Source organism: Acidovorax sp. M2(2025) (assembly GCF_049330835.1).
In the GTDB taxonomy this organism is placed as follows: domain Bacteria; phylum Pseudomonadota; class Gammaproteobacteria; order Burkholderiales; family Burkholderiaceae_C; genus Acidovorax.
Genome location: NZ_CP186262.1, coordinates 2,296,569 through 2,351,083, shown reverse-complemented (window position 1 = coordinate 2,351,083; position 54,515 = coordinate 2,296,569). Strand labels below are relative to the sequence as shown.

The 54,515-nt window shown below is 67.1% G+C and carries 54 protein-coding genes and 1 tRNA gene (1 of these 55 only partly in view); 21 read left to right on the top strand and 34 right to left on the bottom strand.

What is annotated here, in order from left to right:
- Positions 1 to 11: 11 nt before the first annotated feature.
- The 5 genes from ACOYR3_RS10895 to nirB all read right to left on the bottom strand — a co-directional run bounded on the left by ACOYR3_RS10895 (position 12) and on the right by nirB (position 7,314).
- Entirely contained in the window at positions 12 to 1,751 is a 1,740-nt protein-coding gene (locus tag ACOYR3_RS10895; RefSeq protein WP_422846436.1) for a protein kinase domain-containing protein, read from the bottom strand.
- Between the two features lie 22 nt (positions 1,752 to 1,773).
- Positions 1,774 to 2,586: a formate/nitrite transporter family protein gene (locus ACOYR3_RS10890; RefSeq protein ID WP_422846435.1), complete on the bottom strand. Its 813-nt coding sequence runs from the start codon at positions 2,584 to 2,586 to the stop codon at positions 1,774 to 1,776.
- Positions 2,587 to 2,992: 406 nt separating this feature from the next.
- Positions 2,993 to 4,288, bottom strand: a complete 1,296-nt coding sequence (locus tag ACOYR3_RS10885; protein WP_422846434.1) for a nitrate- and nitrite sensing domain-containing protein — start codon at positions 4,286 to 4,288, stop codon at positions 2,993 to 2,995.
- A gap of 90 nt (positions 4,289 to 4,378) precedes the next feature.
- Complete coding sequence (nirD, locus tag ACOYR3_RS10880) at positions 4,379 to 4,753, bottom strand: nitrite reductase small subunit NirD (protein WP_422846433.1); 375 nt, start codon at positions 4,751 to 4,753, stop codon at positions 4,379 to 4,381.
- 14 nt (positions 4,754 to 4,767) lie between these two features.
- Positions 4,768 to 7,314: a nitrite reductase large subunit NirB gene (gene nirB / locus ACOYR3_RS10875; RefSeq protein ID WP_422846432.1), complete on the bottom strand. Its 2,547-nt coding sequence runs from the start codon at positions 7,312 to 7,314 to the stop codon at positions 4,768 to 4,770.
- Between the two features lie 517 nt (positions 7,315 to 7,831).
- Between nirB and ACOYR3_RS10870 the strand changes: the two genes are divergently transcribed.
- Complete coding sequence (locus ACOYR3_RS10870) at positions 7,832 to 8,035, top strand: hypothetical protein (RefSeq protein WP_422846431.1); 204 nt, start codon at positions 7,832 to 7,834, stop codon at positions 8,033 to 8,035.
- A 109-nt stretch (positions 8,036 to 8,144) separates the two neighbouring features.
- Here ACOYR3_RS10870 and ACOYR3_RS10865 read toward each other — a convergent pair.
- The 9 genes from ACOYR3_RS10865 to thrS all read right to left on the bottom strand — a co-directional run bounded on the left by ACOYR3_RS10865 (position 8,145) and on the right by thrS (position 16,378).
- Positions 8,145 to 8,221, bottom strand: a tRNA-Pro gene (locus ACOYR3_RS10865).
- Positions 8,222 to 8,250: 29 nt separating this feature from the next.
- Positions 8,251 to 8,682, bottom strand: a complete 432-nt coding sequence (locus ACOYR3_RS10860; protein WP_422846430.1) for a MerR family transcriptional regulator — start codon at positions 8,680 to 8,682, stop codon at positions 8,251 to 8,253.
- A gap of 102 nt (positions 8,683 to 8,784) precedes the next feature.
- The gene (locus tag ACOYR3_RS10855) at positions 8,785 to 9,135 is read right to left on the bottom strand and encodes an integration host factor subunit alpha (protein ID WP_422846572.1); all 351 of its coding nucleotides are present in this window, start codon (positions 9,133 to 9,135) and stop codon (positions 8,785 to 8,787) included.
- Positions 9,136 to 9,137: 2 nt separating this feature from the next.
- Positions 9,138 to 11,585, bottom strand: a complete 2,448-nt coding sequence (pheT, locus tag ACOYR3_RS10850) for a phenylalanine--tRNA ligase subunit beta (RefSeq protein ID WP_422846429.1) — start codon at positions 11,583 to 11,585, stop codon at positions 9,138 to 9,140.
- A 160-nt stretch (positions 11,586 to 11,745) separates the two neighbouring features.
- Complete coding sequence (gene pheS, locus ACOYR3_RS10845; RefSeq protein WP_422846428.1) at positions 11,746 to 12,798, bottom strand: phenylalanine--tRNA ligase subunit alpha; 1,053 nt, start codon at positions 12,796 to 12,798, stop codon at positions 11,746 to 11,748.
- Between the two features lie 196 nt (positions 12,799 to 12,994).
- The gene (gene rplT, locus ACOYR3_RS10840) at positions 12,995 to 13,354 is read right to left on the bottom strand and encodes a 50S ribosomal protein L20 (RefSeq protein ID WP_005795139.1); all 360 of its coding nucleotides are present in this window, start codon (positions 13,352 to 13,354) and stop codon (positions 12,995 to 12,997) included.
- Between the two features lie 25 nt (positions 13,355 to 13,379).
- On the bottom strand, positions 13,380 to 13,583 hold the full coding sequence (rpmI, locus tag ACOYR3_RS10835; RefSeq protein ID WP_005795135.1) for a 50S ribosomal protein L35: 204 nt from the start codon (positions 13,581 to 13,583) through the stop codon (positions 13,380 to 13,382).
- A gap of 177 nt (positions 13,584 to 13,760) precedes the next feature.
- Positions 13,761 to 14,306 (bottom strand): translation initiation factor IF-3, encoded by a 546-nt coding sequence (gene infC / locus ACOYR3_RS10830; RefSeq protein ID WP_422846427.1) that lies wholly within the window; start codon positions 14,304 to 14,306, stop codon positions 13,761 to 13,763.
- Positions 14,307 to 14,458: 152 nt separating this feature from the next.
- A complete protein-coding gene (thrS, locus tag ACOYR3_RS10825) occupies positions 14,459 to 16,378 on the bottom strand; it encodes a threonine--tRNA ligase (RefSeq protein WP_422846426.1) in 1,920 nt (639 codons plus the stop codon).
- A 451-nt stretch (positions 16,379 to 16,829) separates the two neighbouring features.
- On the opposite strand from thrS, the gene ACOYR3_RS10820 reads away from it, so the two are divergent.
- Both ACOYR3_RS10820 and ACOYR3_RS10815 read left to right on the top strand, forming a co-directional pair.
- Positions 16,830 to 17,765, top strand: a complete 936-nt coding sequence (locus ACOYR3_RS10820; RefSeq protein ID WP_422846425.1) for a glycosyltransferase family 2 protein — start codon at positions 16,830 to 16,832, stop codon at positions 17,763 to 17,765.
- A complete protein-coding gene (locus ACOYR3_RS10815) occupies positions 17,762 to 18,214 on the top strand; it encodes a GtrA family protein (RefSeq protein WP_422846424.1) in 453 nt (150 codons plus the stop codon). The genes ACOYR3_RS10820 and ACOYR3_RS10815 overlap by 4 nt, the downstream gene beginning before the upstream one ends.
- A gap of 101 nt (positions 18,215 to 18,315) precedes the next feature.
- Here ACOYR3_RS10815 and aceA read toward each other — a convergent pair whose 3' ends face one another.
- From aceA to rraA, 3 genes are all read right to left on the bottom strand, one after another.
- Entirely contained in the window at positions 18,316 to 19,647 is a 1,332-nt protein-coding gene (gene aceA / locus ACOYR3_RS10810) for an isocitrate lyase (RefSeq protein ID WP_422846423.1), read from the bottom strand.
- Positions 19,648 to 19,907: 260 nt separating this feature from the next.
- Positions 19,908 to 20,333, bottom strand: coding sequence for a gamma-glutamylcyclotransferase family protein (locus tag ACOYR3_RS10805; RefSeq protein WP_422846422.1), 426 nt, complete (start codon positions 20,331 to 20,333; stop codon positions 19,908 to 19,910).
- Positions 20,334 to 20,400: 67 nt separating this feature from the next.
- On the bottom strand, positions 20,401 to 20,916 hold the full coding sequence (gene rraA / locus ACOYR3_RS10800; protein ID WP_422846421.1) for a ribonuclease E activity regulator RraA: 516 nt from the start codon (positions 20,914 to 20,916) through the stop codon (positions 20,401 to 20,403).
- 311 nt (positions 20,917 to 21,227) lie between these two features.
- On the opposite strand from rraA, the gene ACOYR3_RS10795 reads away from it, so the two are divergent.
- The 9 genes from ACOYR3_RS10795 to hemP all read left to right on the top strand — a co-directional run bounded on the left by ACOYR3_RS10795 (position 21,228) and on the right by hemP (position 29,037).
- Complete coding sequence (locus ACOYR3_RS10795; RefSeq protein ID WP_291485413.1) at positions 21,228 to 21,548, top strand: SWIB/MDM2 domain-containing protein; 321 nt, start codon at positions 21,228 to 21,230, stop codon at positions 21,546 to 21,548.
- 476 nt (positions 21,549 to 22,024) lie between these two features.
- Positions 22,025 to 24,151 (top strand): TonB-dependent receptor, encoded by a 2,127-nt coding sequence (locus ACOYR3_RS10790; protein ID WP_422846571.1) that lies wholly within the window; start codon positions 22,025 to 22,027, stop codon positions 24,149 to 24,151.
- Between the two features lie 75 nt (positions 24,152 to 24,226).
- The gene (locus tag ACOYR3_RS10785) at positions 24,227 to 24,916 is read left to right on the top strand and encodes a Fe2+-dependent dioxygenase (RefSeq protein ID WP_422846420.1); all 690 of its coding nucleotides are present in this window, start codon (positions 24,227 to 24,229) and stop codon (positions 24,914 to 24,916) included.
- Positions 24,917 to 25,099: 183 nt separating this feature from the next.
- Positions 25,100 to 26,248: an alpha-hydroxy acid oxidase gene (locus ACOYR3_RS10780; protein WP_422846419.1), complete on the top strand. Its 1,149-nt coding sequence runs from the start codon at positions 25,100 to 25,102 to the stop codon at positions 26,246 to 26,248.
- A 132-nt stretch (positions 26,249 to 26,380) separates the two neighbouring features.
- Positions 26,381 to 26,653, top strand: a complete 273-nt coding sequence (locus tag ACOYR3_RS10775; protein ID WP_422846418.1) for a (2Fe-2S)-binding protein — start codon at positions 26,381 to 26,383, stop codon at positions 26,651 to 26,653.
- A gap of 102 nt (positions 26,654 to 26,755) precedes the next feature.
- On the top strand, positions 26,756 to 27,445 hold the full coding sequence (locus ACOYR3_RS10770; protein WP_422846417.1) for an energy transducer TonB: 690 nt from the start codon (positions 26,756 to 26,758) through the stop codon (positions 27,443 to 27,445).
- Between the two features lie 29 nt (positions 27,446 to 27,474).
- Positions 27,475 to 28,197, top strand: coding sequence for a MotA/TolQ/ExbB proton channel family protein (locus tag ACOYR3_RS10765; RefSeq protein WP_422846416.1), 723 nt, complete (start codon positions 27,475 to 27,477; stop codon positions 28,195 to 28,197).
- A gap of 3 nt (positions 28,198 to 28,200) precedes the next feature.
- Entirely contained in the window at positions 28,201 to 28,611 is a 411-nt protein-coding gene (locus ACOYR3_RS10760) for an ExbD/TolR family protein (protein WP_422846415.1), read from the top strand.
- Positions 28,612 to 28,806: 195 nt separating this feature from the next.
- A complete protein-coding gene (gene hemP / locus ACOYR3_RS10755; RefSeq protein WP_422846414.1) occupies positions 28,807 to 29,037 on the top strand; it encodes a hemin uptake protein HemP in 231 nt (76 codons plus the stop codon).
- Between the two features lie 284 nt (positions 29,038 to 29,321).
- Here the strand turns inward: hemP and ACOYR3_RS10750 are convergent, their stop codons facing one another.
- Positions 29,322 to 29,729 (bottom strand): GlcG/HbpS family heme-binding protein, encoded by a 408-nt coding sequence (locus ACOYR3_RS10750; RefSeq protein ID WP_291485394.1) that lies wholly within the window; start codon positions 29,727 to 29,729, stop codon positions 29,322 to 29,324.
- Between the two features lie 253 nt (positions 29,730 to 29,982).
- Here ACOYR3_RS10750 and ACOYR3_RS10745 point away from each other — a divergent pair, with 253 nt between their 5' ends.
- Positions 29,983 to 30,678, top strand: a complete 696-nt coding sequence (locus tag ACOYR3_RS10745) for a Bax inhibitor-1/YccA family protein (RefSeq protein ID WP_422846570.1) — start codon at positions 29,983 to 29,985, stop codon at positions 30,676 to 30,678.
- 232 nt (positions 30,679 to 30,910) lie between these two features.
- On the top strand, positions 30,911 to 31,288 hold the full coding sequence (locus ACOYR3_RS10740) for a hypothetical protein (RefSeq protein ID WP_422846413.1): 378 nt from the start codon (positions 30,911 to 30,913) through the stop codon (positions 31,286 to 31,288).
- 45 nt (positions 31,289 to 31,333) lie between these two features.
- Here ACOYR3_RS10740 and rlmD read toward each other — a convergent pair whose 3' ends face one another.
- The 3 genes from rlmD to ACOYR3_RS10725 all read right to left on the bottom strand — a co-directional run bounded on the left by rlmD (position 31,334) and on the right by ACOYR3_RS10725 (position 33,792).
- A complete protein-coding gene (rlmD, locus tag ACOYR3_RS10735; protein ID WP_422846412.1) occupies positions 31,334 to 32,845 on the bottom strand; it encodes a 23S rRNA (uracil(1939)-C(5))-methyltransferase RlmD in 1,512 nt (503 codons plus the stop codon).
- 57 nt (positions 32,846 to 32,902) lie between these two features.
- Positions 32,903 to 33,226 (bottom strand): hypothetical protein, encoded by a 324-nt coding sequence (locus ACOYR3_RS10730; RefSeq protein ID WP_422846411.1) that lies wholly within the window; start codon positions 33,224 to 33,226, stop codon positions 32,903 to 32,905.
- Positions 33,227 to 33,324: 98 nt separating this feature from the next.
- The gene (locus ACOYR3_RS10725) at positions 33,325 to 33,792 is read right to left on the bottom strand and encodes an Lrp/AsnC ligand binding domain-containing protein (RefSeq protein WP_422846410.1); all 468 of its coding nucleotides are present in this window, start codon (positions 33,790 to 33,792) and stop codon (positions 33,325 to 33,327) included.
- Positions 33,793 to 33,915: 123 nt separating this feature from the next.
- Between ACOYR3_RS10725 and putA the strand changes: the two genes are divergently transcribed.
- The gene (putA, locus tag ACOYR3_RS10720; protein ID WP_422846409.1) at positions 33,916 to 37,680 is read left to right on the top strand and encodes a trifunctional transcriptional regulator/proline dehydrogenase/L-glutamate gamma-semialdehyde dehydrogenase; all 3,765 of its coding nucleotides are present in this window, start codon (positions 33,916 to 33,918) and stop codon (positions 37,678 to 37,680) included.
- A 237-nt stretch (positions 37,681 to 37,917) separates the two neighbouring features.
- The gene (locus ACOYR3_RS10715; RefSeq protein WP_422846408.1) at positions 37,918 to 38,832 is read left to right on the top strand and encodes a hypothetical protein; all 915 of its coding nucleotides are present in this window, start codon (positions 37,918 to 37,920) and stop codon (positions 38,830 to 38,832) included.
- Positions 38,833 to 38,913: 81 nt separating this feature from the next.
- Here ACOYR3_RS10715 and ACOYR3_RS10710 read toward each other — a convergent pair whose 3' ends face one another.
- The 5 genes from ACOYR3_RS10710 to guaB all read right to left on the bottom strand — a co-directional run bounded on the left by ACOYR3_RS10710 (position 38,914) and on the right by guaB (position 43,877).
- On the bottom strand, positions 38,914 to 39,915 hold the full coding sequence (locus ACOYR3_RS10710; protein WP_422846407.1) for an acyltransferase: 1,002 nt from the start codon (positions 39,913 to 39,915) through the stop codon (positions 38,914 to 38,916).
- A 39-nt stretch (positions 39,916 to 39,954) separates the two neighbouring features.
- Complete coding sequence (guaA, locus tag ACOYR3_RS10705) at positions 39,955 to 41,574, bottom strand: glutamine-hydrolyzing GMP synthase (protein WP_422846406.1); 1,620 nt, start codon at positions 41,572 to 41,574, stop codon at positions 39,955 to 39,957.
- Between the two features lie 26 nt (positions 41,575 to 41,600).
- Entirely contained in the window at positions 41,601 to 42,035 is a 435-nt protein-coding gene (locus tag ACOYR3_RS10700) for a type II toxin-antitoxin system VapC family toxin (protein ID WP_422846405.1), read from the bottom strand.
- Positions 42,032 to 42,292: a type II toxin-antitoxin system Phd/YefM family antitoxin gene (locus tag ACOYR3_RS10695; protein ID WP_422846404.1), complete on the bottom strand. Its 261-nt coding sequence runs from the start codon at positions 42,290 to 42,292 to the stop codon at positions 42,032 to 42,034. Before ACOYR3_RS10695 ends, ACOYR3_RS10700 begins: the two co-directional genes overlap by 4 nt.
- A gap of 109 nt (positions 42,293 to 42,401) precedes the next feature.
- On the bottom strand, positions 42,402 to 43,877 hold the full coding sequence (gene guaB, locus ACOYR3_RS10690; protein WP_422846403.1) for an IMP dehydrogenase: 1,476 nt from the start codon (positions 43,875 to 43,877) through the stop codon (positions 42,402 to 42,404).
- Between the two features lie 247 nt (positions 43,878 to 44,124).
- Between guaB and ACOYR3_RS10685 the strand changes: the two genes are divergently transcribed.
- Positions 44,125 to 44,643 (top strand): DUF4124 domain-containing protein, encoded by a 519-nt coding sequence (locus ACOYR3_RS10685; protein ID WP_422846402.1) that lies wholly within the window; start codon positions 44,125 to 44,127, stop codon positions 44,641 to 44,643.
- A 37-nt stretch (positions 44,644 to 44,680) separates the two neighbouring features.
- Here ACOYR3_RS10685 and ACOYR3_RS10680 read toward each other — a convergent pair whose 3' ends face one another.
- Both ACOYR3_RS10680 and ACOYR3_RS10675 read right to left on the bottom strand, forming a co-directional pair.
- Positions 44,681 to 45,037, bottom strand: a complete 357-nt coding sequence (locus tag ACOYR3_RS10680) for an RnfH family protein (RefSeq protein ID WP_422846401.1) — start codon at positions 45,035 to 45,037, stop codon at positions 44,681 to 44,683.
- Positions 45,030 to 45,470: a type II toxin-antitoxin system RatA family toxin gene (locus tag ACOYR3_RS10675; RefSeq protein WP_422846400.1), complete on the bottom strand. Its 441-nt coding sequence runs from the start codon at positions 45,468 to 45,470 to the stop codon at positions 45,030 to 45,032. Before ACOYR3_RS10675 ends, ACOYR3_RS10680 begins: the two co-directional genes overlap by 8 nt.
- Positions 45,471 to 45,598: 128 nt before the next feature.
- On the opposite strand from ACOYR3_RS10675, the gene smpB reads away from it, so the two are divergent.
- From smpB to ACOYR3_RS10655, 4 genes are all read left to right on the top strand, one after another.
- Positions 45,599 to 46,072, top strand: coding sequence for an SsrA-binding protein SmpB (smpB, locus tag ACOYR3_RS10670; RefSeq protein ID WP_291485364.1), 474 nt, complete (start codon positions 45,599 to 45,601; stop codon positions 46,070 to 46,072).
- A 127-nt stretch (positions 46,073 to 46,199) separates the two neighbouring features.
- Positions 46,200 to 46,589, top strand: coding sequence for a hypothetical protein (locus tag ACOYR3_RS10665; protein WP_422846399.1), 390 nt, complete (start codon positions 46,200 to 46,202; stop codon positions 46,587 to 46,589).
- A 35-nt stretch (positions 46,590 to 46,624) separates the two neighbouring features.
- A complete protein-coding gene (locus ACOYR3_RS10660) occupies positions 46,625 to 47,149 on the top strand; it encodes an RNA polymerase sigma factor (protein ID WP_422846398.1) in 525 nt (174 codons plus the stop codon).
- Between the two features lie 26 nt (positions 47,150 to 47,175).
- Complete coding sequence (locus ACOYR3_RS10655) at positions 47,176 to 48,075, top strand: anti-sigma factor family protein (protein ID WP_422846397.1); 900 nt, start codon at positions 47,176 to 47,178, stop codon at positions 48,073 to 48,075.
- Positions 48,076 to 48,088: 13 nt separating this feature from the next.
- Here ACOYR3_RS10655 and ACOYR3_RS10650 read toward each other — a convergent pair whose 3' ends face one another.
- From ACOYR3_RS10650 to infB, 6 genes are all read right to left on the bottom strand, one after another.
- Entirely contained in the window at positions 48,089 to 49,183 is a 1,095-nt protein-coding gene (locus tag ACOYR3_RS10650; RefSeq protein WP_422846396.1) for an enoyl-CoA hydratase/isomerase family protein, read from the bottom strand.
- A complete protein-coding gene (locus tag ACOYR3_RS10645; protein WP_422846395.1) occupies positions 49,180 to 50,055 on the bottom strand; it encodes a DMT family transporter in 876 nt (291 codons plus the stop codon). Before ACOYR3_RS10645 ends, ACOYR3_RS10650 begins: the two co-directional genes overlap by 4 nt.
- Before the next feature lie 70 nt (positions 50,056 to 50,125).
- A complete protein-coding gene (typA, locus tag ACOYR3_RS10640; RefSeq protein WP_422846394.1) occupies positions 50,126 to 51,952 on the bottom strand; it encodes a translational GTPase TypA in 1,827 nt (608 codons plus the stop codon).
- An 18-nt stretch (positions 51,953 to 51,970) separates the two neighbouring features.
- Positions 51,971 to 52,951: a tRNA pseudouridine(55) synthase TruB gene (truB, locus tag ACOYR3_RS10635; protein ID WP_422846393.1), complete on the bottom strand. Its 981-nt coding sequence runs from the start codon at positions 52,949 to 52,951 to the stop codon at positions 51,971 to 51,973.
- Positions 52,948 to 53,328: a 30S ribosome-binding factor RbfA gene (gene rbfA, locus ACOYR3_RS10630; protein ID WP_422846392.1), complete on the bottom strand. Its 381-nt coding sequence runs from the start codon at positions 53,326 to 53,328 to the stop codon at positions 52,948 to 52,950. The genes truB and rbfA overlap by 4 nt, the downstream gene beginning before the upstream one ends.
- Before the next feature lie 165 nt (positions 53,329 to 53,493).
- On the bottom strand, positions 53,494 to 54,515 hold the end of the coding sequence (gene infB, locus ACOYR3_RS10625) for a translation initiation factor IF-2 (RefSeq protein WP_422846391.1). The gene runs 1,849 nt beyond the window's last position; the window shows 1,022 of its 2,871 coding nt (coding positions 1,850–2,871); its start codon lies beyond the right edge, outside the window — the gene reads right to left on this strand; the stop codon is at positions 53,494 to 53,496.

The window sequence follows — 54,515 nt, the reverse complement described above, 5'->3', positions numbered from 1 at the left end:
CCCAATGCCGGTCAGTGTCCATAGGCACGCAGACCCAAGAGCACCAGCACCGCAAGGCCCAGCAACACGGCAATCGCCTGCCAGAACACCACCGGATCGCGTTCAGCCAGCGGGACGGTGCGCGTGCGCAGCAAATGCGCTCCCGGCGCGTGCAGGTCGTGCATGAACTCCGAGACCGCTTCCTGCCGCCGCCACGGGTTGGGGTGCAGCGCCTTTTCCAGCACCGCGTCCAGCCAGTCCGGCAGGTCGGGCCTTACATGGCGCACGGGCACGTACCGCAGGCGCTTGAGGTCCGTGGCGCTGCGCAGTTGCGTGACCTGGAGGCCGTACGGCAGCCGGGCCGTCAGCATCTGGTATGCCAGCACGGCCAGGGCAAACAGATCCGCCTGCGGCGTGGCGGCCTGGCCCAGGAACCGCTCGGGCGCGGTGTACTGCAAGGTGCCGGTGATGGGATCGGTGCGCTCGCTGCCCTGCACTGCCGGGGCCAGCCCGGCCACCATGGTGGAACCGAAGTCGATGATGCGCACCGTGCCCGCGCGGTCCACCATCACGTTGTCGGGACGCAGGTCCTGGTGGAACATCTCCTTGTGGTGAAACGCCTGCAGCCCCTTGGCCACCTGCCCCACGATACCGCGCACCACGTCCAGGCTCGGCCGTGGATGGTCCACCATCCACTGCGCGAGCGTCTGCCCCTCCACATACTCCATCGCCCCGAACACGTGCTGGCGCGGCCGCTCGCTGGCGTGGGCGCGCAGCACGTGCGGGCTGTTCACGCGCCGGGCCACCCACTCCTCCAGCAGGAACCTGTCCAGGTGGTCGGCATCGCCCGCCATGGCGGCCGCGGGCGTCTTCAGCGCCACTGGCAGCCCTGTCGCGTCATCGATCGCCAGGTGCACGTGGCTGCGCGCGCTGGCATGCAGTTCGCGGACCACGGTGTAGCCCTCGAACTGCATGCGGGGGGCCAGCGGCGGCGGCAGCGCCAGCCCCTTGCGCAGTTGGGGGAGTGGGTCCGCCCCGGCTGGCGGCAAGGTGTCGATGCGCACCAGTTGCACCGTCATGTCGTCCTCTGCACCCCGCGCTTCGGCGGCATCGACCAGGGCGCATGCGGCGGCCTCCAGATCGCCAGGGAAGCGGGCCAAGGCGCCGTTCACCGCGTCCACATCCAGGTGAGCGTACGCGCCGTCGGTCGCCAGCAGGTAGAGGGCGCCCGGCTCTGCCTCCAGGCAGGCATAGTCGATCTCGACATGGGCGCTGGCGCCCAGCGCACGGCCCAGGAACGACGTTTCGGCAGACAGGTGGACGCGGTGGTCCTTGGTCAACTGCTCCAGGGCACGGGCGTGCACACGGTAGATGCGGGCGTCGCCCACATGCAGCACGTGCACCTCGCGGCCCCGCAGGACCAGCGCGCTGAAGGTGCAGACATACCCGCGGTCCTTGTCAAAGCGCGCATGGCTGCGCAGCGTCTGCGCATGCAGCCAGGCATTGGTGGCGCTCAGCACGCGCTGCGCGCTGCGGCGCACCGACCAGGCGTCGGAGGTGGCGTAGTAGTCGTCCAGAAAGCTGCGCACCGAGGCAGCGCTCGCCTCCTGGCTTACCGGGCTGGAGCCGATGCCGTCCGCCAGCGCCACCACGATGCCCTTGGTGCCCAGCAGCGGCTCACGCGGGAGCAGCGCGCCATGAAAGTCCTGGTTGATGCCCTTGCGGCCGGCGCGCGAGCACTGGCCCAGCGAGACGCTCAGCCGTTGGGGCATGGAAGCCATCCCGGGGCGCGGCTCAGGCAACGGTGCGCTTGGGCGCCGTCTTGTAGTGCGTGGAGTACAGCGTGGCCCCCACGAACGTCAGGCCGCCCACCAGGTTGCCCAGCACCGTGGGGATTTCGTTCCAGATCAGGTAGTCCATCAGCGTGAACTTGCCGCCCAGCATGAGCCCCGTGGGGAACAGGAACATGTTCACGATGGAGTGCTCGAAGCCCATGTAGAAGAACACCATCACCGGCATCCACATGCCGATGGCCTTGCCCGACACCGACGTGGACATCATGGCCGCCACCACGCCCGTGGACACCATCCAGTTGCACATCACGCCGCGGATAAACAGGGTGAGCATGCCGGCGGCGCCGTGGGCCGCATAGCCGACCGTGCGCCCTTCGCCGATGTGCCCGAGCTTCTCGCCGATGGCGTTGGGCGCCTCGCTGAAGCCGAAGGTGAAGATGATGGCCATGAACACGGCCACCGTCAGCGCCCCTGCAAAGTTGCCGACAAACACCAGCCCCCAGTTGCGCGCCACGCCACCCCAGGTGGCTCCCGGGCGCCTGTCGAACACGGCCAGCGGCGCCAAGGTAAAGACGCCCGTCAACAGGTCGAACCCCAGCAGGTACAGCATGATGAATCCGACCGGGAACAGCATGGCGCCCACCAGCGGATTGCCGGTGTTGACGGTCACCGTCACGGCAAAGGCCGCCGCCAGGGCCAGGATGGCTCCGGCCATGAAGGCGCGGATCAGCGTGTCGCGCGTGGACATGAGCAGTTTGGATTCGCCGGAGTCGACCATCTTGGTCACGAACTCCGCAGGAGCGAGATAGGCCATGGGATTTTTCCTCGGGGTACGGGTGGGAAGCTGTGGCCCTTCCTGCCCGCGGGCAGAAAGAAGCGCGGCGAAAATGAAAACGGCGTCCACATGCAGCCCGCCAAAGCGGGGCTGCACAAGGGACGCCGTTATCCGTGGATGCGCGCTTCCGACACCGGGTGCGCTCAAACAGCGCGACCGGCAGGAGGCACCGAGCCGCCTTTAGCCCGGAGTAGCAGCCATCCAGCAAATTCCGTACCGCCGGATTTGGCTACCGCAGGCAGCCCCTGGCACCGTTGCGGTGCGTCGGCCCAGGCCTCTCGCCTGAAACGTAGCGAAAGCCCAGCCCCGGGGCACCAAGTTGGGCCGGTGCGTTGGAATGCCTCAGGGCGCCAGGATGGCGACGCCCTTTCCGCCGGCCGCCGGGTCAGGAAGCCGGCGGCGTGTTGCCCTGCGGGCTTCGCGCGGCAAAGGCCAGGTCGGGCAGCGAGAGCGTGGCTTCCGCCACCTCCAGAAGGCGGCGGTTCTGGTCCATGGACGTTTTCTGCAGCACCCGGAAGGCCGCTTCTTCGTTCAGCCCCAGCCGCGCCATCAGCACGCCTTTGGCGCGCTCGATGACCTTGCGCTCGTTGAGCGCCCGTCGCGCAGCCTCCAGCTCGGCCTCCATGCCGGCCATGCGGGCCGCCTGCCCTTGCAGCAGCTCGACCAGCGAGGATGGTTCCCCCGCGTGCGGGCTGCCGGCCGGGGTGGACAGCTCGGCGGGCGCACGCGCCATGTCAAAGAAGCGGTCCACGGCATGGGCCCGCTGGGGCGGGTTGTCGCGCAGCCCGCGCAGCAGGCCGCGCGAATCCTGCAGATCCTGCTGGGCCTCCCGGATGCGGGCTTCGCAATCCTCGCGCAGGCGCTGCACCAGCCCGACCTGCAGATGCCACAGCGCGTTGATGCGTTCAGTGCAGACATCGAACCAGGTGTCGCTCAGGTCGCTGTCCAGCGCGGCGCCGGGCCGGGCCGTGCACAGGGTGCGCCGCAAGCGCTCCAGCTGCGCCACCCCAGGCACCAGCTGCAGGCGTTCCCACTGGTCGCGCAGCGCGGGCTCTGCAAACTCGGCAAACACCTTGAGGCTCCGCTCCTGCGCATCCATCAGATGGAGAACGCGCTGCTGGTGGGCCTCATTGCTGCGCCCTGACGCGTACAGGATGGCCCCCAGCGCCCGCTCCTGGCCGGCTTCCTCCTGCGCCTGTACCAGGTGCAGCAGAGCCACCAGCAGCCGCGACACGCTGGGCAGCCCTGCCGCATCGGCCACGTGAAAGACCAGTTCCACCAGTCCGGCAATCAGGTGGCTGTAGGCGGCCACCGTGTCATGCGCCGTCATGGCCTGGCGCTCGATCTGGGACCGCAGTGCGGCCAGCGACTCCACCCCCAGCAGCGCCCAGGCCATCAGCGACAAGGTCTTGGCCGTAGCGCCCTGGGCCGCCTCTGCGTGCTGCGCAAAGACGTCGCGCAAGCGCGCCTCCAACGGACGCACTTCCTCGACAGTGCGCAGACGCATGTCGGCAAAGCGCTGGGCCCGCGAAGCCAGGTAGGCGCCCGACGCCCCCCGCTCCCGCTGCAGGCCCTGGATGAGCTGCCCGATCACATCCACCAGCGCCGCCCGCTGGGCAAGGTGGCGCACTGCGTCAATCTCCAGTTGCTTGGAGCGCAGGACCAGGCTGGATACGGTCAACGGGTGGGCGGAATCTGGCATGCAGGGTGGGAACAAGAAGTCACGGGAAATGCGGCGATGCGACGGGCGCGAGAGCGATTTTGTCAGGGCTCATCCGGCGGCCACGCACACGCGTCCGTCTGCGGTGCGCACCGGGTACGTGCGCACCGACAGCTCCGGCAGCTCCAGGCAGGCCCCGGTGCGCAGGTCGAAGTGGTTCTTGTAGAGCGGCGAAGCCACCACCAGGCGGTCGCCCAGGCTGCCCAGCAGCCCGCGCGAGAGCACGCTGGCGCCGGACTTGGGGTCCACATTGCCAATGGCGAAGAACTCGCCGGCCCCCACGCGAAACACGGCGACATGCTCGCCAGCCACCCGCGCGCAGACGCCGGTGTTGGGCACCACGTCCTCCACGGCGCAGATGTCGATCCAGGGGTCCGCCGCCGCAGCGGGAGCTGAGGAAGAAGCGGGAATGGGAAGTGCACTCATGGCAAAAGATCCTTTCAAGCAGCTTGGCGAATGGGAACAACGGTCTGGGGCTGCGGGGTGGCCCGCTCATCGGCCCGGGCCGGCCGGATCTGGCCGCGCTCCGGCACAAACACCACGGTCTCGTCCGCCTGGTCACTGTTCACAAACGAGCGGAAGCGCTTGCGCGTTTCCGCGTCGGTCACCGCGGTCTTCCACTCGCACTGGTAGGTGTCCACCACCTGCTGCATCTGCGCCTCCAGCTCCGCGCACAGGCCCAGGCTGTCCTTCAGGATCACGTCCTTCAGGTAGTCCAGCCCGCCTTCCAGGCTCTCGCGCCAACTGCTGGTGCGCTGCAGCCGGTCCGCCGTGCGCACATAGAACATCAGCACCCGGTCGATCAGGCGCACCAGTGCTTCCTGGGTCAGGTCGGACGCGAACAGCTCGGCGTGGCGAGGCTTCATGCCGCCGTTGCCGCAGATGTAGAGATTCCAGCCTTTCTCGGTGGCAATCACGCCAATGTCCTTGCCCTGGGCCTCGGCACACTCGCGCGTGCAGCCCGACACGCCAAACTTGATCTTGTGTGGCGCGCGCAAGCCCTTGTAGCGGTTCTCCAGCATCACCGCCAGGCCCACGCTGTCGCCCACCCCGTAGCGGCACCAGGTGGAGCCCACGCAGCTCTTGACGGTGCGCAGCGCCTTGCCATAGGCGTGGCCCGACTCGAAGCCGGCGGCAATCAGCTCCTCCCAGATCAGCGGCAGCTGCTCCACCCGCGCGCCGAACAGGTCCACGCGCGCGCCGCCCGTGACCTTGGTGTACAGCCCGTACTTCTTGGCGACCTGGCCCACCGCAATCAGCCCATCGGGCGTCACTTCGCCGCCCGGCATGCGGGGCACCACCGAGTAGGTGCCGTCCTTCTGGATGTTGCCCAGGTAGTAGTCATTGCTGTCCTGCAGGCTGGCCAGCTCTTTCTTGAGCACGAATTCGTTCCAGCAAGACGCAAACACGCTGGCCGCCACCGGCTTGCAGACGTCGCAGCCCAGGCCCTTGCCGTGCCGCGCCAGCAGCTCCTCAAAGCTGCGGATGTTGCCCACACGCACCAGGTGGTAGATCTCCTGGCGCGAATAGGCGAAGTGCTCGCAGACGTGGTTGTTCACGGCCATGCCGCGGCGCGCCATCTCGGCCTTCATCACCTGGGTGACCAGCGGCACGCAGCCCCCGCAGGTGGCCCCCGCCTTGGTGCAGGCCTTGATGTCGGCGATGGAGCACGCTCCCTCGCCCACGGCTGCGCAGATGCCCGCCTTGCTGACGTTGTTGCACGAGCAGATCTGCGCGGTGTCCGGCAGCGCGTCCGCCCCCAGGCCCGGCCGGGCCTTGCCATCGCTGGACGGGAAGATCAGGAACTCCGGGTCTTCCGGCAAGGCGATGCCATTGAGCGCCATCTGCAGCAGCGTGCCGTACTCGGCGGCGTCGCCAATCAACACGGCGCCCAGCAGGTGCTTGCCGTCCTCGCTGATGACAATCTTCTTGTAGATCTGGCGGCGCTCGTCCACATACTGGCAGGCACGGCTGTGCGGAGTCTTGCCATGGGCGTCGCCGATGCTGGCCACATCCACGCCCATGAGCTTGAGCTTGGTGCTCAGGTCCGCGCCGACGAAAGCGGCGTCGGCATCGCCCGCAATGTGGCGCGCTGCGACGCGGGCCATGTCGTAGCCCGGCGCCACGAGGCCGAAGGTCTGCTCGTTCCACGACGCGCACTCGCCGATGGCATACACGTGGTGGTCGCTGGTGCGGCAGGCACTGTCGATCGCCACGCCGCCGCGCGGGCCGATGGCCAGCACGCACTGGCGGGCCAGCTCGTCGCGCGGACGGATGCCGGCGGAGAAGACGATCATGTCGGTCTCCAGGTAGGTTCCGTCGGCGAACACCATGCGGTGGCGCGCGCGGGCGCCATCGGTGATCTCCTGCGTGTTGCGGCTGGTGTGCACCTGCACGCCCAGCGCCTCGATCCGGGAGCGCAGCACGCGCCCGCCGCCTTCGTCCACCTGCACCGCCATCAACCGGGGCGCAAACTCCACCACATGGGTTTCCAGCCCCATGTCGCGCAGCGCCTTGGCGCACTCCAGGCCCAGCAGGCCGCCACCGACCACCACGCCGGTCTTGGACCGGGCGCCGCAGGCCTGCATGGCTTCGAGGTCTTCGATGGTGCGGTAGACAAAGCAGTGCGGGCGGTCACGCCCCGGCACCTGCGGCACGAAGGGGCTGGAGCCCGTGGCCAGCACCAGCCTGTCGTAGCTGAGCACCTCGCCATCGGCCGTGGTGACCGTGCGGATGCGCCGGTCCACCGCCACCGCCCGGGCGCCCAGGCGCAGCGTGAAGCCGGTGCGCTCGAAGAATCCCGGCTCCACCAGTGACAACGCATCCGCCGTCTTGCCGCTGAAGAATTCGGACAGGTGCACGCGGTCATACGCCGCGCGCGGCTCTTCGCACAGCACGGTGACCTCGGCGCCCGTGATGCCGGTTTCGGCCAGACTTTCGAGGAACTTGTGGCCTACCATGCCGTGGCCGATCAGAACGATTTTCATGCTTGTGATCCTGCAGGGGACCCGGCCGCCGTGGAGCGCAATTGCAGGACGCGCCACATGCCCGCCCTGGCAAGGCGCTGCATGCACCACCCCCACCGCGATGGCCCGGAGTCGATTGGAACAACCCGGCCGCGCGCTCGCGCCGCACCGGGGTCCCGCCGTCATTAGCGGAGGTATCGTTCGGCCGCCGGCAACTTCACCGGCGGACCTGCACAGGCATCGCAATATCCGTGCCGCATGCGTTGCGGCCCAGAACACCGGTCTGCGCGGGCAGCGGTGGCTGCAGCGGCCACGCGCGCATCAAGGGGGTGCGGAGGCTCCCCAAAACAGGGCGGCGCAACGCCGGCGCAAGAAGGCCGCCCCCCAGCACCGCCGCGCGACATGGTTTTTGTTTGCAAACCTGTACGGCTGCGGCAGACTTTCGCCTCCGCCACGCCGCCCTTGCCGCCTATACCGACCTTCCCGGCTTGGCGTACCCCACGGGCCCCACCAGCCCCCCCTCGCGCAGGAGATGCAGATGACCTTGGAACGCAGAGCCACCAACGACCGCCGCAGTGGCAAGGACCGCCGGCAGACCGAGGCCGGGCCGCCAGGCAACTACGAACGCCGGCGTGCCGTGGAGCCCCGCCAGCCCGAACTGACCGAGCTGCACCTGAGCGACGAGGAATTGCGGGCGCTGGGCTTTCCGGACGGCACGCCGGCGCCCCAGGCCAAGGGCTGATCCGCCAAGGCAGCCACCTCGCCATCCCCGGCCCTGCACGGCAGGCGGTCGAAAGGCCGCCCAAAGCAAAAGAGCCCAGAATCTTTCGATTCTGGGCTCTTGCTATCAATGGTCGGCGTGGCGGGATTCGAACTCGCGACCCCTTGCACCCCATGCAAGTGCGCTACCAGGCTGCGCTACACGCCGACAAGACTTAGATTATATACACAAAAATCTCAGCTGGGAGAAAGTAGCGCACGAATTTCAAACAATTCTTTGCGCACCGCGTTGGAATCCAGCGCAACGCCCCCGCGCGCATCAATGGAAAGGTCGCGCGCTGCGTCCACCAGCATGCTGGGCAGTTCAGGCGCATCCCCCAGTTCCTCGGCCGCCGCATCGTTGCGGGCCGCATGGGCCAGCTCCTGAAGGCGGTTGCGGGCCCCGTTGATGGTGAAGCCCTGGTCGTACAGCAGATCGCGGATGCGGCGGATCATGAGCACTTCGTGGTGCTGGTAGTAGCGGCGGTTGCCGCGGCGCTTCATGGGACGCAGTTGCGTGAACTCCTGCTCCCAATAGCGCAGCACATGGGGCTTGACGCCACACAGCTCGGCCACTTCACCGATCGTGAAATAGCGCTTGGCAGGGATGGATGGAAGTGCGTTTCCCATGAAGGATGCGTTCAGACCAGAGGGAGAAAGCCGATGAGGGTACTGCAGACGGGCCGGCGCCGCCAGCCCGCATCAAAATTTCGGCAACACATTGGCAAAAATTCACAATGTGCCGGACGTCTGGATCTGCTCCTTGAGCTTGGTGCTGGCGTGGAACGTCACGACGCGGCGGGCCTTGATGGGAATCGCCTCGCCGGTGCGGGGATTGCGCCCCGGGCGCGGCGCCTTCGTACGAATCTGGAAGTTGCCGAAGCCCGACAGTTTGACGTCCTTGCCCTCGACCAGGCTCTGCGCAATCAGATCGAAGAATGCGTCGATCATGTCCTTGGACTCGCGCTTGTTCAGGCCGATCTGGTCGAACAGCAGATCGGCCAGCTGGGCCTTGGTCAGCGCCGGGGTTTCCAGGCTCTCGACAGCAAATTCAATCACTGCATCACTCCCCTTCAACATCATCGTCACACCCGCAGCCGTGCGCCGGTGTCCTGCGCCAGGCGGGCCACCACCGCTTGCACGGCGGCCTCGATCTCGGCCTCGGTCAACGTGGCTTCGCCGCGGCCGAGCGTCAGGCGCACGGCTAGGCTCTTCTCGCCCGCTGCCAGACCGCCGGCGGGTGCCGCCTCTCCCGGGCGCAGCGCCTTGGGGCGGTACACGTCGAACAGCACGGCCGAGCGCAGCATGCCCTGCGGGGCTGCGGCATGCACGGCTGCCATGATCTCGGCATGCGTGACGCGCTCGGCCACCACCACGGCCACATCGCGCTCCACCGCCTGGTGCTTGGCCACGGGCTGGAATTGCGGCACGGCGCGCTGCAGCACGGCGTCGAGCTCCAGCTCGAACAGCACCGGCGCCTGGGGCAGGTCCCACGACTGGCGCCACTGCGGGTGCAGCTCGCCCACGAAGCCGATGGCTTGGCCGCCCACGAGCACGCGTGCGCAGCGGCCCGGGTGCATGGCGGGATGCGCAGCGGCTTCAAAGGTGGCGCGCAGCGGCGCCAGCAGCGCTTCCACGTCGCCCTTCACATCGAAGAAGTCGACGGCCTGCTCCTTGCGGCCCCACTGCAGCGTATCGGCCGCACCGTAGGCGAGGCCCGCCACGCGCATGGGCTGGTGGAAGCCTTCCACGGTGGTGTCGGTATTGCGCACGCTGGCGTCGCGCAGGAACACGCGGCCCAGTTCGAACACGCGCACGCGCTCGGCCTTGCGGTCGAGGTTGAACTTGAGCACTTGCAGCAGCGAGCCCAGCAGCGTGGAGCGCATCACGCCCATCTGGCTGGCGATGGGGTTGAGCAGCTTGATGGGCGTGGGGTTGGCCGCCAGCTCATGCTCCCAGCGCTCTTCCACGAAGCTGAAGTTGATGGTTTCCTGGTAGCCCAGGCCGGCCAGCTGGCGGCGCACGGCGAACGGGCTGCGCGTGGCCTCGGGCGGCAGCTTGGGCGTGATGGGCGCCAGCGGGGGCGTGGTGGGCAGGTTGTTGTAGCCCACCATGCGCGCCACTTCCTCGATCAGGTCTTCTTCGAGGGTGATGTCGAAACGGTACGAGGGCGGCGCGACGGTGAGCGTGCCCTCGCCTTCCGTCACGGGCAGGCCCAGGCCGCGCAGTGCATTGGCGCACTGCGCCTGCGTGAGCGGCATGCCGATGACCTTGGCGGCGCGCGCCACGCGCAGCGTGACGGGCTGGGGCTTGGGCAGGTTCACCTGCTGGTCGTCCATGGGGCCGCAGGCGGTCTCGGGCGTGCCGCAGATGTCGATGACGAGCTGCGTGATGCGGTCGATGTGCTCCACCGTGAGGCTCGGGTCCACGCCGCGCTCAAAGCGGTGGCCGGCGTCGGTGGAGAAGTTGAAGCGGCGCGAGCGCCCCGCCACCGCCTTGGGCCACCAGAAGGCGGCTTCGATGTAGATGTGCTTCGTGTCGTCCGACACGGCCGTGGCGTCGCCGCCCATGATGCCGGCGAGCGATTCGACCTGGCTGTCGTCGGCAATAACGCCCACCTTCTCGTCCACCGTGATGGTGTTGCCGTTGAGCAGCTTGAGCTGCTCGCCCGGCTGGCCCCAGCGCACGTCCAGGCCCCCGTGGATCTTGTCCAGATCGAAGATGTGCGAAGGCCGGCCCAGTTCGAACATCACGTAGTTGGAGATGTCCACCAGCGGCGACACGCCGCGCTGGCCGCAACGGGCCAGGCGGTCCAGCATCCACTGCGGCGTGGCGGCGCGCGTGTTCACGTTGCGCACGATGCGGCCCGAGAAGCGGCCGCACAAATCGGGCGCGCTGATCTTGACGGGCAGCTTGTCGTTCAGCGTGGGCTGCACGGCCGGGAACGACGGCTGCTTCAGCGGTGCGCCGGTCAGCGCAGCCAGCTCGCGCGCGATGCCGTAGACGCTCAGGCAGTGCGCCAGGTTGGGCGTGAGCTTGAGCGTGAACAGCGTGTCGTCGAGGTTGAGGTAGCTGCGGATGTCCTGCCCCACGGGCGCCGCGGCATCCAGCTCCAGCAGGCCGCCGTGGTCTTCGGACAGCTTGAGCTCGCGCGCCGAGCACAGCATGCCCTGGCTTTCCACGCCACGCAGCTTGCCCACCTTGATGAGGAAGGGCTTGCCGTCATCGCCCGGCGGCAGCTCCGCGCCCACCAGGGCGCACGGCACCTTGATGCCCACGCGGGCATTGGGCGCGCCGCACACGATGTTGAGCAGGGCGCCCTGCCCCACATCCACCTGGCACACGCGCAGGCGGTCGGCGTCGGGGTGTTGCACGGCCTCTTTGATTTCGCCCACGACGATCTTCGTGAAGGGCGGCGCCACGGGGCGCAGCTCTTCGACCTCCAGACCGGCCATGGTGAGGGTGTCGGCCAGCGCTTGGGTGCTCAGCGGGGGGTTGCAGAACTCGCGCAACCAGGACTCGGGGAATTGCATGGTGTAGAAACTCTTGGCTTTAGGCTCTTGGCACTTGCTCTTGAAAAGATAGCTGCTTGCGCTTGTCAGTGTTCAACTTGAATGCGAAATCACATTGAAAACCAATGAAATCAAGCGCTGGCAGCTCACTTTTTTGAAGGGCTCGGGTGGGTTCGCTGGCTTACTGGAACTGCGACAGGAAGCGGATGTCGCCGTCAAAGAACAGGCGCAGGTCGTTCACGCCATAGCGCAGCATGGTCAGCCGGTCGGGGCCCATGCCAAAGGCAAAGCCGATGTACTTCTCGGGGTCCAGCCCCATGTTGCGCACCACGTTGGGGTGCACCTGGCCCGAGCCGGCCACCTCCAGCCAGCGTCCGGCCAGCGGGCCGGTCTGGAACTGGATGTCGATCTCGGCGCTGGGCTCCGTGAAGGGGAAGAAGCTCGGGCGGAAGCGCAGCACCAGGTCATCGCTTTCGAAGAAGGTGCGGCAGAAGTCGGTGAACACGACCTTCAGGTCCTTGAAGCTCACGTTCTCGCCGATCCACAGGCCTTCGCACTGGTGGAACATGGGCGAGTGCGTGGCATCGCTGTCCACGCGGTACGTGCGGCCCGGGGCGATCACGCGGATCTCGGGCATGGGTTGGCCCGCATCAAGCAGCGCGCGGTGCTTCTTGACGTGCTGCACCGCGTGGCGGACCTGCATGGGGCTGGTGTGCGTGCGCAGCAGGTTGGGGGCGGTGGCGGTGCCGCCCTCCACGTAGAAGGTGTCGTGCATGGAACGCGCGGGATGGTCCTCCGGCGTGTTCAGTGCGGTGAAGTTGAACCAGTCGGTCTCGATCTCGGGGCCCTGGGCCACGTCGAACCCCATGGAGCCGAAGATGCCCTCGATGCGCTCGAGCGTGAGCGACACGGGGTGCAACCCGCCCTGCCCGCGCTGGCGGCCCGGCAGGCTCACGTCCAGCGCCTCGGCCTTGAGCTGGGCCTGCAGCTCGGCGTCGGCCAGGGCCTGGCGGCGCGCCGTCAAAGCCGCCTCGATCGCCTGCTTGGCCAGATTGATGGCCGCGCCGCGGGACTTCTTTTCCTCGACGGACAGCTGCGCCATGCCCTTCATGAGCTCGGTCACGCGGCCCGACTTGCCCAGAAACTGCGCCTTAGCGTTTTCCAGATCTGCGGGGGTGGCGCTTTGCGCGAACAACTGCGTCGCGCTCTCGACCAGGGATTCCAACTCGTTCATACCGACTCTTTCATGACTTACGCAAACAGGATTCACAAACGGCGTTTCCATACGGCCGGCATATCAACCAAGCCCGTTTGCGTAAGTCGCTCTTTATCGACCCGTGAAAATGAACAAGGGCTAGCGCCTTTTCAAGCCCTAGCCCTTGCTGTTATTGCGCAAGCAGCTATCAGAACGATAGCTACTCATCGTGAACTCAAGCAGCCAGCTTGGCCTTGACTTGCTCCACGATGCTGCCAAAGGCAGCCTTGTCGTGCACGGCGAGATCGGCCAGCATCTTGCGGTCGATTTCGATGGATGCCTTCTTCAGGCCGTTGGCGAACTGGCTGTAGGTCAGGCCCAGTTCACGGGCAGCGGCGTTGATACGGGCGATCCACAGCTGGCGGAACACGCGCTTCTTGGTGCGGCGGTCACGGTAGGCATATTGCCCAGCCTTCATCACCGCCTGTTTGGCGATGCGGAAGACATTACCGCGGCGACCACGGAAGCCCTTGGCAAGGGCGAGAACTTTCTTGTGACGGGCACGGGCCGTTACACCACGTTTGACGCGAGGCATGTATGTACTCCTTGTTCGTCAGTTATTACAGGCCAGCGCTGGGCAGCATTTGTGCGATCGAGCCCATGTTGGTCTCATGCACATTCACTGCACCACGCAGGTGGCGCTTGTTCTTGGTGGTCTTCTTGGTCAAGATGTGACGCTTGAAGGCTTGACCGCGCTTGACGGTGCCACCGGGACGAACGCGGAAACGTTTTTTCGCGCTGCTCTTGGTCTTCATTTTGGGCATTTGAATGCTCCTTTGTTTGTGCTCGCGAGGCGTTTGCAGACCGATCCGCAAACTTGTTGGCCCCGAGCCACTTCTTTTGGAAGGCTTGCACCTTCCAGCGGCAATGCGGATGCACTGCCTTTTCAAGGCCCCGCCCCCTTGCGGAAGCAGAACCCGAAATCCTAACCCATCCGCCTGTCAGGCCGCTGCACCGCCTGCGGAAGGTGCGGCGCCGTCGCCTGCGGGCTTCGCAGCCGCGCCCGGCTTCTTGCGCCCCGGAGCGATCATCATGATCATCTGGCGGCCTTCCAGCTTCGGAAACTGCTCGACGAGGATGGTGTCGCCCAGGTCGTCCCGGATGCGGTTCAGCAAGGCCAGCCCCAGCTCCTGGTGCGTGATTTCACGGCCACGGAAGCGCAAGGTGATCTTGCACTTGTCGCCATCCGCCAGAAACCGGCGAATGTTGCGCATCTTGATGTTGTAGTCGCCATCGTCCGTACCCGGGCGGAATTTGACTTCCTTGATCTCGATGACCGTCTGCTTGGCCTTGGCTTCCGCAGCGCGCTTTTGCTCCTGGTACTTGAACTTGCCGTAGTCCATGAGCCGGCACACCGGCGGATTGGCCGTGGCGGCAATCTCGACCAAGTCCACATCCAGCTCGCCTGCCATGCGCAAGGCTTCCATCAAGCTCACCACGCCCAGAGGCTCATTGTCCGGTCCGGACAAACGAACTTCCGGGGCCATGATTTCCCGGTTCAGGCGGTGCTTGCGCTCCTCGCGCTGGCGACGATCACGAAATTCCGTAGCGATGGCTGTATTCCTTCAAACAAAACACTACAATTTTTGTAGCAAAAACCGACCACAAGGCAAGCGCCGAAGCTTGTTTTCAATAAAAATCAGGCTTTGGTGGCGATGTCCTGGGCGATCAACTGAGCAAACGCTTCAATGGACATCACGCCGAGATCACGATTGCCCCGGCCACGCACTGCGACGGCTCCGGCGGCCTTCTCCTTGTCGCCCGCGACGAGGATGTACGGCAGCTTTTGCAACGAATGCTCCCGTATTTTATACGTAATCTTCTCGTTGCGCAGATCGGTCACCACCCTAAGGTCTTGATTCGGCAGTGCTTTTTGCAGCTGTGCGGCAATTTCGCGACAGTAATCGGCCTGGGCATCGGTGATATTGAGCACCGCCACCTGCACGGGAGCCAGCCACACCGGCAAAGCGCCGGCATAGTGCTCGATCAGCATGCCGATGAAACGCTCCATGCTGCCCACCGTGGCGCGGTGCAGCATCAATGGGCGCTTGCGGCTGCCATCCTCGGCCACGTACTCGGCATCCAGCCGCTCGGGCAGGTTGGGGTCGATCTGCATCGTGCCGCACTGCCATTGGCGGCCCAGAGCATCCTTGAGCGTGTACTCGATCTTCGGGCCGTAGAACGCGCCCTCGCCTTCGGCGATCTCGAACTCGCAGCCCGAGCGGCGCAGGCCGTCCATCAGCGCCTTCTCGGCGCGGTCCCAGGCCTCTTCCGAGCCGATGCGCGCCTCGGGGCGCGTGGCCACCTTGTAGATGATGTCGGTGAAGCCAAAGTCCTTGTAGACCTTCTGCACCAGGGCCGTGTAGTTGGCGCACTCTTCCTGCACCTGCTCTTCGGTACAGAAGATGTGGCCATCATCCTGCGTGAAGCCGCGCACGCGCATGATGCCGTGCAGGCCGCCGGTCGGCTCGTTGCGGTGGCAGGCGCCAAACTCGCCATACCGCAGCGGCAGGTCGCGGTAGCTCTTGATGCCCTGCTTGTAGATCAGGATGTGGCCCGGGCAGTTCATCGGCTTGAGCGCGTACTCGCGCTTTTCCGACTCCGTCGTGAACATGTTGTCGCGGTACTTGTCCCAGTGGCCCGTCTTCTCCCACAGGCTCTTGTCCAGGATCTGCGGGCCCTTCACCTCCTGGTAGCCGTTGTCGCGGTACACGCGGCGCATGTACTGCTCCACTTCCTGCCACAGGGCCCAGCCCTTGGGGTGCCAGAACACCGTGCCAGGCGAGTGCTCGTCCAGGTGGAACAGGTCGAGCTCGCGGCCCAGCTTGCGGTGGTCGCGCTTTTCCGCCTCTTCCAGCATGGTGAGGTATTGCTGCAGCTCTTCCTTGCTGGCCCAGGCCGTTCCATACACCCGCTGCAGCATTTCGTTGCGATGGTCGCCACGCCAGTAGGCGCCCGCCACCTTCATGAGCTTGAAGTGCTTGAGCTTGCCCGTGCTGGGCACGTGCGGGCCGCGGCACAGGTCTTCAAAACTGCCTTCGCGGTACAGGCTCACGTCCTCGTTGCTGGGGATGCTGGCGATGATCTCCGCCTTGTAGTTCTCGCCCAGGCCCTTGAAATAGGCCACGGCCTCGTCGCGCGGCAGCACGCGGCGCACCACGGGCTCGTCCTTGGCGGCCAGCTCGGCCATGCGCTTCTCGATCGCGGCCAGATCCTCGGGCGTGAAGGGGCGCTTGTAGGCGAAGTCGTAGTAAAAGCCGTTTTCGATCACCGGCCCGATGGTGACCTGCGCTTCGGGGAACAGCTCCTTCACGGCATAGGCCAGCAAGTGGGCCGTCGAGTGGCGGATCACTTCCAGGCCATCAGCGTCCTTGGCGGTCACGATGGACAGCGGGCTGTCGGCCGTGATCTGGTAGCTGGTGTCCACCACCTTGTCGCCGATCTTGCCGGCCAGGGCGGCCTTGGCCAGGCCCGCACCGATGGAGGCGGCCACCTCGGCCACCGTGACCGGACCAGGGAACTCGCGTTGCGAACCATCCGGAAGCGTGATGTGAATCATGGGAGCTGTCTTTCTCTTCGTGAATCAAAAATCGGGCACGCGCCGGGCCCGGAAACAAAAAAGCGCGGAACGGGTCCGCGCTTTTGGAGGGGGAGTGCAATCTCGTGCAGGCGCGAACAGCCAGCCTTAGCGGCCGGCAGGAGTGATCTCCGAGGTAGTTCGCGGTGTCATAACCAGATTGCCTTTCTCGCTCTTGTGCATTGAAGTTTCAAACATTTTACTCCTGCCAAGGTCCCGCCACCCCAACCTATCGCGGCAAAGCGTGGCGACGGCCAGACAGCCGCACCTCGCGCGGCGGTTTTCCATCGAGAATCCCGCCAACCCGTGCCAGCCGCGAAATGTGCGACAGTCCCGCTCAGAGGCTGCGCCGCGATCCCGTTGGAAACCAAAGCCCACCGCCGCTGCAGCGCCTGCGGCCTGGCCTCGGGCAGCTGACTTCTGAAAACACTTTATGCAACCTGAGATTTCCGTCGTCATCCCGGTGTACTGCGAAGCAGCGGGCATTCGCGTCACGCTGCGCGAAGTCGAGAAGTACCTTTCCCAGTGCGCGTCCACCTGGGAAATCGTGGTCGTGGATGATGGCTCCAAGGACAGCACCTGGGACGAAATTGCTGCGCTGTCCGCCGGCATGCCCGGGCTGCGTGGCTTGCGGCTGAGCCGCAACTTCGGCAAGGAGGCCGCCGTGTCCGCAGGGCTGGCCGCCGCCCGCGGGCGGGCCGTCGTCCTGATGGATGGCGACATGCAGCACCCGCCCTCCCTGCTGCCCACCCTCGTGCAGACCTGGCGAACGGGCGAGGCAGACATCGTGGAGGCGGTCAAGTCCAGCCGGGGTAACGAATCCGCGATGTCCGCCGCCCGCGCCAAGCTCTTCTACCTGATCCTGCGCGCCTTCTCGGGCCACGACCTGAACGGCGCCTCCGACTACAAGCTGCTGGACCAGCGGGTGGTGGAGGCCTACCGGACGATGAAGGAGCGCAACGTTTTCTTTCGCGGCATGGTCAGCTGGATGGGGTTTCGCACCACGCAGATCCCCTTCGAGGTGGAGCCCCGCATTGCGGGCGATTCGGGGTGGTCCGTTTTCGGCCTCATCCGGCTCGCGGCCGTGGCCGTGACAAGCTTCAGCACTTTTCCACTGCACCTGATCACCATCTTCGGTCTGATCTTTTTCGCCTTCTCGGTGCTGCTGGGCATCCACACGGTCTACATGAAGCTCTCGGGCGCAGCCATCAACGGTTTCACCACGGTGATCCTGCTGCTGCTGATCATTGGCAGCTCGCTCATGATCGGGCTGGGCATCATCGGCGAATACCTGGCACGCATCTACGAGGAAGTGAAACAACGTCCGCGGTACATTGTTTCGCAGGAACTGCCGGGCCCCGGACGATGACGCACGGCCCGCACAACGCACCGCCCTCGGCCACAGCGGCCACGCCGCGCGCCCTGCCCCCCTTTTCCCGGTTGCTGCGCTACGGGGCGGTGGGCGCGCTTGGCGCCGTGGTGCACATGTCCACCTTGTTCCTGCTGGTGGAGATGCAGCTGGCCGAGCCGGTGGCGGCCACCACCGCGGGCTTCATCCTGGCCCTGCTCATCTCCTACCTCGCCAACCGGTTCTGGACCTTCGGGTTCTCGGGCAGCTACTGGGCCTCGATGATCAAGTACTGCGTCGTGTCGCTGATCGGCCTGGGTCTCAACATCCTCATCATCAAGCTGTTCACCGATGTCCTGGGGTTGTGGTACGGCTGGGGAGCGATGGCGGCCGTGGTGGCCGTGGCGCTGAACAACTTCGTGTTGAACAACGCCTGGACCTTTCACAAGAAATACAGCGCCTCACCTTAGCCCCCGCCGCCGGGATGCACAAAACAAGAAAGCCACCCGGCGGGTGGCTTTCTTGTTTTTGGCGGAGCCAGACTCCGCCCCTCGCGGGAGGGGCTGCGAGATCAGTGGAACTGCTCTTCTTCGGTGGAACCCGTCAGGGCCTTCACGCTGGACGAGCCGCCCTGGATCACCGTGGTCACGTCGTCGAAGTAGCCTGCGCCCACTTCCTGCTGGTGCGACACGAAGGTGTAGCCCTTGTCGCGTGCTGCGAATTCCGGCTCTTGCACCATGTTCACGTAGTGCTTCATGCCTTCGCCCTGGGCGTAGGCGTGGGCGAACTGGAACGTGTTGTACCAGTTGATGTGGATGCCGGCCAGCGTGATGAACTGGTACTTGTAGCCCAGCGCGGACAGTTCTTCCTGGAACGCGGCGATCTGCTTGTCGTTGAGGTTCTTCTTCCAGTTGAAGGAAGGCGAGCAGTTGTACGACAGCAGCTTGCCGGGGTTGGCGGCCAGCACAGCCTGGGCGAATTCGCGGGCAAAGCCGATGTCGGGCACGCCGGTTTCGCACCACACGAGGTCGGCGTAGGGAGCGTAGGCCACGCCGCGGCTGATGGCTTGCTCCAGGCCGTTCTTCACGCGGTAGAAGCCTTCTTGGGTGCGCTCGCCGGTCAGGAAAGGCTTGTCGTTGGCGTCGTGGTCGGACGTGATCAGGTTGGCGGCTTCAGCGTCGGTGCGGGCCAGCACGATGGTGGACACGCCCATCACGTCCGCGGCAAAGCGGGCTGCGATCAGCTTCTCGATGGCTTCCTGCGTGGGCACCAGCACCTTGCCACCCATGTGGCCGCACTTCTTCACAGCGGCCAGCTGGTCTTCGAAGTGCACGCCGGCAGCGCCTGCGGAGATCATGTTCTTCATCAGTTCGAAGGCGTTGAGCACGCCGCCGAAACCGGCTTCCGCATCGGCCACGATGGGCAGGAAGTAGTCGATGAACTCCTTGTCGCCAGGATTGACACCACGGCTCCACTGGATTTCGTCCGCACGCTTGAAGGTGTTGTTGATGCGGCGAACCATGGTGGGCACCGAGTCGTAGGCATACAGCGACTGGTCGGGGTACATGGTTTCGCTGGTGTTGCCGTCGGCGGCCACTTGCCAGCCCGACAGGTACACGGCTTCGAGGCCGGCCTTGGCCTGCTGCATGGCCTGGCCTGCGGAGATGGCGCCAAACGCGTTCACGTAGCCCTTCTTGGCGCCGCCATTGATCTTGTCCCACAGCTTCTCAGCGCCGCGCTTGGCCAGCGTGTACTCGGGCTGCAGGCTGCCGCGCAGGCGAACCACGTCGGCGGCGGAGTAACCGCGCTTCACACCCTTCCAGCGGGGGTTTTGCGCCCAGTCTTTTTCCAGGGCTGCAATTTGCTGTTCACGGCTCAGTTGTTCGTTGAGGGATTGGGGCATGAGATCACTCCAGAGGTTGGTTGAAAACACCGGGCTGCAGGTGCCGCCCTTGGAGATAACTGTAAGTCTTCTATAAGACCTGCGCAAGCTCTTATGTCTTATACAAGAGATAAATTTTTTGCTTGAAAATCAATAAGTTGCCACTCAACTCCCTCAATGTGAAAAAGAATTTCTCATATTGAGAAAAAATTTCGCATCGCAACAATCGTTGCAATTCACATCATGAAAAGCGACTCTCATCACACAAAAACGGCAGTGCGTCATCGCGGCGGCAGCTGTTGCGCCAGGGCCTGCATCCAGTCCCCCCCGGGCACGCGCAGGGCGGGCTGGGCGTAGCGGGGGTTGATTTCATACACCAGGCACCGCAGCACCCGCGCGTCCACCGCGACGTCGATCTCGCGCTTGGTGTATTCGTCCGTGGGGTGGGAGCCGAGGTCCTCGATCTCGTCCAGGACAGGCTCCAGGGCCGGGTCGATGGCGTAGACCTCTCCTTGCACCCATTCGCTGCCGCCCAGCGTCATGCCAGGATAGGTCCCCAGGTGGTAGAGCACGCCGGCCACGCGCGCCGCCCCCACGAAGCGGGGTGCGGGGCGCAGCCGCGTGATGTCGTTGATGCCGCCACGGCGCAGCGTACCGTAGACAAAAACATGGCGAGGGGCCGGGACTGCCGGCGTCGGTTCGGGCATGGCAGAGGACTCCGGGGCCAGGAAAAACCAGGGCGGGCGACGGTGACGGGGCCAAGCCCCGGGCCGTCTATTTGGACAACGGCTGCGCGCCCACCACGATGCCGTCGGCATCCGCATACAGCCAGTCGCCCGGCCGCACCCAGACCCCTTGCACCTGCACGGGCACGTCCCGCTGCCCTTCACCGCGGCGCTCCGTGGGCAATGGCATCAGCGCCAGCGCCCGGATGCCGACCGCCGCGGCGTTCAGTTCGGCCACGTCGCGCACGCAGCCGTCGACCACCAGCCCGGCCCAGCCATTGCGGGCCGCGGCCGCCGCGAGGTTGCCGCCCACCAGCGCCCGGCGCAACGACGCTCCGCCGTCAACCACCAGCACGCGACCCTCGCCCGGCGATTCGACGGCCGCCTTGACCTGGGTGTTGTCTTCGTGGCACTTGACGGTGCTGACCGGCCCGGCGAACGCAGCCACCGCGCCATAGCTGTGGAACACGGGCGGGAGCACGCGGAAGGCGCCGCTCATGTCGCCCTTGTGCGCGTCACAGAAATCGCAGGTGCTGAACGTCGGAGCTGGGAGAACGGCAGACATGCTGAAGCCTTTCAAAAAATCGAAACGTGGGCAGTCGGTCCGCCGGTGCCACAACGGCACGGCGGGGGTTCGCCTTGCATTGTCGTACAGCGAAAACACCCTGCCGCAAGCGCCTGGAAAACTCTGAATTGTCAACAACGGCGCGCTTTGCGGGCCGCTTTGGGCCGGAACGCGGCGCCACGGCTACAAATCGAGGCAAAAAAAGCCGCGCTTCCCTTGGAAACGTGTTTTTTTCCCAGTAGCATCGGCCTGCCAGTGGGAAAGCGTCGTCGTCTTCGCTGGTGAAAATTTACTTCCAAGGAAAACCCAACATGGCAACTGCAAAAAAAGCTCCGGCAAAAACAGCCCCCGCAGCCAAGAAGGCTGCTGCCCCCGCCAAGAAGCGCACCCCCAATGCCGCCTTCATGAAGGCGCTCACGCCCAGCCCCGCGCTGGCTGCCGTGGTGGGCTCGGCGCCTCTGCCGCGCACGGAGATCATCAGCAAGCTGTGGACCTACATCAAGGCCAACAACCTGCAGGACGCCACCAACAAGCGCAACATCAACGCCGACGCCAAGCTGAAGGAACTGTTCGGCAAGCCCCAGGTGTCGATGTTTGAACTGGCCGGCCTGATCGGCAAGCACGTCAAGTAAGCGCTGCTGCGCAACCGCTCCCAAAGCCGGCTTTGCCGGCTTTTTTCATGGCCGGAGCGCGGCGTGTGGCAAATTGGCATCAATGCAAATGAGAATGACCCGCATTTGATGTAACATAAAGCTGCAAGTCGAAGCACAGCCATGTTGAACTAGCCACTGCCTCTCGTCTGCGCCCAGGGATCCTCTTCACGAATCGCCGCGCCGTGTGCAGCTGCGGTCTCGGGTGGTCTGCTGCGTTTTGCGCCTCGCAGCCCTCCCGATCCGCAGCGCCCACCTTCCGCTCGATGCGTGCAGGGCATCCCTGGCGCTTTCATGCGCCCACAGCACATTCCCCTTCGACGGAGGCCATCTTGGCGAAAACACGCGCTCAGCGCCGCAGCACCTTGCTGCGCACACCACAAAACACCCCTTCCCTTGCGTCCGCAGCCCGTGGCGGCCTGGCGTCGGACAAGGCCCTGCTTCCCCTGGGCGCGCTGATGCTGGCGGCCTCGGTAGGCAGCCTGGCGCAGACCGCACCGGCAGAGAAGACCCTGTCGACCGTGACGGTGAAGGAGCAGGCAGAAGTCCAGGGCAAGGACACGCTGCTCATCAAGCAGACCACCGTCGGCAAGGGCAAGCAGGACATCAAGGACATTCCGCAATCGGTGACCGTGTTCACCGAGAAGCTCATGAGCGACCGCAACCAGGACGACTTCCGCGAGGTGCTGCGCACCACGGCAGGGGTCACCTTCCTGTCGGGCGAGACCGGCGAGGAGGACGTGCGCCTGCGCGGCTTCTCGCTGGGCCAGGCGGGCGACATCTACGTGGACGGCATGAAGGACGCCCCGCTGATCGAGCGCGACACCTTCAACAACGACCGCATCGAAGTGCTCAAAGGCTCGGCCTCCATGCTGTTTGGCAAGGGCTCGACCGGCGGCGTGGTGAACCAGGTCAACAAGGCGCCCCTGCTCATCGACCAGCACGAAGTCTCGTACACGCTGGGCACGGGCCAGTACCACCGCCTGGCGGGCGACTTCAACTTCAAGACCGGCGAGAACGCGGCGTTCCGCCTCAACGCGATGGTGCAGGAGTTTGACAACTACGGCGCCAAGCAGGACAAGCGCGGCATTACGCCCACGTTCGCCTGGGGCATCGGCACGCGCGACGAGTTCTCGATCGGGCTGTACTACCTGGAATCCAAGGGCCGCCCGCTCTACAACCACCCGTGGCGCCTGGTGGACGGCAAGATCAACACGCCGCTGGATGCGCGCAACTACTACGGCCTGGCCAGCGACCACAACAACACCTCGTCGCAGTACGTCACGCTGGGCCACATCCACCGCTTCAACGACAGCGGCGAGCTGAACACGCGCCTGCGCTACGGCCGGTACGAACGCGATCTGCTGGCCAGCACCATCGGCTTTCAGAACAGCAACATCACGCTGGGCCAGATCAACGACAGCACGGTGCTGACCCGCGGGTCCAAGGGCCGCAAGGGCGAGAGCGATGTGCTGCAGGTGCAAAGCGACTACAGCAACACCTTCAACTGGGGTGGCCGCAAGAATGCGGTGCTGGCCGGCGTGGACTATTACGACGACGACGCCAAGCGCAACCAGAACTACGCCAACCCCACGCCCCGCCCCACCACCACGGTGGGCACGCCCAACGACGGCGCCTGGGTGGCGGACGGCCGCGCGCCGGTGCAGTGGAACACCTTCACCTCGCGCAACCTGGGCCTGTACTTCCAGGACACGGTCTCGCTGAACGACACGCTGAAGTTCGTGGGCGGCCTGCGCTATGACAACTTCAGGGCTTCGTACCGCAACCCCGATGGCAGCGTTGCTGGCAACCGCTCCGACAGCCTGTTCAGCCCACGCCTGGGCCTGCTGTTCCAGCCGGACGAGCTGTCGTCGTACTACGTGTCGTACGGCACCTCGTACAACACCTCGGGCGACACCTACCAGTACGGCATCAACCTGAACAACGGCACGACGCGCGCGGCCAACACGCCCGCCGAGAAGAGCCGCAACATCGAGATCGGCAGCAAGTTCGAGCTGTTCGAGCGCCGCGTGCTGCTGGGCGTGGCCGCGTTCTACAGCGAGAAATACAACGAGCGCAATACCGACCCCGATACGGCAGCGGCGCAGGAGCTTCTCTCCGGCAAGCGCCACGCCACGGGCATGGAGTTCAACCTGGCGGGCCGCCTGACGCCGAAGTGGGAGCTGTTCTTCAACCACACCTGGATTCCGTCGGCCAAGATCGACCGCAGCAATGTGGCGCTGGCAGCCAACGGCGGCGGCGCGCAGGTGCAGGGCGACCGCCCGGGCCTCACGCCCAAGCACAGCGGCAGCGTGTGGAGCACGTATGCCGTCACCTCCAAGCTGCGCGTGGGCGCCGGCATCACCTACCGCGCCAAGCAAAACCCCGAGGGCTCCCGCGCGGTGTATGCCAGCGGCTTTGCGGTGATGGATGCCATGGCGGAATACGCGTTTGACGACAAGACCTCGCTCAAGCTGAACGTCAGCAACCTGTTCGACCGCACCTATGCGGACGGCCTGTACCGCGGCTTCTACACCCCGGGCGCGCCGCGCGCCGTGCAGGTGACGCTGAAGACGCGCTTCTGACCTCCTGCTGCCGAAGCGCAGCCCGCGCGCGCCGGGGTAGACGCCCCGGTGCGCGCGGGTTCATCATCAAGCACCATGTTTCTGCACATCCAAGACGTTCTCAGCGCCGACGAAGTGGCGTTCTTTCGCCAGCACCTGGGGCCCGAGGCCCCGTGGGTGGAAGGCGCGCGCAGCGCGGGCGAGCAAGCGGTACACCAGAAGAACAATCTGCAGCTGGCGCAGGGCAGCGATGTCTCCGCGCAGCTGCAGAGCCTGGTCAAGGCCGCCCTGCACCGCAACGCGCTGTTCTTTTCGGCGGCCCTGCCGCGGCGCATCTTCAACCCGCTGTTCAACAACTATGGCGGCGAGGCCAACTACTACGGCAACCATGTGGACAGCGCCGTGATGCACTCCCGCGCCGACAGCTGCTGGGTGCGCAGCGACCTGTCGTGCACGCTGTTTCTCACGCCGCCGGACGAATACGAGGGCGGCGAACTCGTGGCCAGCGAGGCCTGGGGCGAAAAGCGCATCAAGCTGCCCGCCGGCGACCTGATCCTCTACCCCAGCAGCACCGTGCACCAGGTGTCCCCCGTCACGCGGGGCCGGCGCGTGTGCAGCTTCTTCTGGGTGGAGAGCATGGTGCGCGGGCTGGAGCAGCGGCAGCTGCTGTTCGACATGGACATGGCGCTGCTGCGGCTGCGCCAGAGCGTGGGCGAAAAGGACCCCTCGGTGATCGCGCTCTCCGGCACGTACCACAACCTGCTGCGCATGTGGGCCGACGTATGAGGCGCCGCCGCCCGCAGGCACGAACGCCGGGAACCGCCGTCCCCACCTGCAGGCCGACGGCGCTGCCGGCCTACCCCGGCCTCCGCGCCGGCGTATCGGTGCCAGCGGTACCGCACTACATTTGCTCCTATATTAATAGCTGCTGGCGCTTATCCCACAAGCGCTAGCGGCTATTTTCATAACATGACCTCCCTCCCCGCCCAGCAGCCGCTTTCGCCCGACATCGTGAGCCTGCCCGACCATGAGCAGCATGCCCGCCAGCGCCTGGACGGCAACGCGTGGGCGTACTTCAGCGGCGGCGCGGCCGATGAGATCACCCTGCGCAACAACCGCAGCGCGTGGGATGCCCTGCCGCTGTGGCCGCGGGTGCTGCGCCCGCTGGCGGGCGGGCACACGCGCGTCCCTCTGCTGGGCCGCACGCTGGCGCATCCCATCCTGCTGGCGCCCATTGCCTTTCAGCGCCTGGCCCACCCGGACGGCGAGCTGGCCCTGGCCTACGCGGCCGCAGCGCTGGGCGCGGGCGTGGTGCTCAGCACGCAGGCCAGCGTGTCGCTGGAGGCAGTGGCCGGCGCCGTGCACCCCGACCCAGGCCGCGGGCCCCTGTGGTTCCAGCTGTACCTGCAGCCGGACCGCGGCTTCACCCAAGCGCTGGTGCAGCGCGCCGAGGCCGCCGGGTACGAGGCCCTGGTGCTGACGGTGGACGCCCCCACCAGCGGCGCGCGGGACCGCGAACGGCGCGCGGGCTTCCGGCTGCCGCCCGGCATCGGCCCCATCAACTTGGCCGGCATGCAGGTGCCCCCACCGCCGCGCCTGGCCTCCGGGCAGAGCGCTTTGTTCGATGGGCTGCTGCACCACGCGCCTACGTGGGACGACATCGCCTGGCTCCGGTCGGTGACGCGCCTGCCCGTGCTGCTCAAGGGCGTGCTGCACCCGGCCGATGCGCGCCAGGCGGTGGATGCGGGCGCGGCGGGGCTGATCGTGTCCAACCACGGCGGGCGCACGCTCGACACGGCCCCCGCCACCGCCACGGCCTTGCCCCGCGTCGTGCAGGCCGTGGGCGGGGCGGTGCCCGTGCTGGTGGACGGCGGCATCCGCCGCGGCACCGATGTGCTCAAGGCCATGGCCCTGGGGGCCTCGGCCGTGCTGGTGGGGCGCCCGGCCCTCTGGGGCCTGGCCAACGCGGGGGCGGCCGGGGTGGCCCACGTGCTGCGGCTGCTGCGCGACGAGCTGGAGATCGCCATGGCCCTCACCGGCTGCGCCACGCTGGCCGACGCAACCCCGGCGCTGCTGCACGGCGATCAGGACGCCCCGGCGAGCCGCCAGCCCTCCTGAACCTCTCGCCCAGGGCCGCCGGCTGGCCCATGTCCTCGGCGCCCAAAGGTCATTGATTGCAAATGCGATAGATTCGCATTTATAATCTCAACACTCCCAACCAACGCCAGCCACACTGTCTGCCCTGCCGCCATGATCGTTTGTGTTTGCCGCCGGATTTCCGACCGAGAGATTGCCCGCCACGCCCGTGCCGGGATGAGCTTTGACGAAATCCAGTTCGAGCTGGGCGTGGCCACGCAGTGCGGGTGCTGCGAAAGCTGCGCCCGGGACGTGGTGGCCCAGTGCAGCCCTTCGGCCCCCGTGGCCGCCCTGCGCAACGATGCAGCGCCCCAGGCCATCCAGCTTGCCAGCTCCATTCTGGAAAGCAAGTCATGGAACTCCTCTCTACACTCGCAGGCAGCCTGATCCTGGTCGCAGGCTCGGCCTGGTGGATCTTTCGCAAATAAATAGTGAGGATCTTTTAGGGCGCTAGCGCTTGCTGGACAAGCGCTAGCCGCTATCATTTTTATGTCTCACGCAGATCGTTTTGCCGCCCCGGGCGGTCTCAGCCGCAACACCGTGATCGTGGGTTCGGTCGTGGCGTTGCATGTGGTGGGCCTGTGGGCCCTGCAGTCGGGGCTGGTGCGCAAGGCCGCCGAGGTCATCGTGCCCGCCGAGCTGCTGTCCGAATTCATCGCGCCCCCCGCCCCGCCCAAGGTCACGCCGCCGCCGCCCGCGCCGCCGCCACCGCCGCGCCCGGCCCCCAAGGCCGCGCCGCGCCCCGCGCCCATGCCCGTGGCCATTGCGGACCCGACGCCTGCGCCCAACGCCCCCACCGGCATCACCACGCCGCAGCCGCCCGCGCCCCCCATCGAGGCGCCGGTGGCGCCGCCCGCGCCAGCACCGGCTCCCCCAGCACCGCCCGCGCCGCCCAAGATCGAGCTGCCGTCCAGCGACGCGGCCTACCTCAACAACCCCAAGCCCAGCTACCCCGCCATCAGCAAACGCATGGGCGAGCAAGGCAAGGTGGTGCTGCGCGTGCTCATCGGCACCGACGGCCAGCCCCAGAAGGTGGAGATCAGCAAGTCCAGCGGCTTCGACCGGCTGGACCGGCAGGCGCAGGAGGCCGTCACGCGCTGGCGCTTCGTGCCCGGCAAACGCAATGGCGTGCCAGAGACCATGTGGAACCTGGTGCCCATCAACTTCGTTCTCGAATAATCACATTTACCGCTTAGGGAGTCGTTCTCATGGAATCGCAATTCGGCATCGCCAACGTCTGGACCCAGGGGGACTTCGTCACCCGTGCCGTGGCCATCATCCTGCTGGGCATGTCGCTGGCCTCGTGGATCGTCATCCTCATCAAGGCGCTGGACATCATCAAGTTCAAGAAATACGCCCGCAACGCCCGGGATTTCTGGCACAGCGAGGACTTCGCCGCCGGCCTGACCAAGCTGGGCGGCGACCCGGCCAACCCATTCCGCCACCTGGCCCTGGAAGGCCGCGAGGCAACGGCCCACCACCGCAACACCAAGGCCCACCTGCACGACAGCCTGGACGTGAGCGACTGGGTGACCCGCTGCCTGCGCAACTGCATCGACGAGTTCACCGCCCGCCTCCAATCCGGCCTGGCCATCCTGGCCTCGGTGGGCTCCACCGCGCCCTTCATCGGCCTGTTCGGCACCGTGTGGGGCATCTACCACGCGCTGGTGGCCATTGGCACCTCGGGCCAGTCCACCATCGACAAGGTGGCCGGCCCCATCGGCGAGGCACTGATCATGACCGCGCTGGGCCTGGCCGTGGCCATTCCCGCCGTGCTGGGCTACAACGCGCTGGTGCGCGGCAACAAGTCCATCCTGGGCAGCCTCAACAGCTTTGCGCACGACCTGCACGCCTACTTCGTGACCGGCGCCCGCGTGAGCGCTGGCGGCGACCTTGGCAGCAAGGTGCTGCCCATGAAGAAAGGCAACTGAGCCATGGCCTTCGGAACCCAAGACGACGCCGATGACGTGATGAACGAGATCAACATGACGCCCCTGGTGGACGTCATGCTGGTGCTGCTCATCATCTTCATCATCACCGTGCCCGTGATGAAGCATGCGGTGAACGTGGACCTGCCCCGCGCCACCAACCAGCCCGAGAACGTCAAGCCCGAAACCGTGCGCCTGTCCGTGTCGGCCGACGGCAAGTACTACTGGAACGAGACCCAGGTGCCCGAGGAAGAACTCTTCCCCCGCCTGCAGGCCGAGGCCGCCAAGGAGCCCCAGCCCGACCTGCACATCCGTGGCGACAAGAACGTGCGCTACGAGTTTGTCGCGCAGGCCATGGCCGCGGCCCAGCGCGCCGGCGTGCGCAAGATCGGCTTCGTGACCGACCCGCAGTCCTGAGAACCGTTCTGAGGCTCGGGGGCATGCCCCCCCTTGCCCAGAACCGGTTTGAGATCTTTTCGGGGTCGCACGAGGCCGCTGTGCGGCCCGGCCACCACCCACCCTCGCCACAAAAAGATACCGCTTTCTCGCTTGACTTGTAATTGCGAATCGTTATCATTAGCAAAACGCACTGCAATGCCACAGGACCTCTCCATGCAAGCCACCACGACCGCCGCCTCGCTCCTGCGCACCCGCACCGCCGACACCGCACGCGCCCCCGACGCCGATAGTGAGGGAGCCGCCACCGCAGACGTTGTGCCCAACGTCGCCGCAGTCGACAGCAGTGCGCTGCTGCAGGGCCAGAAGGCCGTCGCCATCAGCCACAACGGGTCGGTGTACCGCCTGCAGGCCACCAAGCTGGGCAAGCTGATCCTGACCAAATGAGTTTCATCGTGGGGCGACTCCCGGGCTTGCAACAAGTCCGCCAGGGTCGTTTTTGCCAGCCAACGGGTTCACCCGCGTAGCCAGGCCTTTTTTCCTGACCTGCCCCGCCCCGCCCCGCCGCACGATCCTGTCATTCAGGCGCCCATGAAAAAACCGGCTGTCCGCCGGTTTTTTTTATGGCAGCATGTTCAGACCAGTATCGGGCCCTATCGACCGTCCAGCCTGCGCAAGCAGCTATTTAAATGATAGCATTCAAGGCGCCAGCAGGCACCGTGCCATGCGCATCACAGACCCAGCGCGGCAATGCCGGCCCGCGCGATCTGCGCGTCTTCGGTGGACTTGACGCCGCTCACCCCCACCGCGCCCAGGCACTGGCCGTCCTTGAGGACCGGCACGCCACCCTCCAGCAGCCCGTCGATGCCGGGCGCGCTCAGGAACGAGGTGCGGCCGCCATTGACCACGTCCTCGTACACCTTGCTTTCGCGCCGGCCCAGGGCGGCCGTGCGGGCCTTCGCGGGGGCGATGTGCGACGACACTGCGGCCGCGCCATCGAGCCGCTGCAGCCACAGCAGGTGGCCGCCATCGTCCACGATGGCAATGGTCACGGCCCAGCCGTTCTTGAGCGCCTCGGCCTCGGCCGCGGCTGCGATGGTCTTGACGTCGGCCAGTTCAAGTTCGTGTTTGGTTTTCATGGAAGAGTTTTGCTTTGCAAGAATTGAAAGAGAAGAACAGCGGGAACGAGGGTTCGTACAGAGGCCCCCACGGCATTCCACGCGGCAGGGGGCAAGCATAGCGGCGCCGCGCGCGGTACTGCCGCCATCCAGGGTGAAAGTACCCACACCAAAAAGTAGGTGACCGGCGCGGCCACAGCGGCCCGCAAAAACGCGACGTCCTAAAATCTGCTGCGTCTGCGCTGTGCAGGCCAACAAGGAGAGACACAAGATGATGAACGACCAAGTCACCACCCTGGGCCACTCTGCGGGCTACGGCATCTCGCAGGAAGAGCGCCACAAGGTGCTTCGCAATACGTACTGGCTGCTCGCCCTGAGCATGATCCCCACCGTGCTCGGCGCGTGGGTGGGCGTGGCCACCGGCATCACGCAATCGCTGCGCGGCGGCGTGGGGCTGATGGTGTTTCTGGGCGGCGCGTTCGCCTTCATGTTCGCCATTGAAAAGACCAAGCGCTCGGCCGCCGGCATTCCGGTGCTGCTGGCCTTCACGTTCTTCATGGGGCTGATGCTGTCGCGCCTGATCGGCATGGTGCTGGGCTTCAAGAACGGCACCGACCTCATCATGACGGCCTTTGCGGGCACGGCCGGCGTGTTCGTCGTGATGGCCAGCCTGGCCAGCGTGATCAAGCGCGACCTGTCGGGCATGGGCAAATGGCTCATGGTGGGCGCGCTGGTGCTGATGGTGGGCGCCATCATCAACGTGTTCGTGGGCTCGTCCGCCGGCATGATGGCCATCTCGGTCGCCGCCATCGGCATCTTCAGCGCCTACATGCTGTACGACCTCAAGCAGATCCTGGACGGCGGCGAGACCAACTACATCAGCGCCACGCTGGCGTTGTACCTGGACCTGTTCAACGTGTTCCAGAGCCTGCTGGCACTGCTGGGCATCATGGGCGGGGAGCGCGACTAGGCTCTCCCGGGGCGGCTACGCCGCTTACCCCCTCTCTCGCGCGGTGCGAGGGAGAGGGATGCACCCGGTGGACCGGCACAGCCGGATCGGCGGGTGCCCTGGTGTGATGCAGCGCCAGTCACCCCGGTCACCGCCGCATCTGGGCTCCTTCGGGAGCCTTTTTTGTTTTTTGTGGAGGCGGCCGGGGGTTCAAGCCTTAATCGCGGCACGGTCCTGCCGATAATGCAAGTACATGTATCGCAAATCCTCCTCCACCGCACTGCGCCTGCTGGCCCTGTCCGGCATCCTGCTGCTGACTGCCTGCGACAAGATCCCCGGCCTGGGCCCGGATCCGCGCATCGCCCAGCGGGAGGAGGAAGCCAAGGCCATTGGCGGCGCATGCCGCCACGCGCTGCGCGGCCTGGAGGACTGCTACACGCTGAACCCCAAGGCCCCCAAGGCCGCGGTGTTTGCCGGGTGGAAGGACATGGACGCGTACATGCGCGAGAACAAGATCGAGGGCACGCCCTCGGTGCTCGGCAAGGTGGAAAGCAAGCCCGAGCGCACTGAGCGCTCCAGCGACATCGAAACCGAACCCCGCGACCCGGCCGCCAGCCGCAGCCGCAGCTAAACGCCCGCGGACTGCCCCGCCGGGGCAGCCCTTCAGGATCGGGATTCAGCTGGCCACTTCGGGCGCGGCGTCATCCGCCTTGACCGATGGCGCGTGTCCGTCCCATTCGAATACCGCCATGCTCTCCACATGCGCCGTGTGCGGAAACATGTTGACCATGCCGGCCGCCGTGCAGCGGTAACCGCCCTGGTGCACCAGCAGGCCGGCGTCGCGCGCCAGCGTGGCGGGGTTGCAGCTGACGTACACGATGCGCCGGGGTGGCGTCCAGTCCGCTGCCTGCGGCGGCAGCGGCGCCGCGCCGTCGACGCCATGGCGGGCCCGGTGGATGTCGGCCAGGGCCTTCACCAGCGCAAACGCGCCTTCGCGCGGCGGGTCCACCAGCCACTTGTCGGCCGTGCCATCGGCCACCAGCATTTCCGGCGTCATCTCGAAGAGATTGCGTGCTACAAATTTAGTAGCTGCCAGCGCTTGATGGGCGGGCGCCAGGCCTTGATTCAGCACATAGTTTTCGCGCGACCGAGCCACCAGCGCCTCGCTGCCCTCGATGCCCAGCACCTCGCGCGCGCGGGTGGCCAGCGGCAGCGTGAAGTTGCCCAGGCCGCAGAACCAGTCGATGACCCGTTCGCTCTTCTGTACATCCAGCAGGCGCAGCGCGCGCGATACCAGCACGCGGTTGATGTGCGGGTTCACCTGCGTGAAGTCGGTGGGCTTGAACGGCATGGTGATGCCGAAGTCGGGCAGGCCGTACGAGAGGGTCTCGCCGCCCTCGTCCAGCAGGTGCACGGTGTCCGGGCCCTTGGGCTGCAGCCACCACTGCACGGCGTGCTGGGCGCCAAAGGCGCGCAGCCGCTCGATGTCGGCGGCGCTCAGCGGCTCCAGGTGGCGCAGCACCAGCGCCGTCACGGTGTCGCCGCAGGCCAGCTCGATCTGCGGGCAGGTGTCGCGCGCATCCAGGCTGGCGATCAGGCCGCGCAGGGGCACCAGCAGCGCGTCCACGTGCGGCGGCAGGATCTTGCAGGTCTGCATGTCGGCGATGTAGCGGCTCTTGCGCTCGTGGAAGCCGACCAGCACCGTGCCCTTCTTGATCACGTGGCGCACGGCCAGCCGGGCGCGGTAGCGGTAGCCCCAGGTGGGGCCCTGGATGGGGCGCAGCAGCATCTCGGCCCGGACCTTGCCCAGGTGCCACAGGTTGTCCTCCAGCACGCGCTGCTTCACGGCCACCTGGGCCGCAGCGTCCAGATGCTGCATCTTGCAGCCGCCGCAGGCACCCGCGTGCAGGCCGAAGTGCGGGCAGCCGGGGCGCACGCGCTGCGGCGATTCGCGGTGGATGGCCAGCAGGCTGGCCTGCTCCCAGTTGTTCTTCTTGCGGTGGGTGTTGGCGCTGACCAGCTCAAACGGCAGGGCGCCGTCGATGAACACCACCTTGCCGTCCGGCCTGCGGGCCACGCCCTGGGCGTCCAGGTCCATGGACTGCACCTGCAGCCAGCCCTCGGGCAGATCCGGCGTGTCGTGCGTGGAGGGTTCCAACGCGGGGGATAGGTCTTTGGGTTCGCTCATCCCCCGATTGTCTCAGGCCCCGGGGCGGCCGCCGGCCAGCGGGGCCTTGCCGGGGGGTCAGCCGCGGTCGCCGCGCGGTGCGCGCACGAAGCCTTCGCCCGCAGGTGCCGCGGCGCCCGCAGCCGCCTGGCTCAAGCCCACGGGCAGGTTGTGGATGGGCGACTCGCAGCCGCCGCTGTCGGGCGTGAACACCAGCGTGGCGCCGGGCGCCACCGCCGGCACCGTTTCGTGCAGCTGGCGCGCGAGGTCGACCGGCGCGTGCACATCGCGGTAGACGATGTCCTTGTCAGCCCCGTAGACCACATAGCACGCGGCCAGCGCCGAAGGGCTCAGCACGGCAGACAACACAGCCGCGGCGGCGGCGCAGACAAGGCGGTTCATGGTCTTCTCCTCAATCAGCCAATGGGACGGCATTATGCGGAGTTTGCCCCGGCCCCGCCAACGCCCAGGGCGCCGCCACGCCGCGCCTGGGGAATCCCTCAGCGCAAGACCAGGTGGTTGCTGTGCTTGACCTCTTCCATCACCGCATAGGTGCGCGTCTCGCGCACACCGGGCAGCTGCCACAGCACGTTGCCGGCGAATACGCGGTAGGCGTTCATGTCGGCCGAGCGGGTCTTGAGCAGGTAGTCGAACCCGCCCGCCACCATGTGGCATTCCATGATCTCGGGGTGCACCTGCACGGCGGCCTTGAACTGGTCGAACACGTTGGGCGTGGTGCGGTCCAGCAGCACCTCCACAAACACCAGCATGCCCGCGCCCAGCTTCAGCGGGTTCAGGCGCGCCTCGTAGCCCAGGATGTAACCGTCCCGGGTGAGACGCTGAACGCGCGCCAGCACGGCCGTGGGCGACAGGGCCACCGCCTCGGCCAGCTTCAGGTTGGCAATGCGACCATCTTCTTGCAGGATTGACAGGATCCTGCGGTCAATGCGGTCCAGATCATTTTCCATTGCGCTCAATCGTAGTGGATTATTTTGCATGTAGGCTAATCTTTGGATTTTTATTCACCGGATACACGCAGATCATCGCCAGCAGCACTCTCCAACACCGTTTTCCTTTCCGAGACGCCCGCCATGACGCTGCCCTCCCCTTCCCAGCCCGCCACCACGCCGTTTGACCAGTTTGCGCCGCGCACGCCGCTCGCCCATCCGCTGCGTGCGGCCCTCACCGCCGCCTACCGCCGCCCCGAACCCGAGGCCCTGGCGCCGCTGCTGGCCCAGGCCCGCCTGCCGGCCGACCAGGCGGCGCAGGCCCAGCAACTGGCGCTGCGCATTGCCCGGGCGCTGCGCGAGCGCAAGGCCAGCGCGGGGCGCGCGGGGCTGGTGCAAGGCCTGCTGCAGGAGTTTTCGCTGTCGTCGCAAGAAGGCGTGGCGCTGATGTGCCTGGCCGAGGCGCTGCTGCGCATCCCCGACAAGGCCACGCGCGATGCGCTGATCCGCGACAAGATCAGCCGCGGCCAGTGGGACGCGCACCTGGGCAAGAGCCCCTCCCTGTTCGTCAACGCCGCCACCTGGGGCCTGCTGCTGACCGGCAAGCTGGTGGCCACGCACAGCGAAGGCAGCCTGGGCGCATCGCTCGGCCGCCTGATCGGCAAGGGCGGCGAGCCGCTGATCCGCAAGGGCGTGGACATGGCGATGCGCATGATGGGCGAGCAGTTCGTGACCGGCGAGACCATCGACGAGGCCCTGCGCAACGCCCGCACGATGGAAGCCGAGGGCTTTCGCTACTCCTACGACATGCTGGGCGAGGCGGCGCTGACCAGCGCGGACGCCGAGCGCTACGACCAGTCCTACGAGCAGGCCATCCACGCCATCGGCAAGGCGTCCAACGGGCGCGGCATCTATGAAGGCCCGGGCATCTCCATCAAGCTCTCGGCCCTGCACCCGCGCTACAGCCGCGCGCAGTTCGGCCGCGTGATGGACGAGCTGTACCCGCGCGTGTTGCGCCTGACGCTGCTGGCCCGGCAATACGACATCGGCCTGAACATCGACGCCGAGGAAGCCGACCGGCTGGAGCTGTCGCTGGACCTGCTGGAGCGCCTGTGCCACGAACCCGCGCTGGCGGGCTGGAACGGCATCGGCTTCGTCATCCAGGCGTACCAGAAGCGCTGCCCCTTCGCCATCGACTATGTGGTGGACTTGGCCCGCCGCACCCAGCACCGCCTGATGGTGCGCCTGGTCAAGGGCGCGTACTGGGACAGCGAGATCAAGCGCGCGCAGGTGGACGGCCTGGCGGACTACCCCGTCTACACCCGCAAGGTGCACACCGACATTTCGTACATCGCCTGCGCACGCAAGCTGCTGGCCGCACCCGAGGCCGTGTACCCCCAGTTCGCCACCCACAACGCCGAGACGCTGGCCACCATCTACCACCTGGCGGGCAGCAACTACTACCCCGGGCAGTACGAGTTCCAGTGCCTGCACGGCATGGGCGAGCCGCTGTACGAGCAGGTGGTGGGTGCCGTCGCTGCCGGCAAGCTGGGGCGGCCGTGCCGCATCTACGCCCCAGTGGGCACGCACGAAACGCTGCTGGCCTACCTGGTGCGCCGCCTGCTGGAAAACGGCGCCAACACCTCGTTCGTGAACCGCATTGCCGACGAAACCCTTCCGCTGGAGGATCTGGTGAAGAGTCCCGTGCAGGTGGTGGACGAACAGGCCGCCGCCGAGGGCGCGGCCGGCCTGCCCCACCCGCGCATTCCGCTGCCCGGCGCGCTCTACGGCGCACACCGCGCCAACTCGCGCGGGCTGGATCTGTCCGACGAAAACACCTTGACCGAACTGGCCGCCGCGCTGCAAGCCACCGCCGCACACCCCTGGCATGCCGCCCCCCTGCTGGCCACGGATGCGCCCGCAGGCCCCGCCCAGCCCGTGCGCAACCCGGCAGACCCCGCCGACATGGTGGGCCAGGTGCAAGAGGCCGCGGCCAGCGACGTGGACCAGGCCCTGGCCCACGCGCAGGCCATGGCCGCCCCCTGGGCCGCCACGCCGCCCGCCGAGCGCGCCGCCGCCCTGCAGCGCACGGCCGACCTGCTGGAAGCGCGCATGCAGCCGCTGATGGGCCTGCTGATGCGCGAAGCCGGCAAGAGCGCCAGCAACGCCGTGGCCGAGGTGCGCGAGGCGGTGGACTTCCTGCGCTACTACGCCGCGCAGGCGCAAAGCACCTTCGACAACGCCACCCACACCCCCTTGGGCCCGGTGGCCTGCATCAGCCCGTGGAACTTCCCGCTCGCCATCTTCATGGGCCAGGTGGCTGCCGCGCTGGCCGCCGGCAACCCCGTGCTGGCCAAGCCCGCGGAGCAAACCCCGCTGGTCGCCGCCGAAGCCGTGCGCCTGCTGTGGCAGGCCGGCGTGCCACGCGCGGCCGTGCAGCTGCTGCCGGGCACCGGTGAAACCGTGGGTGCGCGCCTGGTGGGCGATGCGCGCGTGATGGGCGTGATGTTCACCGGCTCCACCGAGGTGGCGCGCATCCTGCAGCGCACCGTGGCCGGGCGGCTGGACGCCGCGGGCCGCCCCATCCCGCTGATCGCCGAGACCGGCGGGCAGAACGCGATGATCGTGGACTCGTCCGCCCTGGTCGAGCAAGTGGTGGGCGATGCCGTCTCGTCCGCCTTCGACAGCGCCGGCCAGCGCTGCTCCGCCCTGCGCGTGCTGTGCGTGCAGGAGGAAGCCGCCGACCGCGTGGTGGAGATGCTGCAGGGGGCCATGGGCGAGCTGCGCGTGGGCAACCCCGCAGAGCTGCGGGTGGACGTGGGCCCGGTGATCGACGCCGAGGCCCGGGCGGGCATCACCCGGCACATCGAGAAATTCAAGGCCCAAGGCCACCGCGTGTTCCAGCACCCGAACCATGTTTCGGCCGCCGCAGCACAAGGCACCTTTGTGCCGCCTACGCTGATCGAGCTGGACCACATCGGCGAGCTGCAGCGCGAAGTCTTCGGCCCCGTGCTGCACCTGGTGCGCTACGCCCGCAACGACCTGGACCAGCTGCTCGGCCAGATCAACGCCACCGGCTACGGCCTGACGCAAGGCGTGCACACCCGCATCGACGAAACCATTGCCCGCGTGGTGGAGCGCGCCCACGCCGGCAACGTGTACGTCAACCGCAACATGGTGGGTGCCGTGGTGGGCGTGCAGCCCTTTGGCGGCGAAGGCCTGTCGGGCACCGGCCCCAAGGCCGGCGGGCCGCTGTACCTGCTGCGCCTGCTGTCGCGGCGCCCCACCGACGCCGTGGCCCGCACCTTCGCCGCGGCCGACCGCAGCGCACCGCCCGACGCCACCCAGCGCGACCGCCTGCTGGCGCCGCTGGCCGCCCTGCGGCAGTGGGCGGACGCAAAGGGCCGCCCGGCCCTGGCCGGCGCCTGCCGGCGCTTTGCGCAAGACACGCAAAGCGGCACCGCCCGCACCCTGCCCGGCCCCACGGGCGAGCGCAACGTCTACACCCTGGCGCCGCGCGGCCGGGTGCTGTGCCTGGCCCCCAGCACCGACGACCTGCTGGTGCAGACGGCCGCCGTGCTGGCCGTGGGCGGCACGGCGGTCTGGCCGGCGGACCAGGCCGCGCTGCGCACGCGGCTGCCCGCGTCCGTGCAGGCACAGGTCACAGCGCAGGACGGAGCGCTGACCGATGCCGGCGTGCCGCTGGATGCCGTGCTGCACCACGGCGAACCCGCCTCGCTGCAGGCCGTGTGCGCCGCCCTCGCCCGCCGGCCCGGCCCCATCGTGGGCGTGACGGCCATGGCGCCGGGGGAGGACGACATCCCGCTGGAGCGCCTGCTGATTGAACGTGCGCTGAGCGTGAACACGGCCGCCGCCGGGGGCAATGCCAGCCTGATGACCATCGGCTGAGTCCCCGCCTCGGCGGGGTTTTTAGCAAAAACAGCCTCCAGCGCCCGCCCATCAAGCGCTGGCAGCTATGCTTTCAGGAGCAATCCTTCTACCCGGCAGACGCCTGAAAAGCGCCGGTTTTGTGCCGCTTACCGGGGCACCGGCCCGCGCGGCTTTGCGAGACGATCAGCCACGCCCCCCATGGCATTCCGCCGGGGCCCGCCAGGCACCGCCGCCTGTCACCGAAGGACCTGCAAGATGCTCGATATCTCCCAAGCCACCCACATGCTGACCTCCCTGGGCGTCTCCAGCACCTTGGCCGCCAAGGCAGCGGAGCGCACCGCCCAACAGCAGGGCGACGCCGACCCCCTCACCTTTCTCAAGGAGCTGCAGAGCACCCTGGCCGAGCTGTCGGCACAGCCCGCCACGGCCGGCGACACGGCGGCCGGCACCACCGCTACCGCCACGCAGCAAAGCACCAAGCCCTACCAGTCCACGGCCGAGCGCTACACCGAAAAAAGCGGCACCGACACCGCCGCCGGTGCCAGCTCCAGCACCGCCACGGCCAAGGCGCCGTTCAACAACCTGCAGGAGTTCCGCCAATGGGAACAAGGCCTGGGCGACACGTTCGCCGAGGACTATGAGGTGCCCGACTATGTGCGCATGATCTCCATGTCGCTCAGCGGCGGCGACCAGGAAGCCGTGGGGCGCTACATGTTCTTCAAGAACAACCCCGAATTTGCCGCCGACTACGCAGCCATCCGCAGCGGCCAGCTGTCCAAGTTCCCCACCGACGGCTCCACGCTCGTGAAAAGCGACCTGTCGCAGATGCCCGCGGAAACCGCCGCCTTCTACAAGAGCCAGCCCCCCGCCGCGCTGCTGGCGGCCGAAGGCTTCAACATGGACCCCACGCTGGCCAAGATGCGCACGGACGGCAAGGTGGAAGTGCCCGAGGGCGTGAACCCGTCGGAATGGCTGATGAGCAACAAGTGGACCGCCGACGGCGTCGTCGCCCAGGACAACCGGCAGCTGTTTGCCCAGGCCCCGTACATCGGCTTGGACGGCAGGGGCGCCGGCACCTACCGCCTGACCACGTACGACGCAGCCACCAACAGCATCATCGACCCGAACGGCACGGCCTACGACCCCGTCACCGGCGAAGCTCGGGCCTGAAACGGACAGGCCGCATCGGCCCGCCGGTGCACACGGCGCGACGATTCCCGCGGCGGATCGCGAGGGTCATGCAGAACAGCCCTAGATCGTGCGGTTGAGCAGCGGCAGGCGCTGGAACACCCAGGCCACGCCCAGCGCGCCCGCAAACACCACTGCGGCCAGCGCAGGCACCGACCACAGCGCGCCCCCTTGCTCCGGCTGCAGGCCCGCGCTGCGCAGCGACTCCAGCAGGATGGGGTGCACCAGGTAGGCGCCCAGCGTCAGCTGCGAGAGCCGCTGGGCCCCGCGCGCCCATGCGCCCTCCCAGGTGCAGCGCTTGAACAGCAGCATCGCGCTCAGCGACATGGGAATCACCGTGGCGCTCAGGTACCCATAGAAATACAGGCCCTTGTCCAGCCCGTGGGCACGCCCCACCCCGTAGCACCCTGCCGCCGTGGCGGCCACCGACAGCACGAACACCGCCACCAGCCAGGGCATGGGCACTTTCCGCTGCGCCGTCCGCAGAAGGTAGCCGCAGAAGAAGTACGGCAGGTACGACAGGAACCAGTTGATGAACAGCCCCGCGCCGCCGCCGGTGGCAACCCGGTGCCACTCGTTCACGCCCGCCAGGACAAACAGGGCCCCCACCAGCCACCACAGGTCGCGCCGCGGGGTGTGCCAGGCCACCACGCGGAGAAACGGCGTGAACAGGTACAGGCACAGCAGCATGTACAGAAACCACAGGTGGTAGTGCGGCCACCCCCGCGCCACGCTCTCCAGCACCACCGCCGGGCGCAGCTGGTCCCACGCGTGGCGGTAATTCCAGAGGATGTACACCGCGCTCCAGAACAGCAGCGGCACCGCAATCCGGGCCGCGCGCTTGCGGTAGAACGTTGCCAGGCTTTCGGTCTTGCGCGCGTCCAGCAGCAGCGCCCCGCTCACCATCACGAACACCGGCACGCACCACCGCACCAGGGCGTCGTACCCGTTGCCCGCCCACCAGTCCGCCGACCCCAGCGGCGCCAGCGACACCACGCTGGCGGCCACGTGCAACAGCACGACGGCCAGGATGGCGGCCACCCGCGCTGCGTCAAGCCAGGCCATGGTCCGGGTTCATGTGCGGTACGGCAGCCTGACGCTTGCTCACTCCCACTCGATGGTTGCCGGCGGCTTGCTGCTCACGTCGTAGGTCACGCGGTTGATGCCGCGCACCTCGTTGATGATGCGGCCCGACACCTTCTTGAGCAGCGCGTACGGCAGCTCGGCCCAGTCGGCGGTCATGAAGTCGCTGGTCTGCACGGCGCGCAGGGCGACCACGTAGTCGTACGTGCGGCCGTCGCCCATCACGCCCACGCTCTTGACCGGCAGGAACACGGTGAAGGCCTGGCTGGTGAGGTCGTACCAGGTCTTGCCCGTGGCCTCGTCGGTGAAGTTGCGCAGCTCTTCGATGAAGATCGCGTCGGCGCGGCGCAGCAGGTCGGCGTATTCCTTCTTCACCTCGCCCAGAATGCGCACGCCCAGGCCGGGGCCGGGGAACGGGTGGCGGTAGACCATCTCGGGCGGCAGGCCCAGGGCCACGCCCAGTTCGCGCACCTCGTCCTTGAACAGGTCGCGCAGCGGCTCCAGCAGCTTCAGGCCCAGCTGCTCGGGCAGGCCGCCCACGTTGTGGTGGCTCTTGATGGTGACTGCCTTCTTGCTCTTGGCGCCGCCGGATTCGATCACGTCGGGGTAGATGGTGCCTTGCGCAAGGAAGGTGGCGCCCTTGTGGCCGCCGGTGCCGGCCTTGAGCTTGGCGGCCTCGGCCTTGAACACGTCGACGAACAGGCCGCCGATGATCTTGCGCTTTTGCTCCGGATCGCTCACGCCGGCCAGCTTGCCGAGGAACAGTTCGCTCGCGTCCACGCGGATCACCTTGGCGTGCAGCTTGCCCTCGAACATGTCCATCACCATGTCGCCCTCGTTCAGCCGCAGCAGGCCGTGGTCCACGAACACGCAGGTCAGCTGGTCGCCGATGGCGCGGTGGATCAGTGCCGCGGCCACGGAGGAGTCCACGCCGCCCGAGAGGCCCAGGATCACTTCCTCGTCGCCCACCTGGGCGCGGATGGCTGCCACGGCCTCGGCGATGTGGTCCTTCATCACCCAGTCGGGCTGCACGCCGCAGATGCCCAGCACGAAGCGCTCCAGCAGCGCCCGGCCCTGCACGGTGTGCGTGACTTCGGGGTGGAACTGCACGGCATAGAAGCGGCGCTCTTCGTCGGCCATGCCGGCAATGGGGCAGCTGTCGGTGCTGGCCATGAGCTTGAATCCCGGGGGCAGCTCGGTGACCTTGTCGCCGTGGCTCATCCAGACGTTGAGCATGCCGTGGCCTTCGGGCGTGGTGAAGTCGGCAATGTCCTTGAGCAGCGCGGTGTGGCCGCGGGCACGCACGGCGGCGAAGCCGAACTCGCGCTTGTGGCCACCCTCGACCTTGCCGCCCAGCTGGTGCGCCATGGTCTGCATGCCGTAGCAGATGCCCAGCACCGGCAGGCCCAGCTCAAATACGGCCTGCGGGGCCTTGTCGGTGGTTTCCTCGTACACGCTGGCGTGGCTGCCCGACAGGATGACGCCTTTGAGCGAGCCGTCCTTGGCATAGTCGCGCACCCATTCGTCGGTCACATCGCAAGGATGCACTTCGCAGTACACGTTGGCTTCGCGCACACGGCGGGCGATGAGCTGGGTGACTTGCGAGCCGAAGTCGAGGATGAGGATTTTCTGGTGTTGCATGGCGGTGGAGGGTCGGCGGTTGGAATTCAAAGGCTGGAGAGGTCGAGCAGCGCAACGCCGCTGCGCTGGGCGGCGGCGATCTGCGCGGAATCAAACGTGGCCAGGGGCAGGCGCAGCGAGCGGGCCAGCCACAGGTAGGCCGCGTCCAGGGTGGGCAGGCCGGTGTCCAGCGCCACGTCCAGCACGGCCTTGTGCTGGGCCGGAGCCAGGTCGTGCAGCTCCACGCGGTGGCGGATGGCCTCCAGCACGCTCCACAGGCCTTCCACCGAGGCCGGCGGGATGCGGCCGCTGTGCACGCCGCTGGCGATGAGATTGCTGCACTCCCACTGCCAGAGGTTGGGGGCCTGGGGCTCCACCTGGTCGCGGCGGATCAGGGTGTACAGGCGGCGCGTGTGCTCGCTGGCCGCATCGGGCAGCAGCCAGGCGGCGGTCACGGAGGCGTCCAGCACGAAGGCGGTCATGCGGTGGTCCGGCCTGTGCGGCGCAGGCTGTCGCTGCGGGGGGCTCCAGCCGCCGGGCGGATGCTGGCGTGCAACGCGTCGATCTGGCCCAGCTCGCGGGCGATCTGCTCGTCGGTGATGACCGGGCGGCGCCGCACGGGCAGCATGCGCACCACTTCCTTGCCATGGCGGGTGATGCGCACCTCCTCGCCCTGCTCGACCAGCTCGATCAGGGCCGAGAACCGGCTCTTGGCTTCGTAAATGCCGACGGACTGCATGGATGCGCGGACCCCAAAAAAAGAAAAGTCTGGCCTGAATAACGAATTCAGACCAGACTATATCAGTCTGACCAGATATTTTCAATCAGGCCAGATTGGCTTGCAACGATCAGTCCGCCCGGTAGTTGGGAGCTTCCTTGGTGATCTGCACGTCGTGCACGTGGCTCTCGCGGATACCGGCCGTGGTGATCTCGACGAACTCGGCCTTGTTGTTCATGTCCTCGATCGTGGCGCAGCCGCAGTAGCCCATGGAGGCGCGCACGCCACCGGCCATCTGGTAGACGATGCTGACCATGGAGCCCTTGTAGGGCACGCGGCCTTCGATGCCTTCGGGCACCAGCTTGTCGGCGTTGGGGTTGCCGGTGCTGGACTCCTGGAAGTAGCGGTCGGCACTGCCCTGCTGCATGGCGCCGATGGAGCCCATGCCGCGGTAGCTCTTGTAGCTGCGGCCCTGGTACAGGATCACCTCGCCAGGGGCTTCCTCGGTGCCGGCGAACATGCCGCCCATCATCACGGTGCCGGCGCCAGCGGCCAGGGCCTTGGCGATGTCACCGCTGTAGCGGATGCCGCCGTCCGCGATCAGCGGCACGCCCGTGCCCTTGAGGGCCGTGGCCACGCTGTCGATGGCCATGATCTGGGGCACGCCCACACCCGCCACGATGCGGGTGGTGCAGATGGAGCCGGGGCCGATGCCGACCTTGACCGCATCCGCGCCGGCCTCGACCAGCGCCAGCGCGGCCGCGCCGGTGGCGATGTTGCCGCCGATCACGTCGATCTGCGGGTAGTTCTGCTTGACCCAGCGCACGCGGTCAATCACGCCCTTGCTGTGGCCGTGCGCGGTGTCCACCACGATGGCGTCCACGCCGGCCTTGACCAGGGCCTCGACACGCTCTTCGGTGCCCTCGCCCACGCCGACGGCGGCGCCCACGCGCAGGCGGCCCGAGGCGTCGCGCGCTGCGTTGGGGAAGCTCGTCTGCTTGGTGATGTCCTTCACCGTGATCAGGCCCTTGAGTTCAAAGGCGTCGTTCACGACCAGGATGCGCTCCAGCTTGTGCTTGTTGAGCAGCGCCTTGGCTTCGGCAGGCGTGGTGTGGTTCTTTTCATTGACCGTGATGAGCTTCTCGCGCGGCGTCATGATCTGGTGGACCTTGACGTCGTAGCGCGTTTCAAAGCGCAGGTCGCGGCCCGTGACGATGCCCACCACCTTGCCGCCGTCGCACACCGGAAAGCCCGAAATGCCCAGCTGTTCGGACAGTTGCAGCACCTGCAGCACCGTGTGCTCGGGGGTGATGACCACCGGGTCGCGCAGCACGCCGGATTCGTAGCGCTTGACCTTGGCCACGTGGGCGGCCTGCTCTTGCGCCGTGAGGTTCTTGTGCACGATGCCGATGCCGCCCTCCTGGGCGATGGCAATGGCCAGGCGCGCCTCGGTCACGGTGTCCATGGCGGCGGACACGAGCGGCAGGTTCAGCTGGATGTTGCGGGAGAGTTTCGTCGCGAGGGACGTGTCCTTGGGCAGGACCTGGGAGTACGCTGGCACCAGCAACACATCGTCGAAGGTGAGCGCTTTTCCGAGAAGGCGCATGAGAAAGCTCCAAAAAACGGATTGTACCCGCGCCGGGGAAACGGCCGGGCTGGGCGCGCCGCGCGCCAACGGCGACTGCTGCCAGCGCAGCGGTGGGCAAAAGCCGGCAAAAACGCGCCACGGCGGCCGCTGCGGCCCCTTTGCAGGCGGCGACGCTGCATCCCCCGGCCGCCGAATGTGGCGAAAACGCGCCCATCCGTCCGCCCCGCGGTGGCAGGCGCGGGGGCAGATGGATAAACTTGGCCGCATGAAAATGCACAAGCTTCTCCTGCTGGCCGTGGCCTGCACCTGGGCCATGGGCGCAGCGGCGCAATGGCAGTGGATCGACAAGGACGGCCGCAAGGTCTTCAGCGACCGCCCGCCGCCCCAGGAGATTCCCGAAAAGAACATCCTCAAGCAGCCCAACCGGGGCCTGCCGCGCGCGCCGCAGGCCGATGCCGCGGTGCCGGCGGAGGCCGCTTCCGGCGCGTCCGCGCCCGCCCCCAAGCCCGCTGCCAGCGCGCCCGGCAAAGACAAGGCCCTGGAAGAAAAGAAGGCCCAGGCCGAGGCCGCTGAAGCCGCCAAGGTGAAGGCCGAAGAAGAACGCATCGCCAAGGCCAAGGCCGAAAACTGCACCCGCGCACGCCAGGCCAAGGCGGCCCTTGATTCGGGCCGGCCCGTCACCCAGTCCAACGCCCAGGGCGAACGCATCTTCCTGGACGAAGCCGGCCTCGCCGCCGAAGCCAAGCGCATCGACGGGGTGATCGCCTCGGAGTGCAAGCGCTAAGCGTGCGCAAACGCACGGGCGCCCGCCAGCCCGTGCCTCAGTACCCCGCCTTGCCCCCCGGCCGCTGGCGGGCGAACAAACCGGTGGAACGCGCGCCCTGACGCGCAAAGCGCTCGCGGCGCGCCACCTTCGGGTCCACCACCAGCGGGCGGTAAACCTCCACGCGGTCCCCGTCCCGGACAGGTGCCTGCGCCGCCGCTGCGCGCCCCCAGATCCCCAGTGCCGGCCCGCCGTCCGGCGGCAGCGTCCAGCCCTGGGCCGTGGCGCAGGCCTGCAGTGCGTCGGCCACCGTGGCGCCTTCGGGCAGGTCCACCACGCCTTCCTGCGTCTTCCGCGGCCCCAGGCACACCACGACGGTGATGCGCAGCGGGGGCCGGCCCTGCGGTTCAGCCATAGACCTGCTCGGCACGCTTGACGAAGGCGTCCACCATGCTGCCCGCGATGCGGTCGAACACCGGCCCCACCAGCGCTGCCAGCGCGGAGCTGTCAAACCCGTAGTTCAGCAGCAGCTCCACCTTGCAGGCGCGCTGCGAGCCATCACCCACCGGATGGAAGTGCCAGTCGCCGTCGAGGCGCGAAAAGGGCCCCTTGACCAGGTGCATCTGCACGCGGCGGCCTGCCTCGTGCGTGTTGCGTGTCACGAAGGTCTGGCGGATGCCGCTGAAGGCGATGCCCACCTCGGCGGTCATGCCGGTGTCCGTGCGCTCGAGCACGGCCGCGCGGTCGCACCAGGGCAGGAACTGGGGGTAATGCTCCACCCCGGTCACCAGGGAAAACATCTCTTCGGGGCTGTACCAGATGAGGACGGACTTGTGGACGGTTTTCATGCAGGATGCTGGCTTGGCGTCCTGCAGGGGCAAGGCGGGCCAGGGAACTAGAATCGCGGGTCTTTGAACGGCCACAATTGTATGTACGGAGATCTTTTGTCTCCCGCTGGAAGCCGCATCTGAACCCCATGGCCAAGAAACCCGACGCTCCCGCCCGCATTGCCGAGAACAAGAAGGCGGCATTCAACTATTTCTTCGAGGAACGCCACGAGGCGGGCATGGTGCTGCACGGCTGGGAAGTCAAGGCCCTGCGCGAGGGCAAGGTGCAGCTGACCGACGGCTACGTGCTGATCCGCGACGGCGAGCTGTACCTGCTGGGCTGCCTCATCCACCCGCTCAAGACGGCGTCCACCCACGTCAACCCGGAATCCGCCCGCACCAAGAAGCTGCTGCTCAAGAAGGACGAGATCAAGCGCCTGATCGGCAAGGTGGAGCAAAAGGGCTACACGCTGGTGCCGCTGAACCTGCACTGGAAGAATGGCTTTGTGAAGTGCGAGATCGCGCTGGCCAAGGGCAAGGCCGAGCACGACAAGCGCGACACCATCAAGGACCGCGAGGGCAAGCGCGAGGTGGAGCGGGCGATGAAGAGCCGCAACCGCTGACCCCGGCACGGCCCACGCAGCGCGCGCTGCAGGTTTTTTCCGGCAAGATGGAATAAATCCCTGGGCCCATGTGTTTATCCGAGCGTCAGGCCCCCATTGCGGCCTGCGCCCCGACCTGGAGAAACCCATGAAGAAATTGCAGCTTGTCCCGACGATCGCCCTCTCCCTGACGTTGACGGTGCTTGCCGGCTGTGCCTCCGGCTATGGCGGCAGCGCAGCGCCCGTGAAGACCGTGGACGGCGTGCTGGTGGGCGCCAACGGCATGACGCTCTACACCTTTGACCGCGACGCGGCCGGCAGCGGCAAGTCGGTGTGCAACGGCCCGTGCGCGGCCAACTGGCCGCCGCTGGTGGCCAGCACCGCGCCCGGCGGGGACTACACCCTGGTGACGCGCGACGACGGCAAGACGCAGCTGGCCTACAAGGGCAAGCCGCTGTACTACTGGGCCAAGGACGCCAAGCCCGGCGACAAGACCGGTGACGGCGTGAACCAGGTCTGGCATACCGCCCGGCCCTGAGCCCAGCCTGCAGGCCGAAACCCTGCCGCCGCCGGATGAATCGCGCCCAGGTGCTCGAACAGCTGCCCGGCCTGCGCCGCTATGCGCGCATGCTGACGGGCGACGCCTGGGCGGCCGATGACCTGGTGCAGGACACGCTGGAGCGCGCGTGCAGCAAATGGCGGCTGTGGCGGCCCGGCAGCGACCTGCGTGCCTGGCTGTTCACCCTGATGCACAACCTGTACCTCAACCAGCGCCGGGCCACGCCCACTCTCGCGGCCGTGGACATTGACGAGGTACAGGAACACCTGCCGGGCGCCAGCGGGCCCGCCGATGAGACGCTGCTGGACCTGGAGCGCTGCCTGCAGCGCCTGCCCGCCGAGCAGCGCGCCGTGCTTCTGCTGGTGACGGTGGAAGACATGGCCTATGAAGACACGGCACGCATTCTGGACATCCCCGTGGGCACGGTGATGTCGCGCCTCTCGCGGGCGCGCACGCGGCTGGCGGCGCTGATGGACCACACGCCCGCAGCCCGCCCCGCCTCACGCCGCGAATCCCCGGGCCTGCGCCGCCTGAAGTGAAAAACCCACCGCCCCCTTGCCACGCCATGGACCCGAACAGCCGCCCCGCCGCCTGCACCGATGACGACCGCCAAGACGCCTGGCATGCGCTGGTGGACGGCCGGCTGCCGCCCGAGCAGGCGCAGGCGCTGCGGCAACAACTGGCCGGCGACCCGGCGGCGCAGCAGACGCTGGCCCGCTGGCAGCAACAGCGGGCGCAGCTGCGGGCCCTGCACGAGGACCTGCAGCACGCGCCCGTGCCCGAGGCGCTGGTGCAGGCCGCGCTGGCCGCCGTGGACGGACAGGCACGGCAGCGCGCCCGCTGGTGGCGCTGGGGCGGCATGGCCGCCTCCGTGCTGGCAGCGTTCGGGCTGGGCTGGTCGGGACACGGCCATTGGGCCACGCAGCGCGCAGGCATTGCCGCCACGGGTGCACCGAGCTCATCCGCGGGCCTGCTGGCCGTGGCCCCGGTCCAGCGCTTTGCCCAGCAGGCCGCCGTGGCGCACGCGGTGTACCAGCCCGAGGTGCGCCACCCGGTGGAAGTGACGGCCGCGCAGCAGGAGCACCTGGTGCAGTGGCTCTCCAAGCGGCTGGACCGCCCGCTCAAGGTGCCCGTGCTGGCCGCACAGGGCTACGAGCTGGTGGGCGGGCGGCTGCTGCCGGGCGACAGCGGGGCGCGCGCGCAGTTCATGTACCAGAACGGCGCGGGCCAGCGCATCACGCTGTACCTGGGCGCCTTGGCCGCGCCCGCCGCGCAGGCGCCCGGCCGGGGTGCGGAGCGCCCTGGCCTGCCGCTGCCGCAAGCCGCCTTCCAGTTCACGCAGGAAGGGCCGGTGCCCGGGTTCTACTGGGTGGACCAGGGCTTCGGCTATGCGCTGAGCGGGCAGCTGTCGCGGGCCGAGCTGCTGGCGCTGGCAAACAGCGTCTACCAGCAGCTGCAGCCGTAATCGACCCAACCGCTCAGGCCAGCGACGCCAGCGGGTGCGCGTGCGCGGGCCAGGGGCTCACGAAGAACGGCGCCACCATCGCAGGCGTCACGTCTTCGATGCGCGCCGGATTCCACTGCGGAGCATGGTCCTTGTCCACGGCCAGGGCGCGGATACCCTCCACCGTTTCGCTCTGGCCGGGGCGCAGGTAGAAGCAGTGGCGCACCATGTCGCGCTCCATGCGCAGGTCGTCGGCCAGGCCCATGCCGCGGGCGCGGCGGATCTGCTCCAGCACCACGTGCAGCATCAGCGGCGAGCGCTTGCGCAGCGTGGCCGCCGTGTGGCGCGCCCAGTCGCTGTCGGCGGCTTCCAGGGCGGCGATCATCGCGCCCACGGTGGGCAGCGAGAATATTTGGTCGATTTGCCCTCTAGTGCTTATGTGGTGAGCGCTGGTAGCTACAAATTTTGAAGCAACAAAGGCCTTGACGGCCGCTCCGTCCGCAAAGCTCTGCGTGGCCAGGGCGTCCCAGACCGCGGCCTGCTGGTCGGCGGGCAGGCAGCCGTCGGCCAGGCGGCTTTCGATGGCGTCGCCCGCGCCGATGGTGTCGCCCGTCAGCGCCAGCCACTCGCCCACATGGCCGGGGCAGCGGCTCAGGAAGTACCCGCCGCCCACGTCAGGAAACAGGCCGATGGCCGTCTCGGGCATGGCCATCTTGGTGCGCTCCGTCACCACGCGCAGGGCCGCGCCCTGGCTGATGCCCATGCCGCCGCCCATCACGATGCCGTCCATGAAGGCGATGTAGGGCTTGGCGTAGTTGTGGATCAGGTGGTTGAGGGCGTATTCCTCGGTGAAGAAGTCTTCCAGCTGCGGGTTGCCCTGGCTGCCCGCCTGGTGCAGGAAGCGGATGTCGCCGCCCGCGCAGAAGGCGCCGAACGGCCCTTCCTTGTTGCTGCCGCGGATGGCCACCGCCAGCACGCGCGCATCGTTCTGCCAGGCCAGCAGGATGCCCATCAGGTCACGCACCATGCCCAGCGACAGCGCATTGAGCGCGCGCGGCCGGTTCAGCGTGATGAAACCCACCTGCCCACGCACTTCGCTCAGCACTTCGGGCACTACCGTCTCCGTCATTTTTGTTCCTTCCAGCCTAAGAGTTCGTTGAAAACCAGCGCGCCGATCACCAGCGCGCCTCCCGCCAGCACCGCCGGGGCGGGCTTCTCGCCCGCGCCCAGCCATGCCAGCAGAATGCCAAAGATCACTTCCAGCAAGCCCAGCAGCGCCATCTCGGGCGCCTTGAGCACCCGGCCGCAGCGCACGGCCAGCACGCAGGGAATCGCCAATTGCACCACGCCCAGCAGCGCCAGGAGCGCCAGGTCGTGCCCGGAGGCCTGGAACGGCGTCGCCAGCGGCAGCGTGGCCACCACCGAGATCACCGCCCCCACCAGCACGGCGGGAACCAGGTCCACCGCGTGGCCGTGGCGTTGCGAGTGTTGCACGACCGTCCAGTTCACGGCGGCAGCCACCGGCACGCACAGGGCCACCAGCGTGCCAGCCCAGGGCAGGCCCGCCATCTGCGAGCCATACATCCACGCAATGCCCAGCCCCGCCAGCGCAATCGCCACCCAGGTGCGCGGCGCGATGCGGTGCCCGATGAAAAGCCAAGAAAACAGCGCGGTGAGCAGCGGGCCCACCGCCATCGTCACCAGCACATTGGCCACCGGCATCAGCACCAGGGCCACCATGAAGGCGGTGAACATCACGCTCCAGCACACGCCCGAGATCCACAGGGCCCGCCCGCTGTGGCGCATGGAGGTGAACACCGCCCGGCCCTGCAGGGTGGGCAGGATGACCAGCAGCGATACCAGCGTGAAAAAGCTGCGCCAGAAGGTCACCTCAAAACTCGCCGCGTGCTCCAGGTGGCGCGTGACCACCCCGGCAATCGACCACATCAGGGTCACGGCCACCATCAGCAGCACGGCCCGGGAATGCGTGAGTTTCAACATGGGTTTGCGTGGGTTCAGACGGAAAAAAGGCCACTGCGTGGCAGTGGCCCTTTCGGAAACGCCGAGCTTATCAAGAACGGCTGGCGCGCTTGCGCTCGTTCTCGCTCAGGTGGCGCTTGCGCAGGCGCACGCTCTTGGGCGTGATTTCGACCAGCTCGTCGTCCTCGATGAATTCCACGCCGTATTCCAGCGTGAGGTCGATCGGGGGCGTGATCTTGATCGCGTCTTCCTTGCCCGAGACGCGGAAGTTGGTCAGCTGCTTGGTGCGGGTGGCGTTCACGACCAGGTCGTTGTCGCGGCTGTGGATGCCGACGATCATGCCTTCGTACACCGGGTCGCCGGCCTTCACGAACATGCGGCCGCGGTCGTCCAGCTTGCCCAGGGCGTAGGTGAAGATTTCACCGTCGTCCATGGAGATCAGCACGCCGTTCTTGCGGCCGCCGATGTCGCCCTTGTGGGGCTCGTAGCCGTCGAAGATGTTGCTGATCAGGCCCGAGCCGCGCGTGAGGTTCAGGAACTCGTTGGTGAAGCCGATCAGGCCCCGGGCCGGAATGCGGTACTCCAGGCGCACGCGGCCACGGCCGTCCGGCTCCATGTTCACCAGCTCGCCCTTGCGCTCGCCCAGGGCCTGCATCACGCCGCCCTGGTGGCCTTCCTCGATGTCGGCCGTCACCAGCTCGATTGGCTCGTGCTTCTCGCCGTTGACCTCCTTGAACACCACGCGGGGCTTGGACACGGCCAGCTCGTAGCCTTCGCGGCGCATGTTTTCCAGCAGGATGGTCAGGTGCAGTTCGCCGCGGCCGGACACTTCAAAAATGCCGTCCTCGTCGGTTTCCTTCACGCGCAGGGCCACGTTGTGCTGCAGTTCCTTCTGCAGGCGGTCCCAGATCTGGCGGCTGGTCACGAACTTGCCTTCGCGGCCGGCCAGGGGCGAGGTGTTCACGCAGAAGTTCATGGTCAGCGTGGGCTCGTCCACCCGCAGCATGGGCAGCGGGGCCGGGTTGTTGGGGTCGGTCACGGTCACGCCGATGCCGATCTCGTCAATGCCGTTGATCAGCACGATGTCGCCGGGGCCGGCTTCGGGCGTCTGCATGCGGTCCAGGCCCTGGAAGGTCAGCACCTGGTTGATGCGGCCCTTGGTGGACTTGCCGTCCGGACCTTCCATCACCAGCACGTCCATGCCGGGCTTGATGGTGCCCTGGCTGATGCGGCCCACGCCGATGCGGCCCACGAAGGTGGAGAAGTCCAGCGCAGAGATCTGCAGCTGCAGCGGCGCCGTGGGGTCGCCCGAGTTCGGCGGCACGTGCTTGAGGATGGTGTTGAACAGGGCCGACATGTCGGGGCCCCATTGCTCGCCCGGCGCGCCTTCTTCCAGCGACGACCAGCCGTTGATGCCCGAGGCGTACACCACGGGGAAGTCCAGCTGCTCGTCCGTGGCGCCCAGCTTGTCGAACAGGTCGAACGCGGCGTTGATCACCTTGTCGGGCGCGGCGCCCGGCTTGTCCACCTTGTTGACCACCACGATGGGCTTGAGGCCCAGGGCCAGCGCCTTCTTGGTCACGAAGCGCGTCTGGGGCATGGGACCTTCCTGCGCGTCGATCAGCAGCACCACGCCGTCCACCATGGACAGGGCGCGCTCCACCTCGCCGCCGAAGTCCGCGTGGCCGGGGGTGTCCACGATGTTGATGTGCGTGCCTTCCCAGCTCACGGCGCAGTTCTTGGCCAGGATGGTGATGCCGCGCTCGCGTTCGATGGCGTTGTTGTCCATCACCGTGTCCACCACCTTCTCGTGGTCGGCAAAGGTGCCGGACTGGCGCAGCAGCTGGTCCACCATGGTGGTCTTGCCATGGTCCACGTGGGCAATGATGGCAATGTTGCGGATTTGTTTCGTCGTCATAGTTTTCCCAATGTGCCGCTAGTTCGTGTGTAGGCGCGGCGTGCCTTCCAGAATCTGTTGAATTTCCAGCGGAGACAGCAGCCGGTCTGGTATCAGCTCGCCCCCCGCGATGTGCCCCACGCCCAGCAGCGCGCGCGGCTTGTCGCCAAACACCGCCACGGCGGGCGCGTCCGGCCAGGCCCCGCGCCGGCGCACGCCGGACAGGAACCGGGCAGCATTCTCGCTGTCCAGCGTGACAGGCACATGCTGTGCCAGCAGCGATTCGGCCGGCTCCAGCGCCGCAGTGCGCGCGGCCTCGTCCATGGCCTCCAGCGCCGCCAGCGTGATGCAGCGCTCCACGCCCAGCCCGCCGGTGTCGATGCGGCGCAGGAACACCAGGTGCGCACCGCAGCCCAGGGCGGCACCGATGTCCTCGCCCAGCGTGCGGATGTAGGTGCCCTTGCTGCAAGTCACTACCATTTTGATAGCTGGTAGCGCTTGCTCAGTCTGCGTCAGGGCCAGTTTCAATGCATGAATCACCACGTCGCGCGCGGGCCGCTCCACGGCAATGCCTGCGCGGGCGTACTCATACAGCGCCTTGCCGTCCTTCTTGAGGGCGCTGTGCATGGGCGGCACCTGCCGGATGGGCCCGGTGAACTGCTGCTGCACGGCGGCCAGGCGCTCGGGGGTGAGCTGTGCGGGGTCGACCTCGCGGCGCTCCAGCACCTCGCCCTCGGCATCGCCCGTGGCGGTGGTCACGCCCAGCAGGGCAACGGCCTCGTACGTCTTGGGCGCATTGAGCTGCAGTTGGCTGAACTTGGTGGCCGCACCAAAACACAGCGGCAGCACGCCGCTGGCCAGTGGGTCCAGCGTGCCGGTGTGGCCCGCCTTTTCGGCCCGCAGCAGCCACTTCGCCTTTTGCAAGGCGTCATTGCTGGACAGGCCCAGGGGTTTGTCGAGCAGCAGCACTCCGTGCACCGGGCGCCGCTGCACCCGGGTGCGGGGAGCGCGCTCGGTCATGCGTCCTCGCCGTCTTTGGAGCGGGAAGCCACGGCGCGCGCGATCAGCGCATTCATGTCCGCCGCACGCTCGGTGGTGCGGTCGAACACGAAGTGCAGCGTGGGCACCGTGTGGATGTGCAGGCGCTTGAACAGGCCGTTGCGCAGGAAGCCTGCGGCCTGGTTCAGCGCCGCCTGGGTTTCCTCAGGGTCGCCCGTGAGCAGGCTGAAGAACACCTTGGCATGCGCGTAATCGGGCGTCACCTCCACGCCCTGCAGCGTCACCATGCCCACGCGCGGGTCTTTCAACTCGCGCGCGATCAGCTCCGTCAGATCGCGCTGGATCTGATCGGCCACCTTGAAGGCGCGGTTGGCAGTGGAGGGCTTCTTTGCAGCCATATCAATCTCCCTTCGCTGGCCGCAGTTCCGGCATCGCGTGGTTCTCACGCGGCGCAGACCAGCGCCCCCGCACAAGGGCCGCCCCGCAGTGCTGGGGGCGTCCCCCTCCCGACTCGCGCAGCGGGTCGAGAGAGGGGGAAGGCGCGAAGCGACTCAGGGGGTGCTTCATAGCGTTCTTGCGATTTCCTTGATTTCGAAGAACTCGAGCTGGTCGCCTTCCTTGATGTCGTTGTAGTTGCGCAGCTTGATACCGCACTCGAAGCCTTCCTTGACTTCCTTGACATCGTCCTTAAGGCGGCGCACGGACTCGACTTCGCCGGTGTAGATGACCACGTTGTCGCGCAGCAGGCGGAACTTGCAGTTGCGCGTGACCTGGCCGGAGGTGACGTACGAACCCGCCACCGTACCGATCTTGGAGGCCACGAACACGGTGCGGATCTCGGCCGTGCCGAGGGCTTCTTCGCGCTGCTCGGGTGCCAGCATGCCGGACATGGCGGCCTTCAGCTCATCCACGGCGTCGTAGATGATGTTGTAGTAGTGCAGATCCACGTCGCTCGACTCGGCCAGCTTGCGCGCGCCGGCGTCGGCACGCACGTTGAAGCCGATCACGATGGCCTTGGAGGCAATCGCCAGGTTCACGTCGGACTCGCTGATACCGCCCACGCCCGCATAGACCAGCTGCACGCGGATCTCGTCGGTGGAGAGCTTGAGCAGCGAGGCTGCCAGCGCTTCCTGCGAGCCCTGCACGTCCGCCTTGATGATGATGGGCAGGGTCTGCACCTCGCCCGCGGTCATCTCGGAGAACACGTTCTCCAGCTTGGCGGCCTGCTGCTTGGCCAGCTTGGTGTTGCGGAACTTGCCGGCACGGTAGGTCGCGATTTCGCGCGCACGGCGCTCGTCGGACAGCACCATGAACTCGTCGCCCGCCTGCGGCACGTCCGACAGGCCCTGGATTTCCACGGGAATCGAGGGGCCCGCCGTCTTGGCCGGCTTGCCGTTTTCGTCCAGCATGGCGCGTACGCGGCCGGAGGTCTGGCCTGCCAGCACCACGTCGCCCACCTTCAGCGTGCCGGACTGCACCAGCACCGTGGCCACCGGGCCGCGGCCCTTGTCCAGCTGCGCTTCGATCACCAGACCCTTGGCCAGGGCATCCACCGGGGCCTTGAGTTCCAGCACTTCGGCCTGCA

What these genes read in the sequence shown, in the direction of transcription:
- ACOYR3_RS10675 (WP_422846400.1), bottom strand. Translation starts at nt 45,470, where the DNA reads ATGAAAACCGTCCACAAGTCCGTCCTCATCTGGTACAGCCCCGAAGAG.
- typA (WP_422846394.1), bottom strand. Translation starts at nt 51,952, where the DNA reads ATGACGACGAAACAAATCCGCAACATTGCCATCATTGCCCACGTGGAC.
- ACOYR3_RS10790 (WP_422846571.1), top strand. Translation starts at nt 22,025, where the DNA reads ATGCTGGCGGCCTCGGTAGGCAGCCTGGCGCAGACCGCACCGGCAGAG.
- hemP (WP_422846414.1), top strand. Translation starts at nt 28,807, where the DNA reads ATGCAAGCCACCACGACCGCCGCCTCGCTCCTGCGCACCCGCACCGCC.
- ACOYR3_RS10765 (WP_422846416.1), top strand. Translation starts at nt 27,475, where the DNA reads ATGGAATCGCAATTCGGCATCGCCAACGTCTGGACCCAGGGGGACTTC.
- ACOYR3_RS10740 (WP_422846413.1), top strand. Translation starts at nt 30,911, where the DNA reads ATGTATCGCAAATCCTCCTCCACCGCACTGCGCCTGCTGGCCCTGTCC.
- rlmD (WP_422846412.1), bottom strand. Translation starts at nt 32,845, where the DNA reads ATGAGCGAACCCAAAGACCTATCCCCCGCGTTGGAACCCTCCACGCAC.
- pheT (WP_422846429.1), bottom strand. Translation starts at nt 11,585, where the DNA reads ATGCAATTCCCCGAGTCCTGGTTGCGCGAGTTCTGCAACCCCCCGCTG.
- pheS (WP_422846428.1), bottom strand. Translation starts at nt 12,798, where the DNA reads ATGAACGAGTTGGAATCCCTGGTCGAGAGCGCGACGCAGTTGTTCGCG.
- rraA (WP_422846421.1), bottom strand. Translation starts at nt 20,916, where the DNA reads ATGTCTGCCGTTCTCCCAGCTCCGACGTTCAGCACCTGCGATTTCTGT.
- ACOYR3_RS10855 (WP_422846572.1), bottom strand. Translation starts at nt 9,135, where the DNA reads ATGATGTTGAAGGGGAGTGATGCAGTGATTGAATTTGCTGTCGAGAGC.
- ACOYR3_RS10795 (WP_291485413.1), top strand. Translation starts at nt 21,228, where the DNA reads ATGGCAACTGCAAAAAAAGCTCCGGCAAAAACAGCCCCCGCAGCCAAG.
- ACOYR3_RS10710 (WP_422846407.1), bottom strand. Translation starts at nt 39,915, where the DNA reads ATGGCCTGGCTTGACGCAGCGCGGGTGGCCGCCATCCTGGCCGTCGTG.
- rpmI (WP_005795135.1), bottom strand. Translation starts at nt 13,583, where the DNA reads ATGCCCAAAATGAAGACCAAGAGCAGCGCGAAAAAACGTTTCCGCGTT.
- ACOYR3_RS10860 (WP_422846430.1), bottom strand. Translation starts at nt 8,682, where the DNA reads ATGGGAAACGCACTTCCATCCATCCCTGCCAAGCGCTATTTCACGATC.
- ACOYR3_RS10775 (WP_422846418.1), top strand. Translation starts at nt 26,381, where the DNA reads ATGATCGTTTGTGTTTGCCGCCGGATTTCCGACCGAGAGATTGCCCGC.
- thrS (WP_422846426.1), bottom strand. Translation starts at nt 16,378, where the DNA reads ATGATTCACATCACGCTTCCGGATGGTTCGCAACGCGAGTTCCCTGGT.
- ACOYR3_RS10870 (WP_422846431.1), top strand. Translation starts at nt 7,832, where the DNA reads ATGACCTTGGAACGCAGAGCCACCAACGACCGCCGCAGTGGCAAGGAC.
- ACOYR3_RS10680 (WP_422846401.1), bottom strand. Translation starts at nt 45,037, where the DNA reads ATGGCTGAACCGCAGGGCCGGCCCCCGCTGCGCATCACCGTCGTGGTG.
- ACOYR3_RS10645 (WP_422846395.1), bottom strand. Translation starts at nt 50,055, where the DNA reads ATGTTGAAACTCACGCATTCCCGGGCCGTGCTGCTGATGGTGGCCGTG.
- ACOYR3_RS10655 (WP_422846397.1), top strand. Translation starts at nt 47,176, where the DNA reads ATGGACCCGAACAGCCGCCCCGCCGCCTGCACCGATGACGACCGCCAA.
- putA (WP_422846409.1), top strand. Translation starts at nt 33,916, where the DNA reads ATGACGCTGCCCTCCCCTTCCCAGCCCGCCACCACGCCGTTTGACCAG.
- ACOYR3_RS10700 (WP_422846405.1), bottom strand. Translation starts at nt 42,035, where the DNA reads ATGACCGCCTTCGTGCTGGACGCCTCCGTGACCGCCGCCTGGCTGCTG.
- ACOYR3_RS10650 (WP_422846396.1), bottom strand. Translation starts at nt 49,183, where the DNA reads ATGACGGAGACGGTAGTGCCCGAAGTGCTGAGCGAAGTGCGTGGGCAG.
- ACOYR3_RS10730 (WP_422846411.1), bottom strand. Translation starts at nt 33,226, where the DNA reads ATGAACCGCCTTGTCTGCGCCGCCGCCGCGGCTGTGTTGTCTGCCGTG.
- nirB (WP_422846432.1), bottom strand. Translation starts at nt 7,314, where the DNA reads ATGAAAATCGTTCTGATCGGCCACGGCATGGTAGGCCACAAGTTCCTC.
- rbfA (WP_422846392.1), bottom strand. Translation starts at nt 53,328, where the DNA reads ATGGCTGCAAAGAAGCCCTCCACTGCCAACCGCGCCTTCAAGGTGGCC.
- ACOYR3_RS10785 (WP_422846420.1), top strand. Translation starts at nt 24,227, where the DNA reads ATGTTTCTGCACATCCAAGACGTTCTCAGCGCCGACGAAGTGGCGTTC.
- ACOYR3_RS10695 (WP_422846404.1), bottom strand. Translation starts at nt 42,292, where the DNA reads ATGCAGTCCGTCGGCATTTACGAAGCCAAGAGCCGGTTCTCGGCCCTG.
- ACOYR3_RS10665 (WP_422846399.1), top strand. Translation starts at nt 46,200, where the DNA reads ATGAAGAAATTGCAGCTTGTCCCGACGATCGCCCTCTCCCTGACGTTG.
- ACOYR3_RS10890 (WP_422846435.1), bottom strand. Translation starts at nt 2,586, where the DNA reads ATGGCCTATCTCGCTCCTGCGGAGTTCGTGACCAAGATGGTCGACTCC.
- aceA (WP_422846423.1), bottom strand. Translation starts at nt 19,647, where the DNA reads ATGCCCCAATCCCTCAACGAACAACTGAGCCGTGAACAGCAAATTGCA.
- ACOYR3_RS10715 (WP_422846408.1), top strand. Translation starts at nt 37,918, where the DNA reads ATGCTCGATATCTCCCAAGCCACCCACATGCTGACCTCCCTGGGCGTC.
- ACOYR3_RS10685 (WP_422846402.1), top strand. Translation starts at nt 44,125, where the DNA reads ATGAAAATGCACAAGCTTCTCCTGCTGGCCGTGGCCTGCACCTGGGCC.
- truB (WP_422846393.1), bottom strand. Translation starts at nt 52,951, where the DNA reads ATGACCGAGCGCGCTCCCCGCACCCGGGTGCAGCGGCGCCCGGTGCAC.
- ACOYR3_RS10820 (WP_422846425.1), top strand. Translation starts at nt 16,830, where the DNA reads ATGCAACCTGAGATTTCCGTCGTCATCCCGGTGTACTGCGAAGCAGCG.
- ACOYR3_RS10815 (WP_422846424.1), top strand. Translation starts at nt 17,762, where the DNA reads ATGACGCACGGCCCGCACAACGCACCGCCCTCGGCCACAGCGGCCACG.
- infC (WP_422846427.1), bottom strand. Translation starts at nt 14,306, where the DNA reads ATGGCCCCGGAAGTTCGTTTGTCCGGACCGGACAATGAGCCTCTGGGC.
- ACOYR3_RS10895 (WP_422846436.1), bottom strand. Translation starts at nt 1,751, where the DNA reads ATGCCCCAACGGCTGAGCGTCTCGCTGGGCCAGTGCTCGCGCGCCGGC.
- ACOYR3_RS10660 (WP_422846398.1), top strand. Translation starts at nt 46,625, where the DNA reads ATGAATCGCGCCCAGGTGCTCGAACAGCTGCCCGGCCTGCGCCGCTAT.
- ACOYR3_RS10805 (WP_422846422.1), bottom strand. Translation starts at nt 20,333, where the DNA reads ATGCCCGAACCGACGCCGGCAGTCCCGGCCCCTCGCCATGTTTTTGTC.
- ACOYR3_RS10745 (WP_422846570.1), top strand. Translation starts at nt 29,983, where the DNA reads ATGAACGACCAAGTCACCACCCTGGGCCACTCTGCGGGCTACGGCATC.
- smpB (WP_291485364.1), top strand. Translation starts at nt 45,599, where the DNA reads ATGGCCAAGAAACCCGACGCTCCCGCCCGCATTGCCGAGAACAAGAAG.
- guaB (WP_422846403.1), bottom strand. Translation starts at nt 43,877, where the DNA reads ATGCGCCTTCTCGGAAAAGCGCTCACCTTCGACGATGTGTTGCTGGTG.
- guaA (WP_422846406.1), bottom strand. Translation starts at nt 41,574, where the DNA reads ATGCAACACCAGAAAATCCTCATCCTCGACTTCGGCTCGCAAGTCACC.
- nirD (WP_422846433.1), bottom strand. Translation starts at nt 4,753, where the DNA reads ATGAGTGCACTTCCCATTCCCGCTTCTTCCTCAGCTCCCGCTGCGGCG.
- ACOYR3_RS10780 (WP_422846419.1), top strand. Translation starts at nt 25,100, where the DNA reads ATGACCTCCCTCCCCGCCCAGCAGCCGCTTTCGCCCGACATCGTGAGC.
- ACOYR3_RS10760 (WP_422846415.1), top strand. Translation starts at nt 28,201, where the DNA reads ATGGCCTTCGGAACCCAAGACGACGCCGATGACGTGATGAACGAGATC.
- ACOYR3_RS10770 (WP_422846417.1), top strand. Translation starts at nt 26,756, where the DNA reads ATGTCTCACGCAGATCGTTTTGCCGCCCCGGGCGGTCTCAGCCGCAAC.
- ACOYR3_RS10725 (WP_422846410.1), bottom strand. Translation starts at nt 33,792, where the DNA reads ATGGAAAATGATCTGGACCGCATTGACCGCAGGATCCTGTCAATCCTG.
- rplT (WP_005795139.1), bottom strand. Translation starts at nt 13,354, where the DNA reads ATGCCTCGCGTCAAACGTGGTGTAACGGCCCGTGCCCGTCACAAGAAA.
- ACOYR3_RS10750 (WP_291485394.1), bottom strand. Translation starts at nt 29,729, where the DNA reads ATGAAAACCAAACACGAACTTGAACTGGCCGACGTCAAGACCATCGCA.